This is a genomic window from Actinoalloteichus sp. AHMU CJ021, from assembly GCF_002895405.1.
Lineage (GTDB): Bacteria > Actinomycetota > Actinomycetes > Mycobacteriales > Pseudonocardiaceae > Actinoalloteichus_B > Actinoalloteichus_B caeruleus.
Map to the genome: position 1 here is coordinate 6,334,113 of NZ_CP025990.1, position 57,671 is coordinate 6,391,783.

Below are 57,671 nucleotides of genomic sequence, written 5' to 3' on the forward strand. Positions count from 1 at the left end.
TATCAGCCCGATCGAACCAGGCACGAACAGGAGGACCCCCGCTAAGCCACCCAAAATACCGATAGCCCAAGCCGGTGAATTCATCGATCGGTGAATTCACCGCACTCGAGGTGATCAGCCGAACGCGCTCCGCCACCGGAGGAAGCCACGGTCACGTCGGAAGCGAGCGGTCGTCACCCAAGGACAGCCGGCCGGTCACCTACCGTCGCGCACCACCGGAAGGAGCACCCTGGACGACGATCACCGAAAGTCACCGCACAGGAATCAGACATCCGCGTACTACGCGGAAGTCGACCACCAACGTCCCCATCACGAGCTCACACCACCCATAACCACGTTTCCGCCAGTGATGGGCAAACGATCCCCGGAACCCCACGCCGACACGCACCGACCCGACGCATCAGAAAAAGTACTGAGCACGTCAGGTTCGAGACCAACCGAATCGATGGTGATATTCAGCGCGAACCGGTATGTCGACTCAGAGGATTCCGACCCCGAGCTCGACGGGCAGGTCCCTCCGTCGTTTGATATTCAACTTCCGGTATATGCGAGTGAGGTGCTGTTCGACCGTACTCACCGTGATGTGCAGTTTCGCCGCGATCTCCCGGTTCGAACAGCCGAGCACCGCGAGTGAGGCGACCCGGTGTTCCGAAGCGGTGAGCGCCGTCGTATCCGCACACCGACGGGTGGCCAGGGGCGGCGGCGTGGGCGATACCGCGGGATGTTCGTCGGCGCGGAGCAGCTTCTGCAACAACAGGGCCGCACCGGTGACCTCCGCGAGGTGCCACGCCCGGCGGAACACCATGCGCGCACGGCGGTTCTCCCCGAGGACGTGGTGGCCGTGGCTGAGGTCCGTGAGCACCTGCGCCTGCTCGTAGCGGTCGCCGCACTGCTCGAGGAGTTCCAGTGCCTCGGTGAGCAGTTCCGGTCGTCGGTCGGCCGGACTGGTCGCGGCGAGCATGCGCAGCGACAACGCCCGCGTGCGGGGGTGCCCCGCGTCGGACCGGGCGGTCTGCTCGTAGGCGAGCTGCCTGGCCTGGTCGTGGTTGCCGAGGTGCAACCACGCCTCGGCCGCGCTGGTCCGCCACGGCACCATCGAGGTCAGGTCCAATCCCCAACCTCGCAGCAGTTCCCCGCATGACAGGAAGTCGGCGAGTGCCCGGTGACCGTGGTTGACCGCCAGGTGGTAGTGGCCCCTCGCGTACAGGTAGCGCGGCCCGTGGCGACTCTCGAACAGGGCCGAGGGAACTGGTTGGCGGACGTGGTCGGCGGCGACCGCGTACTCGCCCTTCCGGGTCGCCGCGAGCACGATGCTGCTCAGCGGTGCACCGACCGTGACACCCCATGCTTTCGGAGGGAGCAGGGCGAGGGCGGCACGTCCGTGGGTGACGGCACCGACGAGGTCGCCGGTGCGCAGCGCGATGTCCGCGAGCGCGGAGGTGATCGTCGCCCGCCACGTGACGGCGTCGGCGGACGCCTCTGCCAGGAGGCGGTGGCACCAGCGGGCAGCGGTGTCGAGCCGGTCGACGCCGGCGAGGATCTGCAGCGCGAGCGCGGCGGCCTCCTCGGACCAGCAGCTCCGCTGCCGGAAGCGCAGTCCGGACAGGCATCGTTCCGCGCTGTCCGCGGCGTCCCGGGACCGTCCGGCCGCCACCAGCTCCGACATGGCGGCAGTCACGCGCAGCCACGGGTCGTCCGCCGTCACCTCGGTCAGCCGGTCACGCGGCGCCGACACCGGACGGTGCCGGCGCGCCATCCTCGGGTGGGCCAGGGCCAACCAGGTCTCGAAGTCCGCGAGCTGGCCGTCCACCCCGTTGGCATCCGAGGCGCGAACCTCGGCGAGCACCTCGTCCGCCTCATCGTGCCGACCGTGCCACAACAGGTAGCGGATGACGACGAGCTGTTCCCGCGAACCGAGCACTCCGGAGCTCGCGCCCTCGACGAGTCGGGTGAGGCAGGTGGCGGCCGTGGTCAACGGGTTGGACTGCCATTCCACGTCGGCGAGCCGAGCGAGGACCAGGATCCGCCGGTGGTCGTCGTGGCACGCGTCATGGGCTCGGCTGAGGCAGGCGACCGCGCGCGCCAGATCTCCTTCGGCCGCCGCGGAGTCGGCCGCGTCCAGCAGGACGTCCACCACCCATTCCTCGTCCTGGTCCGGGGCTGGGCCCCGTCCCGCCTCGAGGAGGTGGTCCGCCACCGAGGAGAGCGGACCGCCGTGTTCGTGGCGAACCCGGGCGGCCCGCCGGTGCAGCTCGGCACGGTCCGCCGCGGGCAACGCGTCGAGCACGGCGTCCCGCGCGACGGGGTGCGGCAGGCGTCCCTTCTCCAGGAGACCGGCCGTGGTCAAGGCTCCCAGCGCCTGGTCCACGGTGTCGGGAGAAGCGCGGAGGAGGGTGGCCAGCTCCGCTGTCGAGGTGTCCTCGCCGAGCACGGCGAGCCCCCGCACCACGTCGGTCGCCGCCGGTTCCCCACGGTGCAGCCAGCTGAGCACGGCGAGGCCGTAGCCGTCGCGCCGCGCGGTACCGGCCGCCTCGTAGTCGTCGGCGAGTGCCCGCACCAGCAGGGGGTTCCCGCCACTGATCCGGAAGACCTCGGCGATCCGGTCCGCGACCGTGGACTCGTCCCAGCGGGCGGTGAGCAGGGCCTCGACCCCACCTCTGCTGAGCGGGCCGAACCGCAGCCTGCGGAAGTGGGCGTGCCGGGACAGCTCCGCGCGGAACCCCAGGTGCCGCCGGCTCGGTTCGACGTCGTCGGTGATCGCCACCAGCACCCGCGCCGATCCCAACCTCGCCGCGAGGTGCAGCAGGCAGAGCCGGGACGCCTGGTCCGCGCTGGCGACGTTGTCGACGGCCAGTACCACCGGTTGTTCGGTGGCCAGTACCAGCAACGCCCGCCACACGGCGTGCAGGATCCGCGCCAGCTCCGGGGTGACCGCGTCCGGGGGGAGCGCCACCTCGGGCAGGTCCGCGAGTTCCCCCGGCACCCGGGGGTGGTGCAGCAGCTGGCTCAGCGCCGCGAACGGCAGGTCCTGTTCGGTGGCCGAACAGGTGGCCGTGAGCACGAGGGCGCCGTGTTCACGGGCACGGCGGGTGAAGGCGTCCAGCAGCGCGGTGCGGCCGCAGGAGGCCGGCGCCTCCAGTGACACCACCGCGCCCCGTCCAGCGGCGGACTCGGCCAGCACGTCGCTCAGGCAGCGGAGCTGCTCGTCGCGTTCGACCAACCTCACCGCATCCCCCTGTCCGCGTTCCGGCTGCGTCCTCAGCGCCCCGCCTTCGCGCCGGCGAGCCGGGCGGACATCCTGGCCAGGATGGTCTTCTGGTGGGCGGTGAGGAAGAAGTGGCCTCCCTGGAACGTGTTGACCTCGAAATCACCGGTGGTGTGCTCGGCCCACGCCTCGGCCTCCGCGCTGGTCGTCTTCTGGTCGGCGTCGCCGGTGAGGACCGTGATCGGGCAGCTGAGCGGCGGTCCCGGGGTGTAGGCGTAGGTCTCGGCGATGCGGTAGTCACCCCGGATCGCCGGCAGTGCCATCCGCAGCAGTTCGTCGTCGCCGAGGATCCGGGCGTCCGTGCCGCTCAACGCGCGGACATCGGCGAGCAGGCCGTCGTCGTCGAGCTTGTGCACGCTCTCGTCGCGATGCGACGACGGAGCCCGGCGACCGGAGGCGAACAGGTGGACCGGGGGCGCGTCGGCGTCCGTCATGAGCCGTGCCAGCTCGAAGCCGACGCTGGCTCCCAGGCTGTGCCCGAAGAGGGCGGTCGGCTTCGTGAGTGACGGCCCGAGCACCTCGAAGATCATGTTCGCGAGTTCGCGCACGCTCCCGGCGCAGGGTTCGTGCCGGCGGTCCTGCCGGCCCGGGTACTGCACCGCCGCGACCTCCACCCCCGGGGAGAGCGCGGTCGCCATCGGGAAGAAGAAACTCGCCGAGCCGCCGGCGTGCGGCAGGCACACCAGCCGGACGGCTCCCGGATCAGCGGGTTTGAACCGGCGCAACCACAGTCCCTCGTCGATTCCAGTGGCGCTCATCCCGCGTCGGCCTCCCCGTGGTCGCCTCGGCGGCCGGCCTGCGTTCGAGCATCGGACCGAACCGCGCTGTGACAACTGGACGCTAGCCGTCGGTCAAACGCGGGCAAACCCCTATGTTCGATCGTGGAACCCTAGTGGGACCCCGTGCTCACCCGGGTTTCCGCGCGAGGACGACCACGTAGTCGAGCAGCTCCAGGTCCTCCTTCAGCAGGTCCTGCCCCTCCCACACCCGGGTGAGCGTCTCGTGCTGCCCCGGTGCGAGCGCGTCGACGAACGCGTCGTCGGAGAGCCTGCGCACCATGTGCTCCCGGTAGGGCTCGTACACCCGGTCCCGGATGGACTCCAGGGACAGGTCGGTGTACCCGGCGGCGGAGAGCCGGGCCAGGTACTCCTCACCGCCGTGCCAGTTCGCGTCGTCGAGAGTGGTCGCGATCCAGCTGAACTGCGGTGAGCGCAGCGCTGACCTGGGTGTCGTCGGGTCGACCGGGAGGATGTCGATGACGGCCAGCGTCCCACCGGGGCGCAGGACTCGGAACGCCTCCGCGAGGAACGCGGTCCTCGGCCGGAAGTGGAAGGCGCACTCCAACGCGACGACGCGGTCGAAGGTGTCGTCCGCGTAGGGCAGGTCGGTGGCCGACCCCTCGCGGAAGTCCAGCCGGTCCAGTACGCCCTCGCGTTCCGCCCGGGCCCTGGCGCTGGCCACGTGGTGGGGGGTGATGTTCAGGCCGTGCACCCGCCGGGGCTCGCGTTCGCGCAACCACAGGAAGTCCTGGTCGCCGTGGCCGAACCCGACGTCGAGCACGGTGTCGCCCGCCTGGATGTCGGCCCGCTCCCCGAGGAGCCGCGCGAGCGCCTCGGCCGCCTGGTCGAGGTCCTCGCATCCGTCCTCCCAGTACCCGTAGTTCATGTAGGAGGTCGATCTCCCGGCGAACTCGAGGTCGGCCGGGATGAGCGAGTACAGGTGGCGAACCCGCATCACCGGGTCCAGCGGGACCACGCTGGCCAGGAGCTTGCCCAGTTCTCGGACGCTTTCCGCCATGTCAGCGCTGCCTCTCGAATCGGCGGATGGGTCGGTGCGGCACGTCACCGCGCGGGTGCCGGCGCGGCCAGCTGGCGGCGCAGGTCCCGGACGAGGCGGGAAACGCCGTCGGCGGCACCCACCGAGCCGAACAGGTAGAAGTCGGGCCGGACGAGCGCGGCCGCGGCGGCCGTCTCGGCCAGGTATGACAGGTAGACGGCGTCGACGTCGACCACGGCGTCTTGGCCGGCCTGGTCGGCCGGGGTCCCGGCCGGTAGGACCTGGACGATGTGGACCCCGAGGTCGTGGAGGAACTCGATGTCCTCGTGGTCGAGCACCTCCTCGGGGCGGTCGACCAGGAGCAGGACGAAACCGGTCCCGACAACGGTGTCGAAGGGACCGCGCTCGGCGGCGCGCGCCACCGTGCCCTGCGGGACCAGCTCCCCGGCGGGGGAAATGACCACACCACTGTCGTTGCGGTGCAGGAATCCGTCTCGGAGCGAGTCGGCGAGTCCCTGGTGCGGGCCCTGCACGGGCCTGCCCCTGCGCTGGGCGCCGAGGAGGTAGGCGTCGCGCCCCGCGGCCGCGGCCGGGTCGGTCTCGCAGAGGATCCTGCCCATCGTGATCGACGCTTCGATGGCGGCGCGCACGTGGGCGCGGCGCTCCACCGTGTAGGAGTCCAGCAGGGCCTCCCCGGCGTGGCCGGACAGGACCAGTCCGAGCTTCCACGCGAGGTTGGCGGCGTCGCGGAAGCCGGAGCACATGCCCTGGCCGATGAACGGCGGCATGACGTGGGCGGCGTCGCCCGCGAGGAGCAGACGGCCCGAGCGCCACCGGTTCGCGCAGCGGGCCTGGGTGGAGTAGACCGCGAACCGGTCCAGCGCCGCGTTCTCCGGCGTCAGGTCGAAGAGCCCGAGCAGGCGCCACACGGTCTCCTCCCGGTCGAGATCGTCCAGGGTCTCCCCCGGAACCCGCATGAACTCCCACCGGCGGTGCCCCGGCCCGGCGGATACCGCCGTTCTCGGCCTGGCGGGATCGCAGATCTGGAGGTTGTTGGGGCTGAACACGCGCGGCTCGTTCAGCACGACGTCGCAGATCAGCCAGTCGGTGGAGAAACCGAAGTCCGCGACCGTGGTGCTCACGTGCTCCCGAACGAAGCTGTTCGCGCCGTCGCAGCCGACCACCCAGCTCGCGGAGATCCTCCGTTCACCTCCCTCGGCGGACCGCGCGGTCACGAGGACCCGCTCGTCGTCGAGCACGAGGTCCACCGCGACGTGCGCCCGCAGCACCGTCAGGTTCGGCAGTCGCGCACCCCGGTCGGCGAGGACCTGTTCGAGCCCCGGTTGGTACATCGAGGTCGAGGCCGGCCACCCGGTGCGGTCCAGCGCGGGGGGCTCCAGGTGGAGGAGGGTGTCCCCCGCCGCGTTGTTCCACGTGTAGTCGCGGGTGAGCTCGCGGATGCCGTCGAGTTCGTCGGCGACACCCGCCGCCGCCAGGATCCGCGCGCCCTCCCCGTCGTAGGCCACGGCTCTCGGCATCGGATACGGCGTCGGGTACCGCTCCACCACGGTGACCTCGTGTCCCCGCTGGGCGAGCAGGATCGCCAGCACCTCGCCGACCGGCCCGTAGCCGACGATCAGCACGTCCGTCCGCGTCGCGTCCCCGCTCAGCACGTCGCTCCCTCCTCGCCTCGCCCGTCGCGGCGCCGGCAGACGCCGCTCACGCGAGGCCCAGTTCGTTGTCGATGATCCCGAACAGCTCGTCGTCGGTGGCCTCTCCCAGGTCGGTGGGGTCACCGGCCGCGGCGGCAGTGGCCCGCCAGCTGGCGGTGATGGCCTCCAGCCGCGCCCCCACCTGACCGTGCAACTCGGTGCCCGCCTCGACGGCCAGGAGGGACTCGGCGAGCCGGTCGAGGTCGGTCAGCACCGACATGCCGGTGCTGCTCCTGTCCTGCTCGGCCGGGCCGAGCCGCTCCCACACGTGGTGGGCGAGCGCGGCGGGGGTCGGGTAGTCGAAGACGAGCGTGGCGGGCAGCTGGACCGTCGTCGCCCGCACCAGGCGGTTGCGCAGCTCGATGGCGGTGAGCGAGTCGAAACCCAGATCGCTGAACGCCTGGTCGGCCTCGATCGCGTCGGTCTGGTCGTGGCCCAGCACGACTGCCGACTCGGAGCGGACCAGGTCCACCAGCGCCTCGGCGCGGTCCGCCGGGGACATCGCGTCGAACGACCGCGGCCGAGCGCCCGAGCTCGTCCCGTTCCTGCGCGCCGTGCTCCTCGGCCGGCGGACCAGGTCACGCAGGAGCGGCGGCACCTCCGCCAACTCCGCCAGGTCCAACCTCGCCGGCACCAGGACGGGTCGGGGCCCGGCGAGTGCCACTCCGAACAGGTCCGCCGCCTCGTCCTGGCCGAGGACCAGCATGCCGCCCCGGGCCCCACGAAGGCGGTCGGCGGAGGCGAGGTCACCGATCATCCCGGCGCCCGCCAGCAGCCCCCAGGCCAGCGAGGTGGCGGGCAGACCCGCCGCCGCGCGCCAGGCGGCGAGCCCATCGAGGAAGCCGTTGGCCGCCGCGTACCCCGCCTGGCCACCGCTACCGAGCGTGCCGGACGCGGAGGAGCACAGCACGAACGCGGTCAGGTCCATCTCCCTGGTGAGTTCGTGCAGGTGCCACGCGGCGTCGACCTTCGGTCGGAACACCGCGTCGATCTGGTCCGGGGTGAGGGCGGTCAGGACGCCGTCATCGAGCGCGCCGGCCGCGTGCACGACGGCGGTCACGGGGTGGTCGTCCGGCACGGCCGCGAGCACGGCCGCGAGCGCGTCGCGGTCGGCCACGTCGCACGCCACGACCTGAACGGCGGCGCCGTGCGCGGTGAGGTCGGCGACCAGTGCGTCGACGCCCTCGGCGGAGGGGCCGCGCCGTGACACCAGGAGGAGGTGCCGGGCCCCGTGGTCGGTGACGAGACGTCGGGCGATGGTCCCGCCGAGGGAACCGGTGCCGCCGGTGACCAGAACCGTCCCGCCGGGTGGGGATGACCACGCCTGGCCCTGGCCGGTGGTCGTGGCCCTGGTGAGGCGGGGCACGAAGGCTCGGCCCGCCCGCAGCGCCAGTTGTTCCTCGCCGGTGGCCACGGCGGCGGGCAGGGCGTGGGAGGTGGCGTCCTCCTCGTCGACGTCCACCAGCACGAACCGGTTGGGGTGTTCGAGCTGAGCGGTCCTGACGAGACCCCAGACCGCGGCCGCGGCGGGAACCGGGGTCTCCTCGCCGAGTGCGGCGGCACCCCGGGTGAGGACGACCAGCGGGGGGCCTTCGGGAGGTGCGTTGTCGAGCCATTCCCGGAGGACGCTGAGCGCGCGGGTGGTCAGGCCCCGCGCCCCGGCGGGGTCGGAGGCGTCCGCGCCGGTCAGGTCCGCCCACACGATCGCGTGGGCGGTCGGGTCCGGCTCGACCGGCACCGGTCGCCACGTGACCTCGAACAGGGTGTCCACGCCGGCACCGGAGCCGAGCAGCCGCTCGGTCGGCAGCGGCCGGAACGCGACCGCGTCCACCGAGACCACCGGGGCACCCGTCACGTCGACGGCCTCCAGGCTGATGCTGTCCGGTCCGGTCCGCGCCACCCGCACGCGGAGCACCTCGGCGCCGGTGGTGTGCGCGCGGACCCCCCGCCACGCGAAGGGCACCAGCGTCTGCTCCTCCGGCGCGGTGACCAGGGCACCGAAGCTCGCGGCGTGCAGGGCCGCGTCGAGAAGCGCCGGGTGCACGCCGAAGCCCTCCGCCGACGGCGCCGCGCCGTCGCCTCCCGGCAACGCCACTTCGGCGAGGACTTCGGTACCCCGGGTCCACACCGCGCGGAGCCCCCGGAACGACGGTCCGTAGGCGTAGCCCGCCTCCTCCATTCGGGAGTAGAAGGCGTCCACGGGCGCGGGGTGCGCGTCGGGCGGCGGCCAGGACTCGGCGACGTGGCCGGGCGCCGCGGAGGGGCCCCCGAGCACGCCGGTGAAGTGCCGCGTCCAGTCACCGCCGGGGGGCTGGGAGTGGAGGTGCACCGGCCGCCGGCCGTCCTCGCCGCCGGGTTCGCCGACGGCGACCTGGATGTGGAGCTCCTCCTCGTCGGTCAACACGAGGGGTGACTCGATGACGAGCTCGTCGAGCAGCTCGCAGCCCGCCTCCTCGCCCGCGCGCAGCGCGAGGTCCACCAACGCGGTACCCGGCACCACGACGGACCCGCCGACCCGGTGCTCGGCCAGCCACGGGTGACGCCGCACCGAGAGGACGCCCGTGCAGACCACTCCTCCCGTGCTCGGCACCGGCACGGCGGCACCGAGCAGCGGGTGCCCGGCGGCCCGGAGGCCGGCGCCGGTGGGATCGCCGGCGGGGACAGCGGGGTCGAGCCAGAACCGGGTGCGCTGGAACGCGTAGGTCGGCAGGTCCACCACCGGTCCACCGCGGGGGAACAGGGCTGCCCAGTCGACGGCGGCGCCCCGCACGTGCATCCGCGCCACCCCTCCGACCAGGGTCTCCGGTTCGGAACGGTCGCGGCGCAGCACCGGGGCGGCGGTGACGTCCCCCTCCGGGCCGAGGCAGTCCTGGACCATCGCCGTGAGCACCCCGCCGGGCCCGATCTCGAGGAACTTGTCGACGCGCAGTTCGCGCAGGGTCACCACCGCGTCGTGGAACCGCACGGCGTCCCGCACCTGGGCGACCCAGTGTTCCGGGTCGCACAGTTCCGCTGGCTCGGCGAGCGCTCCCGTGCGGGTGGAGACGAGGGGGATCCGCGGTGGGGCGTAGGACACGCTCTCGGCGACCGCGCGGAACTCGGCCAGCATGGGTTCCACCAGCGGCGAGTGGAAGGCGTGACTGACCCGGATGTGGTTGGTCCGGCGTCCACGTTCGGCGAAGGTGGACGCGAGCCGGGAAACGGTGTCCCGGTCCCCGGAGACCACCAGCGAGGAGGGGCCGTTCACCGCCGCGAGGCTCGTCAGGTCGCCGAGCAGCGGCGTCACCTCGTCCTCGGTGGCCTCGATGGCCACCATCGCGCCGCCGTCGGGCAGCGCCTCCATGAGCCTGCCGCGGGCGCTGACCAGCGCGCACGCGTCGGCCAGGGTCAGGACCCCGGCGACGTGCGCGGCGGCCAGCTCACCGATCGAGTGGCCGGCGACGAAGTCCGGACGCAGACCCCACGTCTCCAGCAGGCGGTAGAGCGCGACCTCGACGGCGAACAGCGCGGGCTGCGTGTGACCGGTCCTGGCGAGCGCCTCGTCGTCCCCGTCGAACAGGATCTCCCGCAGCGGCAGGTCCAGCTCGGCGCACACGGCGTCGAAGGCCCGCGCGTAGGCGGGGTAGGTGGTGTGGAGCTGGCGGCCCATACCCGCGTACTGCGCGCCCTGCCCGGTGAACAGGAACGCGACCGCGCCGTCGGTGGCGGCGCCGACGGCGACGGCCGGCACGTCCTCTCCGCCGGCGAGCGCCCTGAGCCGTGCCAGGGCGGTGTCCAGGTCCTCGGCCGACAGCACGGCGCGGTGCGCCAGCGCGGTCCGGGCGGTCAGCGCACGGCCGATGTCCTGGGGTCGCTGCCGCGCCTCCCCGCCGTCCAGGAAGGACAGCAGCCGTTCGGCCTGGCCGCGCAAGGCCCTCGGCGTTCCCGCGGAGAGCACCCAGGGCACCAGGGGCGGGGCCTCGTCGGACGGCCGCTCCCCCGGTGGCTCGGCCGGGGGCTCCTCGATGATCACGTGGGCGTTGGTTCCGCTGATGCCGAAGGACGACACCCCCGCGCGCCTCGGCCGACCGGCCGAGGGCCACTCGCGTGCCTCGTCGAGCAGTCGCACCGCGCCGGAGTCCCAGTCGACCTCGGGCGATGGTTCGTCGACGTGCAGGGTCCTTGGCATGATCCGGTGCCGCATCGCGAGGACCATCTTGATCACACCAGCCACCCCGGCGGCGGCCTGGGTGTGCCCGATGTTGGACTTCAACGAACCCAGCCAGAGGGGTTGGTCGGAGGGTCGGTCCCGGCCGTAGGCCGCGATCAGCGCGTGGGCCTCGATCGGGTCACCCAGGCGCGTTCCGGTGCCGTGCGCCTCCACGACGTCCACGTCGGTCCCCGTGAGGTGGGCGGCGGCGAGCGCGTCACGGATCACCCGCTGCTGGGCGAGCCCGCTCGGCGCGGTCAGGCCGTTCGACGCGCCGTCGGCGTTCACGGCGGTGCCCCGGACGACCGCCAGCACGGGATGGCCGTTGCGGCGGGCGTCGGACAGGCGCTCGACGAGCAGGAGCCCAACCCCCTCCCCCCAGCCCGTGCCTTCGGCGCCGGCGCCGAAGGCACGGCACCGCCCGTCGACGGCCAGTCCGCGCTGCCGGGAGAACTCGACGAACCCGGAGGGTGTCGCCATCACCGTGACCCCGCCGGCGATCGCGAGGTCGCACTCGCCGCTCCGCAGCGCCTGGCCCGCGAGGTGCAGCGACACCAGTGAGGAGGAGCAGGCGGTGTCCACGGTGACGGCGGGCCCCTCGAACCCGAAGGTGTAGGCCACGCGGCCGGAGAGCACGCTCGACGCGGTCCCGGTGACGAAGTAGCCCTCGGTCTCCTGCCGCTGGGTCCCGGCGCCGACACCGTAGTCCTGGTGGAAGGTTCCCGCGAACACACCGGTCCGGCTGCCCCGCAACGAGACGGGGTCGATCCCGGCGCGTTCCAACAGTTCCCACGCCGTTTCGAGGAACACCCGCTGCTGCGGGTCCATCGCCAGCGCCTCGCGGGGGGCGATGCCGAAGAAGGCCGCGTCGAAGTCCGCCGCGTCGGCGAGGAACCCGCCCTGGCGGGTGTGGGAGGTGCCGGCGCGGTCCGGGTCGGGGTGGAAGAGGGTGGTGAGGTCCCAGCCGCGGTCAGTGGGGAACGCCCCAATGGCGTCCCGTCCGTCCGCGACCAGCTCCCACAGCTCGTCGGGGCTGTTGACGCCTCCTGGGAAGCGGCCACTCATGGCGACGATGGCGATCGGTTCGTCCACGGGGCTCCCCGCGGGCACTGCGGGTTCAGCGGGTTCGGCCGGCCGGGTGTGGTGGGCGCCGAGCCGGTCCGCGAGGGCCTGCGCGGTGGGGTGGTCGAACACGACGGTGCTGGGCAGCGGGACGCCGGTGACCTCGACGAGGCGGTCGCGGAGTTCGACGGCGGTCATCGAGTCGAATCCGATGTCCCGGAAGGCCCGTCGGGGTTCGATGGCGGTGGCGTCGGCGTGCCCGAGCACCACTGCTGCCTCGTGCCGGACCAGGTCGAGGACGACCCGGGGTCGGTCCGTCTCGGGGAGGTCGGCGAGGTGGCGGGCGAAACCGGTGGGCTGCTCGGTCCGCTCGCCCGATGGGGCGGAGCCGGGCAGCTCACTGAGCAGGCGGCTCGGTCGGGACGAGGTGAACACCGGGGTGAACCGGGCCCAGTCCACGTCGGCGAGGGTCACGTGCGCCTGGTCGCCCGCCGCCTCCCTGACGAGCGCGGCGACGGCCTGCTCGGGCGGCATCGCGCGCACCCCGATCCGGGCGAGCCGTTCGGCGTTGCCGTCCACCTCGGACAGGCCGGGGCCGCCCCACGCTCCCCAGGCCACGGAGGTCGCGACCCCACCGGCGGCCCGACGGCGGCGGGCGAGGGCGTCGAGGTAGGCGTTGGCCGCGCAGTAGGTGGCCTGCTCGCCGCTGCCCCACACGCCCGCGCCGGAGGAGACGAGGACGAACGCCTCCAGCGGCGTGCCCTCGGTGAGCTCGTCGAGGTTGGCGGCGCCGGCGACCTTGGCGGAGAGAACCTCCGCGACGTCGGCGAGGCTGGCCTCCCGGATCGGGCGACGCTCCCCGACGCCCGCGGCGTGCACGATGCCGGTGAGCGGCTGGTCCGCTGGCACCGCGGCCAGGACGGCGGCGAGCGCGTCCCGGTCGGCGACGTCACAGGCGGCGAGGGTGACCTCGGTGCCGCGATCACGGAGTTCCGCGGCGAGGTCGGCCGCACCGTCCGGGTTCCGGCTGAGGAGAACGAGGTGCGGGGCACCGGCCTCGGCCAGTCCGCGCGCGACCGCCGAGGCGACGCCGCCGCTGCCGCCGGTCACCAGGACACTTCCGCGCGGGGCCCACCCACCGGCGTCGACGGCGGGCGGTGCGGGGAGGAGCCGTCGTCCGAACACACCGTCGGGACGGATCGAGACCTGGTCCTCCCCGCCGGTTCCGGTGAGGACGGCGACCAGCCTGGACCACGTCCGGTGGTCGGGGGTCGCCGGCAGGTCGACCAGTCCGCCCCAGCGCGCCGGGTGTTCCAGGGCCGCGGCACGCCCGAAGCCCCACACCAGGGCGCCGGCTGGGCGTTCCCCCCGGTCGTCGACGGTGGCGGTCCACAGGGGCGCGGTGATACCGACGTCGTCCAGGGCGAGCAGGAGCGCCCGGGTCCCGGCGAGTCCTCGGGTGACCACGGGGTGGTCGGGGTGCGGGTCCTCGTCGAACGCGAGCAGTGAGAGCACTCCGTCGAAGCGGGTGTTCCCGGCCACCAGGCGTGCCGCCACCGCATCCCGGTCGTCCCCGACGTCCACCCGGGTCAGGTCGGCGCCGAGCCGGCGCAGGCCCTCGAGCACCTCGGCGGTGTAGGGGTCATCCGACCGGGACTCGGGAACGACGACCAGCCAGGCGCCCGGTGGGGGCGAGACCTCGGGGAACCGGAGGCGACGCCAGCTGACCTGGTACCGCCACGAGCCAGGGTCCCGGCCGCCCGCCGAGGGATGGTTCGCCCGCGCCAGCCAGAAGCGGTGGCGCTGGAAGGCGTAGGTCGGCAGATCGACACGCCGAGGACCCGCGTCGGCGAAGACCGCGGACCAGTCGACGGGCAGGCCGCGCACGTACCCGGCGGCGACGGAGGTGAGGAACCGGCGCGGGCCGCCGTCGTCCCGGCGGAGGGTGTCGACCACGACCGAGGGAGCTCCGGCCTCCTCCACCGCCTCCCGGATCGCGGGCGCCAGCACGGGGTGTGGGCTGACCTCGACGAAGAACCCGTAGCCCTGCCCGGCGAGTGCCGTCGTCGCTCCCCACAGCCGCACCGGCTCGCGGAGGTTGCGGTACCAGTAACCGCCGTCCAGCTCGGTACCGTCCAACCACCGACCGTCGACGGTGGAGTAGAAGGGCACGCTGGCGCGACGGGGGCGGATCCCGGCGAGGACCGGGGCCAGTTCGTCGGCGATGGCCTCCACCTGCGTCGAGTGGGACGCGTAGTCGACGGGGATGCGACGGGCCCGAACGCCGTCGCCGGTCAGGCTCGCGAGGACCTCGTCGAGGGCCTCCGCCTCACCCGACACCACCACCGAGGTCGGGCCGTTCACGGCGGCGACCGCGACCGCCCCGTCCCACGGGGCCAGGCGGTCGATGACCTCGTCCTCCGACAACGGCACCGCCGCCATCCCCCCGTGCCCGGCGAGGCGGCGGGCGATGGCGCGGCTGCGCAGCACCACCACCCGGGTGGCGTCCTCGACGGAGAGCGCGCCGGCGACGCACGCTGCGGCGAGTTCACCCTGCGAGTGCCCGAGCACGGCGTCCGGTCGGACCCCGAGGTGGGACCACAGTCGGGCCAACGCGACCATCACCGCGAACGACACCGGCTGCACGACGTCGACCCTGTCGAGGGACGGGGCACCGTCAACACCCCGGATCACGTCAAGAAGGGACCAGTCGACCAGGGAGGGCAGTGCCTCGGCGCACTCGCCGATCGCCTCCGCGAAGACGGGGTGGGTGTCCAGGAGTTCGGCTCCCATGCCCGCCCACTGGGCGCCCTGCCCGGGGAACACGAAGACGACCCGGCCGCGGGTGTCGGCTCGGCCGGTCACCAGCCCTGGCACCGACACGCCGTCGGCGAGGCCTCGCACGGCGGTGGTCTCGGTGCCGTCCCCGGCGAGCAGGACCGCGCGGTGCTCCATCCGCGCACGAGTGGTGGCGAGGGAGAACCCGACGGGCACGGCGTCGGCCCCCGCCGGGTCCACGGCGGCCAGCAGGCGGGTCGCCTGCGCGCGGAGCGCGTCCTCGCCGGCGGCGGACACCACCCACGGAACGACCTCGGGGCGAGGTCCGGTGGCGCTCGCCGGTGGGCTGGTGTCCATGGGAGGTGCCTGTTCCAGGATCAGGTGCGCGTTGGTGCCGCTGACGCCGAACGCGGAGACACCGGCGCGGCGCGGCCCGTCCCGCTCCGGCCACGGCACGGCCTCCCGGAGGAGGGTGACGGCCCCGGCGGACCAGTCCACCTCCGGGGTGGGCTCGTCGACGTGCAGGGTCCTCGGCAGGACGCCGTGCCGCATGGCCTGCACCATCTTGATGATCCCGGCGACCCCGGCCGCCGACTGGGTGTGCCCGATGTTCGACTTCAGCGAGCCCAGCCACAACGGGCGGTCCGGCGACCGGTCCTGGCCGTAGGTGGCCAGCAACGCCTGGGCCTCGATGGGGTCACCGAGCCGGGTACCCGTGCCGTGCGCCTCCACGGCGTCCACGTCGGAGGGACGGAGTCCCGACGAGGCGAGCGCGCGACGGATCACCCGCTCCTGCGCGGGCCCGCTGGGTGCGGTGAGACCGTTGGACGCGCCGTCGGAGTTGACCGAGGAACCGCGCACGACGGCGAGGACGGGATGCCCGTTCCGGCGTGCCTCGGAAAGCCGCTCCAGGAGCAGGACGGCCACGCCCTCCGACCACCCCGTTCCGTCGGCGGACGCGGCGAACGCCTTGCACCGCCCGTCGCGCGCCAGCGCTCGCTGCCTGCTGAACTCCACGAACACCCGGGGCGTGGCCATCACCGCCACCCCACCGGCGAGCGCCATCGAGCACTCACCGGCGCGCAGCGCCTGCGCTGCCAGGTGCACGGCGACCAGGGACGACGAGCAGGCGGTGTCGACGGTCATCGTCGGGCCTTCGAGTCCCAGCGCGTACGCGACGCGGCCGGACGCCACGCTGCCCGCCGTCCCGATGTCGAGGTAGCCCTCGGACTCGGAGGGCACCTCGTCGAGTCCGTTCGCGTAGTCGTGGTGCATCAGCCCGGTGAAGACGCCGACATCCGCCCCGCGCAGCGACGTCGGGTCCAGGCCAGCGCGTTCGACGACCTCCCACGACGTCTCCAGCAGCAGCCGCTGCTGGGGGTCCATGGCGAGTGCCTCGCGGGGGGAGATCCCGAAGGGCGCCGGGTCGAAGTCACCGGCGTCGTGGAGGAAACCGCCCTCCCGGGTGATGGACGTGCCGGGCCCGCCCTCGGCGCGGAAGAGGGTGTCGAGGTCCCAGCCCCGGTCGTCCGGGAACCCGGAGACCGCGTCCACGCCCTCCTCCACCAACGCCCACAGCTGTTCCGGTGAGGTGACACCTCCGGGCAGGCGGCAGGCCATCGCGACCACCGCGATCGGGTCGTCCTCGTTCGGTGCCGGTGCCCCGGTGGGGGGAAGTCCGGGTGCGGACCGCCTGGTGCCACCGAACAGCAGCGCGCGCAGGTACCGGGCCACCAGGTCAGGGGTGGGGTGGTCGAACGCGAGCGTGGCGGGCAGCCGAAGCCCGGAGACGCCGGTCAGCGCGTCCCGCAACCGCACGGCGGCCAGGGAGGTGAGACCGAGGTCGCTGAACGGGCGGCCAGGGTCGACGGTGTCACGACCGGCCACTCGGGCCGTCTCGGCGTTGACCACGTCGAGCAGCTCGCGATGCTGGTCGTGTTCGGGCAGGGCCGCCAACCGCTCCCGCAGCGCGGACCGCGCGGCCTCGTCCGGGGCGCGCGACGTGGGTCTGGCGTCGAGGAGTCCCCGCAGGGGTGGAGCGAGAGCACCCCGTTGGAGGACCTCGGTGTCGAGGGACATCGCGACGAGGGAGGCGCGGTCGACGGTGAGCGCCGCGTCGAACATCGCGAGTCCGTCCGCGCCAGACAGGGTGGACGCGCCGGCGAGGGGGATGCGGGCGTCGTCGTGTCCCCACGGTCCCCATGCGATGGTCAGCGCGGCGAGACCCGCCGCGCGCCTGCGGTGGGCCAGCGCCTCCAGACGAGCCGAGGCGGCCGCTTCCTCCGCCCGGCCGGCGGCGCCGAGCACACCGACGGCGGAGGTGAACAGGACGAACGCCGCCAGGTCCGCCGTCGTGGTCAGCTCGTGCAGGTGCTCGGCCGACGTCGCGGCCGCCCCGGGCCCCTGCCAGGTGTGGATGACCGCGGTCAGTGGGCGCTTCGCCGCCGCGAGGGCCGAGTCGATCGCCCCTCGGTCCGTGAGGTCGCAGGCGACCAGCTGTGCTCGGGCACCGGCACGGGTCAGTTCGGCGCGCAGCACCGCCGCCCGAGGGTCGTCTCGTCCGCCTGGGCTGAGCAGCAGGAGGTGGCGGACGCCGTGGCACGCCACCAGGTGCCTGGCCACGGCGGCGGCGGTCGGGCGGTCGGCGCCGGTGAGCACGACCGTGCGCCGGGGGTCGAGCCGCGTGCCCTCGCCGTGGCTCGTGGACCGCACGAGTTCAGGCAGCAGCACCGCCCCCGAGCGCACCGCGAACTGGGATTCGCCGGAGGCGACCCCGGCGTGCAACGCGGCCGCCGTCGTGCCCTCGGACCCGCCGTCGAGGTCGGGGAGGTCGGCGAGCACCAGTCGACCGGGAAGCTCGTGTTGCGCGGCGCGCACCCATCCCCAAGTGGACGACTGGTCGGGGTTCGGTACGTCCTCGTCCGGGCTCGCCGCGACGGCCCGGCACGTGAGGATGACGACGCGGGTGCCCTCGGGCAGCGCCGTGACCACCGGGGGCAGCTCCGCCAGCTCCGACCGCGACGGGTTCACCAGGACCACCGCCGTCGGCGCGAGTTCCCCGGCCTGGACGGCGGCCAGCAGCTCGCCGGTGCCGGACCGGGTCCGCGTCGCCACGCCGACGGCGACCAGCCCCTCGGCCAGCGGAGCGGTCCCCGCGCCGAGGAGGCACCACCGTTCGTCGGGGACGACCGGTGGCGTGCCGGCGATCGAGGGCCGGGGGATCCAGTCGGTCCGGAACAACGAGTCGAACTGCCCGCTGGCCGCGGCCCGCAGCCGCGCGGGTTGCCGGGTCAGGACGTGCCGGGTGATCTTGCCGGACGGGGTGCGCGGGACACGCGCGATCTCGTACAGCTCCTCCGGTACCTTGAAGGGCGACAGCTTCTCGCGGCACGCGGCGAACAGCCGGGCGGAGTCGAGCCCACCGGGCCCCGGCACGAGGAACGCGACCGGCACTTCACCCAGCACCTCGTGTGGTTTCCCCACCACGGCCACGTCCGCCACACCGGGAACCTGGCGGAGGACGTCCTCCACCTCACCGGGGTGGATGTTCTCCCCACCCCGGATGATCAGTTCCTTGATGCGGCCGGTCACCGTGAAATAGCCGGCCTCGTCCCGTCGGGCCAGATCACCGGTGCGGTACCAGCCATCCCGCATCACCTCGGCGGTGGCAGCCGGTTGGTTGTGGTAGCCGACCATCACGCTGGGGCCCCTGACCCACACCTCGCCCTCGGCGTCGAACGGGACGTCGACGCCCGTGTCGGGGTCCACGACCCGAACCCCGAGGCCCGGCACCGGAAGCCCGCAGGAACCCTCGACCCGCCCACCCGTCGGCCAGTTGATCGTGATGGACCCGCAGGTCTCGGTACTGCCGTAGGCGTCGAGCAGCGGCGCGGAGAAGACCTCCTCGAACGCCCTGCGCAGGGCGGCGGTCGTGATCGCGCCGCCCACCAGGCACATCCGCAGGTGCGGGGCGCGGAACCCGGTCTCGCGGGCCGCCCGCACCAGGTAGTGGTACATGGTGGGCACGCCGGCGAGGAACGTCGCCGAGTCCCGTTCGACCGCCTCCAGCACGTCCTCGGCCGCGAACCCGTCGACGATCCGGGCGGTGGCGCCGACGGCGGTGACGGACAGGACGCAGGCGATGTGCGACAGGCTGTGGAAGAGGGGCAGCGGCCACACGACCCGGTCGTCAGCCGAGAGCCCGGGTACCGGTACGTAGCAGGCGGCGACCGACCACAGGCAGTTTCGCTGGGTGGAGAGCACTCCCTTGGGTTTGCCCGTGGTTCCGGAGGTGTAGAGCATCCAGGCGAGGTCGTCGAGGCCGAGGTCGTCGCGGGCGGGGGCGGGCGGCTCGGTGGTGGCCATCGCCTCGAAGAGCTTCGCGCCCCGAGGCGCGTCGTCCGGCATCCCCTGGTCCCCGACGACCACGACGGACACGTCCCGCCGACCGGCGAGGACGTGCCCGAGCCGCGAGAGGTGGGCGGGGTCGGTGATGACCACGCGGGCGCCGCTGTCGTCGAGCAGGTAGGTCAGCTCCGCCTCGCTGACGCGCGGGTTGAGCGGCACGCCGATGGCCCCGGCGCGCAGGATCGCGAGGTAGCTCTCCACGACCTCGACGCGGTTGCCGAGGCAGATCGCGGCACGGTCACCTGGCCGCAACCGCAGTGCGACGAGGTGGCCGGCGAGCCGCCCGGTGCGTCGCTCCAACTCCCCGTAGGTCACCGTCCGGGACGCGTCGTGGAAGGCGACCTTGTCGCCGATCCGGTCGGCGTGCTCCCGGAGCAGTTCAGGCAACGGCCTGATCAGCTCGGTACGCAGCATGCCACCACATCCGTCGGTCGTGCCGTCACCTCGACAGCAGTCTTCCGGCAAGGAGGCCCTGGCCTAACCCCTGCCATGCCCCCTATGACTCCCTAACTTCCGCCCCGGCGAGCGGGGCCGGTCAGCCTTCCAGGGCGGGAGCTCGCAGGGGCGGGCAGAGCGCCAGCAACTCGGCCGGGCTGTCGAGGGCCACGTCCGGGCGCGCGGCGAGCAGGGCCGCCGCCTCGCACTCACCCCACAGCGCGGCCACCGCGCGCACCCCGGCGCCCCGGGCGCTGGCGAGGTCGGTGACCGCGTCACCCACCATGACCGCCTCGTCGGGGCTGACCCCGAGCCGGTCCAGCGCGAGCTCGACGATGTCGGGAGCGGGCTTGGGGTTGGCCACCTCGTCGGACCCGATCACGTGGTCGAACAGCGGCAGCACTCCGAGCAGGTCGAGGAGCGAACGCGCGCGGGGTCCGCTCTTCCCGGTGGCCACCGCCAGCCGCAGGCCGCGGGCGCGCAGCTCGGCGAGCAGCTCGGGCACACCCTCGAACATCGGCACCTGGTGGGCCAGCCGGTAGCTCTCCCGGACGAAGGGCTCCTCCATCGCCAGCGGCAGCCCCATGATGCGCATGATGTCGGGGAAGTACCGGCCGAGGTGCTTGTTGTACTCGGCGAACGGGGCTTCCCCTTCGCCCACCGCCTCCGCGTAGGCGACGCGGAAGGCCTCCCGCATCACCTCGGTGCTGTCGACGAGCACACCGTCGAGGTCGAACACCACGGCGCGGAGGGCACTGGCACGGGGATCGGGCGGGACGGGCCGTTCTGCCCGAGGGAGGGGACGCGCGGAGGCGTAGAGCCGTTCGATGGCGCCGATCGTCCGCCGCGCCTCCCCCACCGCCCGTCCCTGGGTCGTCGGGTCGCCCAGTTCGGCGGCGATCACGTCCAGCTGCGTCCCGTACTCCGCGCCGATCGCCTCCTCAGCCACCGCCACGGGGGTCGTCTCGCCGTCCCGGGTCACGGTGAGCACGGACCCGCCCGCGCGGTGGGGGCTGAACCCGAAGGTGCATCGCAACGTGGCGGTGCCCCCGCTGCCCTCGACGGTCACGACGGTGGCGTCGAGCGGTTCGTGCGACCGCCACGCCGCCCGCAGGGACACCGAGATGCCCTCGTCGGTGATCAGGAAACCGCGTGCGGTGTCCTCGACGTCGCTGGGTGGCGCCGAGCCGACCTCGTCGTCCTCGGCACGCCACGCCGCCCTGGCCGTCCGGTCGTTGACGTGGTCCCCGGACACCGTGCCCACGACCTCCCGGAACCCGGCGGCACCGACCAACGGTGGTAGCAGGTCCAGGAGGTGCCAGCCGAGGTCGACCAGGGCGCCCCCACCGGACAGACCGCGCCGGGTGAACCAGCCGTCCCCGTCGGGAACACCGCGGGCGCGGACCCAGGCCAGGTCGACGTGGCGGATCTGGCCGAGCGACGGGACCAGCGCGGCCAGGGCGCGGACGTCGGCACGGTGCCGGGCGGCGCTCCCCGCGAGCAGCAGCGCACCGCCGTCGCGTTCGGCCGCGGCGAGGCGGTCGGCCTCGCCGGTGTTCACGCAGACCGGCTTCTCGACGAACACCGAGATCCCCCTCTCCAGCAGGAGGGAGCCGACAGGGGCGTGCAGGTGGTTGGGCACGGCGACGATCGCGAGCTCCGCCACCTCCGGGCGGAGCTCGCCGGCATCCGCGTAGCGGATCACTCCGCCGTCGTCGGCTCCGGAGTGCGCCCGGGGGTCGGGGTCGACGACCGCGGTGACGACGAAGCCCGGGTGGGCCCGCAGCCTGGGCAGCCAGATCGACCGGGCGGCCCAGCCCAGGCCGACGACGGCGGTCCGGACCTGCCTGGTGGGGGCGCGTCCATCGCTCATGACCTACTCACACTCCACCTCAGACGGGGCACTCGACCGTGGACCGGATTTCGGGCGACGCTACCGGCGGGGCGCGGTTCCGATCTCCCCTAACGAACCCCTCAACACCCCCTGCGCCCAGGAGGAACGGCCCGGCACGGCCCGGCGCTGGTTAGCCTCGCGGCGGCAGCAGACCGAGCCTGTGAGGTGTCCCGTGTCCGAAGTCCTTCTGTTGCACGGCCCGAACCTGGGCATCCTGGGTCGACGGGAGCCGGAGATATACGGCACGGACACCCTGTCCGACATCGAGGACGCGGTGGCTGACGAGATCGCCGACCGCGGTTGGAAGGTCCGGGCCGTGCAGGACGACTGCGAGGGCATGCTCGTGCGGGCTGTCCAGGACAGCTACGACACCCTCGGGGCCATCATCAACCCCGGTGCCCTGATGATGGCGGGCTGGAGCCTGCGGGACGCGCTCGCCTCCTACCCCAGCCCGTGGATCGAGGTCCACATCTCCAACGTCTGGGCGCGGGAGTCGTTCCGGCACAACTCCATCCTGGCGCCGATCGCCGCGGGCGTGATCGCGGGGCTCGGCACGACCGGGTACCGGTTGGCCGCGCGGGCGCTGCTGGCGCGACACTCCGGGAGCTAGTCATCAGCGTCATCGCGATCGACGTCGGCGGCACGAAGGTGGCGCTCCGCGCGGAGGCCGAACACGCCCCGGCCCGGCAGGCCTCGTTCCGCTGGGGGTCACCCGCGACGGTGGCCGAGGACCTCGCCCTGTTCGAGGAGCGGATCGCCGCGCTGATCGCGCGGTGGCCGCACCAGGTCCGAGCCGTGGGAGTGGCGATGCCGGCCACCCTGGACGGCGAGGGACGAGTCGTGGTCTGGCCGAGCCGCCCGTCGTGGGCGGGACTGGACTTCGGGGCGTCGCTGGCACGACTGTTCCCGGGGATCCCGGTGCGCTGGGCCGACGACGGTGATCTCGCGGCGCTCGCGGAGGCGGACGCGGCGGACGTCCAGGACCTGCTCTACCTCGGTGTCGGCACCGGGGTGGGCGGCGGGCTGGTGGTGGGCGGCCGTCCAGTGCCGGATCCGGCGAATGGTTCGTGCGAGCTGGGCCACCTGGTGGTGGACCGCGCGGGGCCGACGTGCGTGTGCGGCCGCGCCGGGTGCCTCCAGGCCATCGCCTCCGGTCCGGCGACGCTGCGGCGCGCGGCGGCATCGCGCGGGCAGGACGTCTCCTTCCCCGAGCTCCGGGCCGCGTGGGACGACGGGGTGGCGTGGGCGGTGGCGGCGGTGGACGAGACGTGCGCGGCGCTGGCGGTCGCCGCCGCGAGTATCAGCGAGCTGGTGCGGCCCGCGTGTGTCGTGCTCGGCGGCGGATTCGCGGCGGGACTTCCGGGGTTCGCCGACGCGGTGGCGCGGCACCTGCGGGCGCTCGCCCGCGAGGGTCACCCAACGCCACCGCTGCGGCTGTCCACGCTCGGCGGGCTCTCGTCGTTGCGGGGTGCCGCCTTGCTCGCGCGCCGTCAGTAGGCGACCGTGAAACGGCGGCCGACGTGCCGAGGGCGCTCGATCTCGTCGACGAGGGCGAGGGCGTAGTCCTCGGCGCTGATGTGGCTCCTGCCCGCCGAGTCCATGAGCACGTCGTCAGCGCCGGTGCGGTATCGGCCGGTCCTCGTGCCCGGGGCGATGATGATGGCGGGGCTGAGGCTCGTCCACCGCACGTCGGTGACCGAACGGAGGAACCGGAGCCCCTCACCGTGCGCGCGCATGGTCCGCAAGGCGTCATCCGGCAGGCCGGGGAAGTCCCAGACCTTCCTGCCCGGCGTCGTGGTGAGGCTGCCCGCTCCACCCACGGCGATCAACCGGGCCGCACCCGGACCTGCGGCGCGCAGGGAGTCGACGAGCACACGCAGCGAGGGCTCGATGAGCCGTTCATGGCCCGCTCCGTCGCCGCCACCGACCGCGCTCACCACGACATCCTGTCCCTCGACGAGGCTGGCGACCCCCTCCGGGTCCAGGACGTCACCGGTGGTCACGGTCAGCTTCCCGGCGGGCTCCCGCTCCAGGGTGGACGGCCGCCGCACCACCGCGGTGACCTCGTAACCGCGGGCCAGGGCCTCGTCGAGGACGCGCCTTCCGATCGTCCCGTTCGCCCCGATGACACTGATCTTCGCCATGTTCCACTCCTGACGGGCCGGTTCGCGGGGGCAACCTATCGCCCCGACACCGCACCCGCCAGGTCCCTGGACGAGGACAGGGGTACCGGGATGGACGACCGGGGTCAGCGGGTGGCGACGACGTCCAGGGTGAGCTGGAGCTTGCGCCCGGTCATCCCGCGCGCCGTGGTCACCTCGAAGTCGAACCGGTCGATCGTCGTCGTGGCCCGGGCGGTGAGTTCACGCTCCCCGCCGGTCACGCTGGTGACGTCGAGCTTGACCGGACGCGTGACATCGCGGACCGTCAACCGCCCCTGGAGGGTCCCCCGGGTACCCGTCCACTCGAACCGATCGCTCACGAACACGATCCTCGGGTGGTTCGCGACGTCGAGGTAGTCGGACGAGCGGACGTGCTCGTCCCGCTGGGGGATGCCGCTGGCGAAGCTGGCCGCCGAGACGACCGCCTCCACCGTGGACGTGGTGGCCGGCTCCCCGACTTCGACCTTGCCGCTCTCGACGGAGAACGTGCCCCGAACACCGAGCAGTCCCCACATCGCTCGCGTGCGGAACGAGATCCCCGACCTCGCGGGATCGATCGTGAAGACACCGGCAGCGATTCCCTGCCCGTCGTCAACGTCGCTGTCGCCGGCAGCGCTCATCGCTGTCACCCCCGAATCACCGTGGAAGCACGAAGCCTAGCAATCGGGGAAACCCCTACGAGCCCCCTGAACCAACCCAGAATTCCCGTCGTCGCGCGGAAGTCCACCGTCGAGGTTCGAGGATGGACCACGACGTGACACGGGACGCGGAACGGGGACGAGATGGCGGAACTCGACGGGCTGGCCCTCGTCTCCCCGGCTGACGCACCGCCACCGGAGCTGACCGGTGCCGTCCGCGAGCTCGCCGCCGACCTGCTGACCGGGGAGTGGCCTGATGTGCCCGTCACTCACCTGTGGTGCCTCGTGCGCCACGTTCCCCGGGGGGACCGGCGTGGGTTCCTCTTCCAGTGCTGGCAGGACTGGACAGCCAGGTTGAGCCCGCTGGAGCGGCTCGGCGTGGCGGCGGAGGCGGTGGCGGCGACCGGCGAGGCGGCCCGCGTCGCCCGCGACGCCGACCGGTACGCCCGACCCGCCGCGTCCTGGCGGCGATACCGGGAGGCGGTCGCCTCCTACGCGCGGGCCGCGACCGAGGCGGGCACCGCTCCGCTCGGATACCTGCTGTACGTCCACGCCTGCCGCAGCCACGACGTCCTCGGCATCCCACCCGGGGCGGCGGCGGGCGCCGCCGGTGCGCTGCGCGCCGTGCTCACCGAAGCGGGCAACCCCGTGCCCCCGATCAGGAGAGGACACCCCCATGGCCCAGCTGACCGCGAACGACCGCATCGAGGTCGACCTCGGTGACCGCTCCTACCTCGTCCACATCGGTCCCGGCGTGCGGAACCGGCTCATGGCCGAGATCAGCCGCATCGGCGCGCGCCGGGCGGTGGTGGTCACGGCACGTCCCCGGGACTGGCTGCCCGACACCGGGGTACCGACACTGATCGTGGACATCGAGGACGGTGAGGCTGGCAAGACGCTCGCCGCGGTCGCGGAGCTGTGCCAGCGGTTCAGCGAGTTCGGCCTGACCCGCCAGGACGTCGTGGTCTCCTGCGGCGGTGGGACGACCACGGACCTCGTCGGCCTCGCCGCCGCGCTGTACCACCGCGGGGTGCCGGTCATCCACCTACCGACCTCACTGCTGGCGCAGGTCGACGCGAGCGTCGGCGGGAAGACCGCCGTGAACCTACCCGCGGGCAAGAACCTCGCGGGAGCCTACTGGCAGCCGAGGGCGGTGCTGTGCGACACCGAGTACCTGACCACGCTGCCCAGGAGGGAGTGGACGAACGGGTACGGCGAGATCGCCCGCTGCCACTTCATCGGCGCCGGCGATCTGCGGGGGCTCCCCGTCCACCGCCAGATCGCCGCCAGCGTCGCCCTCAAGGCCGCGGTCGTCGGGCAGGACGAGCGGGACACCGGCCGGCGACACCTGCTCAACTACGGGCACACCCTCGGTCACGCCGTCGAACGCGCCACCGGCTACGCGTGGCGGCACGGTGAGTGCGTCGCGGTCGGGACGGTGTTCGCCGGGGAACTCGCGCACGTCCTCGGCCGCATCGACCGGACCGCGCTCGAGGAGCACCACGCGGTGGTGCGGGACTACGGGCTGCCCGCCAGCCTCCCGCCGGGGCTGGACCACGACGTGCTGATCTCGTTGATGCGTGCCGACAAGAAGGTGACGACGGGGCTGACCTTCGTGCTCGGGGGAGCCCTCGGGCCCGAGCTGGTGCGGGACGTACCGGAGGCGGCCGTCGCCACCGCGCTGCGCCTCGTCGAGGGGTGACATGGTGGGCGGGCCGGAGGACCCGGTTCCGCCCACCACCCCGCGTCACACCCGCCCGACGACCTCGGCGACGATCCCCGCGACCGCGTGCATCTGCTCCTCGGTCCCGAGCAGCGTGCGGTGGTGCAACCAGACGCAGTCGGCGTTGAGCTTCTCGGTGTTGGGGCAACGCTCCGCGATCGCCTCGACGGACTCCTCGGGAGCGGCGGTCTCCCAGAACGCGTCACACCGGTAGATGGCGCGGAACCCGGCGAAGGCCGGCACCCCACGCGCGACCAGCTCGTCCACGACGGCGTTGCGGCGTTCCTCGGTGACCCCCGGCAGCCGGAACATCGCCATGTAGTGCGGCTTGCGGTCACAGCGCTCGTCTCGGCCCTGCGGCACCACCCCGGGGATCCGCGCCAACTGGCCGGCGAGAACGGGCCAACGCTCCTCACGCGTGTCGATCTGCCCGTCCAGCCGGGACAACTGCGCACGCAGCACGCTCGCCGTGAACTCGTTGATCCGGAAGTTGGAGCCGGCGACCTCGTGCCGGTAGTGCCGGTCCGTACGCGGACGACCACAACTGTGCCGGAGGAACGCCGCCTCGTACAGCTCGGTGTCGGAGAACAGCACCGCGCCGCCCTCACCCGCCGTCATCAGCTTCCCGTTCTGGAAGCTGAACGCGGAGACCGATCCCAGCTCGCCGACCTTCTTCCCCCGCCACCGCGCGCCGTGGGCGTGCGCCGCGTCCTGGAGCAGCGGCACCCCGGCGTCGGCGGCCAACTTGGCCAGGGCGTCCATGTCCGACATCTGGCCTGCCATGTGCACCGGCATGATGGCGGCCGTCCGCGAGGTGACCGCGGCCGAGGCGGCGGCCACGTCGACGCAGTAGGTGTCCAGATCGACATCCACCGGAACGGCGACGGCACCGAGCCGCTGCACCGCCTGTGAGGAGGAGATGAAGGTGAAGGCGGGGACGATGACCTCCGCTCCGGGGCCGACACCCATCACCTGGAGCGCCAGTTCGAGGGCGTGCGTCCCGTTGGTGACCGCGAGCGCGTGCGGTGCGCCGTGGTACTCGGCGAACTCGCGTTCGAAGGAGTCGACCTCACTGCCGCCCATCCGCCACCACTGGCCCTGTTCGAGCGCGCGGAGCAGGTTGGCCCGCTCGGTGTCGTCGAACTGCGGCCACACCGGCAGGTCCAGCGGCCGCGGCGAAGAATCACTCATGATCGGTAGCCTTTCCCGGTACGAGGTGATCCGAAGCTAACAGCACGCGGGTGGCGCCCCGCCCCCTACGAAACCCCTGAACCGCGCTGACCTGCTGCGCTCACCCGGCGGGACGCGCGCACCCCCACCACCCTCTCCCCGCACGCGGGGTGATCACGGTGTGGGCACGTAGAAGTGCAGGGGTGAGTTCGGCCGGAAACCGATGCGTCGGTAGACCGGCGCGCCGGCGGCGGTGGCGTGCAGGGTGGTGGCCAGGGCGACGGCACCGGACTCCCAGTCCACCTGCGGGGTCGGTTCGTCCACGTGCAGGGTGCGCGGCACCACCCCGTGCCGCATCGCCATCACCATCTTGATGACGCCCGCGACACCCGCGGCGGCCTGGGTGTGACCAATGTTCGACTTCACCGACCCCAACAACAACGGCTGCTCAGCCCCACGCTCCTGCCCGTAGGTGGCCAACAACGCCTGCGCCTCGATCGGATCACCCAAGGTGGTGCCCGTTCCGTGCGCCTCCACCACATCCACCTCGGCAGGCGACAACCCGGCGTTGGCCAACGCCTGACGGATCACCCGCTGCTGGGAGGGACCGTTCGGCGCCGACAACCCATTGGACGCACCGTCCTGGTTGATCGCCGAACCCCGCACCACCGCCAGGACCGGGTTCCCGTCCCGCTGGGCGTCCGACAGGCGCTGGACCACCAGCATCCCCACACCCTCGGACCAGTTCGTCCCGTCGGCGGCCGCCGCGAACGACTTGCACCGACCGTCGGAGGCCATCCCGCCCTGGCGGGCGAACTCCGCGAACGCACCCGGAGTGGCCATCACCGTGACGCCACCGGCCAACGCCAGATCGCACTCACCCGTGCGCAGGGCCTGAACAGCCAGGTGCAGCGCCACCAGGGAAGAGGAGCAAGCCGTGTCGACCGTGATCGCCGGGCCCTCCAGGCCCAGCACGTAGGACACCCGACCCGAGGCCACACTGCCGGAGTTCCCGGTGCCCAGGTACCCCGCCACGTCCTCAGGAACGAACCGCAACCGCGACGCGTAGTCGTGGTACATCACCCCGGCGAACACCCCGGTCTGACTCCCCCGCAGCGATGTCGGATCGACACCGGCGCGTTCCAGGGCCTCCCAGGAGGTCTCCAGCAGCAACCGCTGCTGCGGGTCCATCGCCACCGCCTCACGGGGGGAGATCCCGAAGAACCCGGGATCGAAGTCCGCCGCGTCGTAGAGGAACCCACCGACCGGACCGGTCCCGTCCCCGCGTGAACCCAACCCCCATCCACGATCGGTCGGGAACCCCGAGATCCCGTCACCACCACCGGCCAGGAAGTCCCACAGCTCCTCCGGAGTGGACACCCCACCCGGGTAGCGGCACGCCATCCCCACGATCGCGATGGGCTCATCCGAACCCACCGACACCGCCCGGGCCGCCACCGAGGCGGAAGTGGCCCCCTCCAGGACGGACAGCAGGTACTCGGTCACGGAGTCCGCGTTGGGGTAGTCGAACACCAGGGTCGCCGGCAACCGCAACCCGGTCGCGGCGGTCAAGGTGTTCCGCAACTCGACAGCGGTCAACGAATCGAACCCGAGATCCTTGAACGGACGCTGGGCATCGACCGAGGTCGCATCGTCATGGCCGAGCACCACCGACACCCTGGCCCGAACCAGGCTGAGAACTTCCCGCTTCCGGTCCTCGACGGACAACGCCGCCAGCTGGCGGCTCCACCCGTCCGCTGCGGCGGATTCCTCACCGGGGCGCACGGTCCGGCGGTTTGACGTCCGTACCAGCGAACGCCAAACCGCGGGCAGGCTCCCGGCCTGCGCCTGGGCACGAAGCCCGGCGGCATCCGTCCGCAGCGCGACGACGGCGGCGTCAGACCCGGACGTGGCCGTGTCGAGCAGGCTCAGCGCGTGCTCGGTGGTCAACGCCTGGATGCCACCACGGTTCATCCGCAGGCGGTCGGCATCCGCCAGATGCCCGGTCAGACCACTGGCCTCAGCCCACAGGCCCCACGCGATCGACACCGCCGGCAGCCCGATGACCCGCCGATGCTGGGCCAACCCGTCCAGGAACGCGTTCGCCGCCGCGTAGTTACCCTGCGCCGGACCACCCAACACCCCCGCCGCCGAGGAGAACACCACGAACGCCGACAGGTCCAGATCCCGGGTCGCCTCGTGCAGATGCCACGCCCCGGACACCTTCGGCGCCGCCACCACCGCCAACCGCTCCGGGGTCAACGACTCGAACACCCCGTCATCGAGCACACCAGCCGCGTGCACCACACCCGACAAGCCACCCGCGGACCTCGCCCAGGCCACCACACCAGCCACCGCATCCCGGTCGGCCACATCACAGGCCCGCACCGAGACCTCAGCACCCAGTTCCACCAGGTCGGCGCGCAACTCCTCAGCACCCTCCGATGCCGCGCCCTGACGGCCGGTCAACACCAACCGGCGCACCCCACACGCGGACACCAGATGCCGGGCCACCACCGAGCCCAGCACACCCAGGCCACCGGTGACCCACACCCAACCCGCGCCGAACCCACCCTCGGAACCACCACCCGGCTCGGCCGGTACCCGCACCAACCGGGGCACCCGGACCTCACCGCCCCGGATCGCGACCTGCGGCTCGTCACCGGCCACCACCGACGGCAGGACCGCTTCGGTGTCGGAATCCACCAGGACGATCCGACCCGGGTTCTCCGACTGCGCCGACCGCAGCAGACCCCACACCGAGGCCTGCGCCAGGTCCACGTCCTCGTCACCGTCGACGGCCACCGCACCCCGGGTGAGCACCACCAACCGGCTCGAGACCCACCGCGGGTCGGCCAACCAGCCCCGCACCACGCTCAACGCCTCAGCCGTGACCGACTGGACCGCCACCGGTACCTCACCGGCCCCGGCGGGCACCCGCCACAACACCGTGGCCGACCCACCACCAGCTGACCCGGCCGCCTCCAAGAGGTCCGGGAAGGACTCCACCGGCACACCCCAGTCCACCCCGTCGGGAGGACCAACCGACACCCACCGGTCGGTCACCTCGACCTCGGCGAGACTGGCGGGAACCCAGTCAAGGCGGAACAACGGATTCTGCCCCGGGGAGACGGCCAGCTGCTCGGTCGACACCGGTCGCAGCGCCAGTGACTCGATCGACACCACGGGCCGACCGGACTCGTCCACCGCGGTCACCGACACCGTGCTCGGACCCACCGAGCTCAGCCGGACCCGCAACCGGGACGCACCCGCCGCGTGCACCGCGACACCCGACCACGCGAACGGTAACTGCGCCCCCGCCTCGGGCAGCAGGCCACCGATGCTCATCGCGTGCAGAGCCGCGTCCAACAACGCCGGATGCACCCCGAAACCACGGTGTTCGAGCCCTCGGGCAGTACGACCTCGGCCAGCACGTCCTCGCCATGCCGCCAGGCAGCGGTCAAGCCCTGGAACACCGGGCCGTAGTCCATACCCAGGTCCGCCAACGCCGGGTACAACCCCGCCGTCGGAACCGGCACCGATCCCGCCGGCGGCCACGCCCCTCCCAGACCCTCGACCACCGGGTCGACAGCCGGGACCAACGTCCCCGTGCCATGGCGAACCCACGGCCCATCGACGCCCACCCGCGAGTACACCGCGACGCCACGGTCGTCATCGACGACGACCTGAACGGTCACCCCGTCGTCGTCGGACAGGATCAGCGGGACATGCAGGGTCAGGTCCTCGACGGTCGAGCAGCCGACCTCGTCGCCCGCGCGCACGACCATCTCCACCAGCGCCGTCCCCGGCACCACGATGCGGTCCAGCACTCGGTGATCAGCAAGCCACGGATGGGTGGCCACCGACAACCGCCCGGTCAACAGCACCCCATCACCACTCGGCGCGGGAACGGCAGCACCGAGCAACCCGTGCCCTGTCGCGTCGAGTCCCAGACCGGCCGCGTCACCCGCCGGTCGGGTCACCTCCAGCCAGAACCGCCTGCGCTGGAAGGCATACGTGGGCAGGTCGACCTGACGCCCCCCGGCGAGCATGCCCGCCCAGTCGACGGAGACACCATGCACGAACAGTTCCGCCAGCGAGGCGGCGAAACGCTGTGGCGTTCCCTCGTCGCGACGAAGCGAACCGACGGCGATGAACGCGCCGTCGTGTTCGGTGTCGTCCCAGGTCTCCTGAAGGCCCACCGTGAGCACCGGATGTGGGCTCGCCTCGACGAAGGCCCGGTATCCGTCGTCCACCAGGCCGCGAACGGCCTGCTCGAACCGGACCGGCTCGCGGAGGTTGCGGTACCAGTACTCGCCGTCCAGTTCCCGGGTGTCCAGTGGTTCGCCGGTCACCGTCGAGTGGAACGCCACGTCGGCGGCACGCGGAGCGACGCCGGCCAGGGCGCTGGACAGCTGCTCGCGGATGCTCTCGACGTGCTCGGAGTGGGAGGCGTAGTCAACCGGGATGACCTTGGCCCGGACATCGTGTTCCGCGCAGTGGGCGGTCAGCTCGGCGAGGGCGTCCGAATCACCGGAGACGACGACGGAACGGGGACCGTTGACCGCCGCCACCGACACCCGCCCACCCCACGAACCCACCAACTCCTCCACCCACGACACCCCAGCCGCCACCGACACCATCCCGCCACGACCCGACAACCCCACCAACGCCCGACTCCGCAACGCCACCACCCGCGCCCCGTCCTCCAACGACAGCGCACCCGCCACACACGCCGCGGCGATCTCACCCTGGCTGTGACCCACCACCGCCGACGCCCGCACCCCACAGGACTCCCACACCCGCGCCAACGACACCATCACCGCCCACAACAGCGGCTGCACCACATCGACCCGGTCCAACGACGGCGCACCCGCCTCCCCCCGCAACACCGCGTGCGGAGACCAGTCCACGAACGGGGCCAACGCGTGCGCGCACGCCTCGAACGACTCCGCGTACACCTCCGAGGAACCCAACAAACCCAGGCCCATGCCCACCCACTGCGAACCCTGCCCCGGGAACACGAACACGACGCGGTTCCCGGTTCCGGCGGTCCCCCGCAGCACCTTCGGGGCAGCGGCGCCCTGCGCCAGGGCACCCAGGCCCCGCAGCGCATCCTCGCGATCGTCGGCGAGCACCACCGCTCGGTGGTCCAGCTGGGCTCTTGTGGTGATGAGTGAGTAGGCCACGTCCAGCGGGTCGAGTCGCGGACGCGCGTCGAGGTGGTGCTGGAGTCGAGCGGCCTGGGCGCGCAACGCCTCCTGGCTCCTGGCAGTCACGACCAGCGGCAGCACCGGTGGGGCCATTCGGGGCTCAGCGCTCTCCACCGGTGCCGGGGGCTGCTCCAGGACGGTGTGAGCGTTCGTGCCACTGATCCCGAACGAGGACACCGCCGCCCGCCTGGGACGACCCACCACCGGCCAGTCCCTGTGCTCGGTGGCCAGGGCGACGGCACCGGACTCCCAGTCCACCTGCGGGGTCGGTTCGTCCACGTGGGGCGGTCGAGGTGCCGGTCGAGTTCGGCGCACACCGCGTCGAAGGCCTCGGCGAACACCGGGAACGCCTCGGCCAGTTCCCGGCCCATTCCGGGGCGTTGCGAGCCCTGACCGGTGAACAACACCGCGGACTTGCCCGGGGCGACCACCCCGCGCACCACCGACGGACCGGACAGGTCGGACAGCGCCGACGGGTCGAGCACGACCGCCCGATGCGGGTGCCGAGCCCGTCGGCTCAGCGAGTACCCGACGTCCACCGGGTCGGATGCCGAACCACCCACGCCCGACGACAGCCGGTCGGCCTGTGCCGTGAGAGCCCTGGCGGACTTCGCCGAGAGCACCCAGGGCACGACCGGCAGCGCCCTGGTCGCGGTCTCCGCCTCGACCACCGCCGGCGGAGCCGACTCCAGGATCACGTGGGCGTTGGTGCCACTGATCCCGAACGAGGACACCCCAGCACGCCTCGGCTCCCCCGTCTCCGGCCAGGCAGCCTGTTCGGTCAGCAGCGTCACCGCACCGGTGTCCCAGTTGACGTGGGACGACGGCTCCGCGGCGTGCAGGGTCCTGGGCAGGGTCGCGTGCCGCAGTGCCAACACCATCTTGATGATGCCCGCGACGCCCGCCGCGGCCTGGGTGTGGCCGATGTTGGACTTCACCGAACCCAGCAACAGGGGGCGCTCCCGGTCCTGGCCATAGGTGGCGAGCAGCGCCTGCGCCTCGATCGGGTCACCCAACGCGGTCCCGGTGCCGTGCCCCTCGACCACGTCGACCTGGTCGACGCGCAGTCCGGCGTTGGCCAGTGCCTGGCGGATCACCCGCTGCTGGGATGGACCGTTCGGCGCCATCAGGCCGTTCGAGGCCCCATCCGAGTTCACGGCGGAGCCCCGGACCACGGCGAGCACGGGGTGCCCGTGGCGACGGGCGTCCGAGAGGCGCTCCAGAGCCAGGACACCAACGCCCTCGCCCCAGGTGGTGCCGTCGGCGGAGTCGGAGTAGGCCTTGCACCGCCCGTCCGCGGCGAGGGCTCCCTGCCTGCCGAACTCGACGAACGCACCAGGCGTCGCCATCACGGTGACACCACCGGCCAGCGCGAGCGAGCACTCGCCCGCGCGCAGCGCCTGGGCGGCCAGGTGCAGTGCCACCAGGGAGGACGAGCACGCCGTGTCGACGGTGACCGCCGGACCCTCCAGACCGAAGGTGTAGGCCAGCCGCCCGGACATCACGCTCGCCGCGTTCCCGGTACCACCCTGGCCGCTGTCACCGTCGGCCGACTGGAAGAACAACGCACCGTAGTCCTGGCCGTTGGTGCCGGCGAAGACACCGGTCCTGCTCCCCCGCAACGACTCCGGGTCGATGCCGGCACGTTCGAACGCCTCCCACGACACCTCCAGCAGCAGCCGCTGCTGCGGATCCATCGCCAGGGCCTCACGAGGGGAGATGCCGAAGAAACCCGGGTCGAAGTTCCCCGCGTCAGCGAGGAAGCCGCCCCTGATCTCGGACGAGGTGCCCCAGGCCACCGGGTCCCACCCCCTGTTCTCCGGGGACGCCGTGATCGCGTCCCGCCCGTCGACCAGCAGGTCCCAGAGCAGTTCTGGGGAGGAAGCTCCGCCGGGGAAACGGCAGCTCATGCCGACGATGACGATCGGGTCGTCCACCACCGGCGCCCCTTCGGGGGTGACCTCCTCCACCTGCTCCTCGACCGCTCCCAGCAGCTCGCTCAGCAGGAACCGTGCCAGTGGTTCCGGAGCGGGGTAGTCGAAGATCATCGTGGCCGGCAGGGACAAGCCCGTTCCCCTGGTGAGCCGGTCCCGCAGCTCGACCGCCGCGAGTGAGTCGAATCCCATCTCCTTGAAGGCCGTCGATGCGTCAACCGGGTCTGCCGTGGCGTGACCGAGCACCGCGGCGGCCTCGGCCCGCACCAGCTCGACGAGCAGCTGGTGGCGTTCGGTCCCGGCCACCGACCGCAGGCGGTCACGCAGCCCGTTGTCCGTCGTCGCGACCTCGGGCTCTGGCGCGACCGCGCCCGGGATGTCGGCGAACAGCGTGCTGGGTCGCAGGGTGGTGAACGACGGAGCGAACCGGGTCCAGTCGACGTCGGCGACGATGAGGTGGGTCTCGTCACGGGACAGCGCCAACTCCATGGCTGCGATGGCTCGTTCCGGGGCCAGGGCGTTGAGGCCCCGCCGGTTCAGCTCGGCCTGGACCCCGCCGTCCGCCATGCCGCCTTCCGCCCACGGCCCCCAGGCGATGGACGTGGCTGGCAGCCCGGCCGCCCTGCGCGCTTCGGCGATGGCGTCGAGTGCGGCGTTCGCCGCCGAGTAGGCGGCCTGTCCTCCGCCGCCCCACACCCCGGCAATGGAGGAGAAGAGCACGAACGCGTCGAGCGAGCCGCCGTCGAACACTTCGGCCAGGTTGCCGGCCCCGACGACCTTGGCGGACAACGCCTCGGAGAGCCCGTCGGCGTCCAGCTCGGCCAGGGACCCCATCGGGGCCGCACCAGCGGCGTGCACGATTACCCGCACGTCACTGAGCGTGCCAGCGAGACGAGCGAGCGCGTCCCTGTCGGTGACATCGCACTCCGCGACCACCGCCGGCACGCCCAGTTCGCCGAGTTCGGCGCACAGTTCCTCGGCTCCCGGGCTGGCCATGCCACGCCGGCTGGTCAACACGACCCGATCGGCGCCACTCCGGGCGGCCCACCGTGCCGTGTGCGCACCCAGTGCCCCGGTTCCTCCGGTGATGAGGACCGTGCCGCGCGGTGCCCAGCTACCGGTTCCACCGGCGGGGGCGGGTACCACTCGCCGGGCCAGCACTCCGGACGAACGGACTGCTACCTGGTCCTCACCGAGCCCGGCGAGGACCGCGCACACCCGGGTGAACGCTCGCTCGTCAGGAGTCTCCGGGAGGTCGATGAGACCGCCCCAGCGGGTCGGCATCTCGAGAGCGGCGACGCGACCGAGCCCCCACACCTGTGCCTGGCCCACGTCACGCAGCGGGTCGGAGCGTCCGGTGGACACCGCACCCCCGGTGAGGCACCACAGTGGCGCGTGCACACCGGCGAGCTCCAACGCCCGGAGCAGACCCGTCGTGGTCCGGGCGTCGGTGGCGGTCAGGGCCAGGACGCCGGACGGATTGGTGGGCAGCGGCCCGTCGAGATCGGCGACGGTGACCACGTCCGCTCCGGCAGTGGTCATCGTCGCGACGAGTGGGTGTTCCTCCGGACCGATCACGAGCCAGGTTCCGGAGAGGTGGACCGGTCCCGTACCGCGCACGGGCCGCCAGGTGACCTGGTACCGCCAGGAGTCGACGGTGGACAGGTCGAGGGTCCGACGCCGCCACGAGGACAGGACCGGCAGCACCGCGCTGAGGGTTTCCTGGTCGGGGACGTCGAGGGTGTCCGCGAGGCCGCTGAGATCAGCGCTGTCCACCGCGTTCCAGAACCGCGACTCGGTGTCGGTCCGCTGCCAGGGAGAACGCGGGGCGGGCGTCGGCCAGTAGCGTTCGTGTTGGAAGGCGTAGGTGGGCAGCGGAACCCGACGTGCCCCGCACCCCCCGTAATAGCCGGCCCAGTCGACCTCGGTCCCGTGGACGAACACCCGCGCCAACGCCCCCACCACCGTCTCCGGTTCGGGGCGGTCCCGGCGCAACACCGGAACGAACACTGCGTCGGGGGCGCCCGTGCGCCTCCACCACATCCACCTCGGCAGGCGACAATCCCGCGTTGGCCAACGCCTGACGGATCACCCGCTGCTGGGAGGGACCGTTCGGCGCCGACAACCCATTGGACGCACCGTCCTGGTTGATCGCCGAACCCCGCACCACCGCCAGGACCGGGTTCCCGTCCCGCTGGGCGTCCGACAGGCGCTGGACCACCAGCATCCCCACACCCTCGGACCAGTTCGTCCCGTCGGCGGCCGCCGCGAACGACTTGCACCGACCATCACCCGCCAGGCCACCCTGGCGGTCGAACTCCGCGAACGTGGCGGGCGTCGGCATCACCGTCACTCCACCAGCCAAGGCCACATCGCACTCCCCCGAACGCAGTGCCTGCGCGGCCAGGTGCAACGCGACCAACGACGACGAACACGCCGTGTCCACCGTCACCGCCGGACCCTCCAGGCCCAATACGTAGGACACTCGGCCCGAGGCGACACTGGACGCGCTGCCGGTCGCCAGGTAGCCACTCACGTCCTCTGGCATAGCCCGCAACCGCGAGAGGTAGTCGTTGTGGCTCACGCCCGCGAAGACGCCCGCGGGCGTCCCGCGCAGTGTCGTCGGATCGATGCCGGCGCGTTCCAGGGCCTCCCAGGAGGTCTCCAGCAGCAACCGCTGCTGCGGGTCCATCGCCACCGCCTCACGGGGGGAGATCCCGAAGAACCCGGGATCGAACTCCGCCGCGTCGTACAGGAACCCGCCAACGCCGGTGAGCGATCGCCGAACCGGCCATCCCCGATCCGTGGGGAAGTTGGAGATCCCGTCACCGCCGGTCGCCACCAGCTGCCACAATTCCTCCGGAGAGGACACCCCACCCGGGTAGCGGCACGCCATCCCCACGATCACGATCGGCTCGTCGGAGACGACAGCCGCGACCGGCGCCGAGGCCGGGGACTGGCTTCCGCCGAGTTCGGCGACCAGTTGGGCCGCGAGCAGCTCCGGGGTCGGGTAGTCGAACACCAGTGTCGAGGGCAGTGCCAGCCCGGTCGCGGTGCTGATGCGATTGCGCAGTTCCACCGCGGTCAGCGAGTCGAAGCCCAGGTCCCGGAAGGAACCGCCGAGCCCGACGTCCTCCGGTCCGGCGTGCCCGAGAACTACCGCGACCTGGCCGCGGACCAGGTCGATCAGTGCCTGTTCCCGAGCCGCCTCGGACAGTCCCTCCAACCGCCGTGCCAGGGACGAGGTCACCGTCGTGGTGTCGGCCCGAACGGTACGTCGAGCGGAGGCCGGCGCCAGTCGCCGCAACAGGGGGGAAGTGCGGTGCGTCAGGGACGCCACGTCCAGCTTCATGGGCAACAGCAATGCGTCGTCGAGGCGCACGGCCAGGTCGAAGAGGGCCAGCCCCTGCTCCTGGGTCAGTGCCGCCACCCCGCTGCGGGACATCCGGAGCCGATCGGCTTCGGCACCCATGCCCGTGTCCTGCTCCCACAGTCCCCAGGCCAGTGACACCGCTGGAAGCCCGAGCGAGCGGCGGTACCTGGCCAGCCCATCCAGGAAGGTATTCGCGCTCGCGTAGTTGGCCTGCCCCGCTCCACCGAAGGTGCCAGCAGCGGAGGAGAACAGGACGAACGCGGTCAGGTCGAGATCCTTGGTGAGCTCGTGCAGGTTCACGGCAGCGTCGACCTTGGGCCGCATGACCCGCCGGAGGCGTTCCGGCGTCATCGCCTCGACCACACCGTCGTCCAGGACGCCGGCGGTGTGTACCACGGCCCGCAACGGGTGTTCCCCGGGAATGTCCGCGAGAACGGAGGCGAGGCTGTCCCGGTCGGCGGCGTCACACGCGATCGTCGACACCTCGCAACCGAGCTCGACCAGTTCGGCGGAGAACTCGTCCGCTCCCTCGGCCGCACCTCCACGGCGGCTGGTCAGCAGCAGGTGCCGCACGCCGTGTTCGACCACCAGGTGCCGGGCCACCACCCGGCCCAGGTTCCCTGTGCCGCCCGTCACGAGCACCGTGCCCGAGGAGTCGAACACGGCGGCACGGACGTCGTCCACCCGAACCTCACGGTCAGCCAGTGCCCGTGCCTCCGGCGAGGCCACCAGGGCGGGGCTGGTCGGCGTCTCCCCTGCCGCGGACCGCCAGGCCGCCGGCTCATCGGCCGGGCGCGTAAGAGCGTCGCTGGTGTCGACCCTGCCCAGCCGGGGTGCGTACGCCGTCCCCGCTCTCACCGCGACCTGGGGTTCGTCGCCCACCAGGACCGAGGCGACGAGATCGCCCACGTCGGCAACGCCGTCGAGGTCGACCAGCACGATACGACCCGGATTCTCCGACTGCGCCGAGCGCACCAGCCCCCACACGGCCGTGTGTTCCAGATCCGCCACGTCCGGTTCAGGGCCAACGGCTCCCCTGGTCAACACCACAAGCCTGCTGGATGCCCACCGCCGGTCCGCCAGCCACGAGCGCACAAGGTCCAGCGCCTGAGCGGCCGACCGGTGGGCCCGTGCGGGAAGCTCCGACAAGTCCGCATCGTCCCGCACTGCGCCCACGAACGAGGCGAACAGGACGTCAGGCGCGGTATCCGTGTCGCTGGCTTCCTCGAGCGGGACACCGCTCGAGGACAAGAGGTCGCCCAACTCGTCCCGGTCACCGTGGAGCACGGCCCACCGCCCGGCGAACGCCGCGTCCTCGTCAGGAGTAAGCGGCTCCCAGTCAAGTCGGAACAGGGCGTCCTGCGTGGCTGTCCGGATCCACTCCGCCGAAATCGGTTGGAAAGCAAGCCTTCCAACCGAGATGACAGGCCGGTTCAACTCGTCCACGGCCGTCAGGGACACGGTGTCCGCCCCGACGGCCCGCAACCGGACCCGCAGCCGTGCGGCGCCGCCCATGTGAACGGTGACGCCGGACATCGCGGACACCAGTCGGGAACCGATCTCCGTGCTCATGGTGTGCAGAGCCGCGTCCAGCAAAGCCGGATGCACCCCGAAGCCGCTGGTGCTGGTGCCCTCGGGCAGGACAACCTCGGCCAGCACGTCCTCGCCGTGCCGCCAGGCGGCGGTCACGCCCCGGAAGAGCGGGCCGCACTCCAGCCCCAGGGCCGCAGATACCGCGTACAACCCATCAACCTCGAGCGGCTGAGCGTCCGCCGGTGGCCACGGGCCCCCCACCGCGCCATCGACCACGACATCGTGCGTCGGACCCAAGGTTCCAGTGGCGTGCCGGGTCCAGGGCCCGTCGCCTCCAACCCTCGAGTACACCGTGACCCCACGCGAGGACGCCCCACCTCTCCCGTCGACGACGACATGGACAGTGAGGCCGTCGACGGTGTCGGGCAGGACCAACGGCGTGTGGAGGATCAGATCCTCAACCGTGGAGCAGCCGACCTCGTCGCCCGCGCGCACGACCATCTCCATGACGGAGGTCCCAGGGAGGACGATTCGGTCCAGGACACGGTGGTCTGCCAGCCAGGGATGGGAGTGGAGCGAGAGACGGCCAGTCAGCACGACTTCGTCATTGATGTGGGTGGGAATGACCGCGCCGAGCAACGGGTGCCCGGTGGCCTCCAAACCCAGCCCGGAGGCATCACCCGCAGGCCGGGAAGCCTCCAACCAGAAACGCCGCCGCTGGAAGGCATACGTCGGCAGATCAACCCGACGACCACCCCACCCGGCCAACATGCGGCGGTCAAGGTGTTCCGCAACTCGACAGCGGTCAACGAATCGAACCCGAGATCCTTGAACGGACGCTGGGCATCCACCTCGGCGAGGTCCTGGTGGCCCAACACCGCTGACACCTTGGCCCGCACCAACGCCAGCACCTCACGGTGTCGGTCCTCGGCGGACATGGCCGTTAACCGCACCCCCCACTCGACGGCCGTTGTTTCCTCCTGTCGACGGAGGGCACGGCGGCTCGGTGTCCGTACCAACGAGCGCCAGATCGGCGGCAGGATACCGGCCTGTGCCTGGGCACGAAGCCCGGCGAGATCCGTGGCCATCGCGACGACAGCCGCATCAGACCCGCTTGCCGCCATCTCGAGCAGGCTCAGCGCCCCGACGCCCACCGCCGCAGCGCGAACCCCGCCACCGACAGCGGCAACATCACCGGGCTGGTCTGGATCATGATCGGTGCCTCGGTCGCGACCGCGCTGCCGGTCGCCGGCGTCGTGCTCCTGGGCACGGTGCGCGACGATCCGCTGCTGCGGTGGTCGGGTGTGCCTCTCGGCCTGCTCATCGGTGGGTTGGCCATGTGGCTGTTCGGGCGGCTGGCCTACCGCAGGCTCGAGACGAACGGCCCCGAGCTGCTGGAGAAGCTGCGGGGCGGAAACCCGAACCTCCGCGCGAAGCCGGGGGAGCCCACGGTCGTCCTGGTCGAGCCGCCGGGCGCGAACGGGATGCGCGTCACGATCGGACTGTGCCTCGGCGCTGGGTGGATACCGATGGCCTCCGGCGTCATCTCGTTGATCCTCATCGTCGGGGGTGACGCGTCGCGAACCCTGTGGACGTTCGCGACGCGCCTCCCCGAGCCGCTGCCCGTTCCGGTCTCCATCCTGCTGGTCGGGCTGAGCGTGCTCGTCTACGCGACCGGCGTCCGCACCCTGCTGAGACTGCGCAGGCTCCGGAGGGAACCGGCGGCGACCCCCGTCACGGCCGTGGCCGCCTGATCACGACCCTGGCGCCACCCGTGTGAGCCAGTCCTCCACCAGACCGGCCGTCGACCTCGCGTTCTCACTGATCATCGTGAAGTGGTTGCCGGGAGCGTCGACGACCTCGTGCGGGTGGTTCCAGGAGGCGCGCCAGTCCTGGTCGTCCGGCGGCGCGCCGAGCGGTTCGGAGGCGCGGACGAGCAGGGTCGGGGCGGCCATCGGCAACCCCTCCCACGCGAACATGACGCCGATGTAGGCCGCCCAGGCGGTGATCCTGGCGTCGTTCATCGGAGCGTAGGAACGCTCGCGTTCGAACACGCCCTCCAGCATTTCGCCACTCCACCCGCTGAGCACCTCGCTGAACGGCGGGTAGGAGTCCATCAGCACCACCGCCGAGGGCCCCGACCCCGTCTGTTCCATGTGGTGCGCGAGCACGTTCGCGGCGATGGACCCGCCGGAGTGTCCGAGCAGCACGAACGGCGCTCCCCTGGTCAGTCGCCGGACGGCCTCGGCCTGCACGGCGGCCGACGCGGCCAGCGTGTCGGGCACCGGTTCCGACTCGACGAAACCCGGGTTGGGCAGCGCGTGGACCTCCCGGCGGCCGCGGAAGGCCGCGCTGAAGCGCGCGTACTCGTGCGGCCCCGACATCGGTGACATGGTGCAGCAGCAGATCAGGATCGGTTGTTCGGGGCCTTCGGACAGGCGGGCCGGTCGCAGTGGCTCCGGGAAGTCCTTCGGGTCGCTGAAGGACGGGCGGAACTCCACGATCTCGGTCAGCAGGCGGGAGAACGTCTCCGAGCCGCCGGTCCGGTGCGCCTGCCGCCACATCGCACTGATCAGACCGGGCGATCCGTGCTGCTCGGTGGGTGGCGCGACGGGTGCCTCGTCCGAGCCGAACAGCAGGGCGCGCAGATGGCGGGCGAGCAGCGTCGGTGTCGGGTGGTCGAAGACGAGCGTGGTGGACAACCGCTGCCCGGTGGCCCCACCGAGCCGGTCGCGCAGCTCCAGGGCGGTCAGCGAGTCGAAGCCCAGTTCGAGGAACTGGCGGTCGGTGGTGATCTCCGCCGGGTCCGAGTAGCCCAGTACGGTGGCGGCCTCGCCTCGGACCACGTCGACGAGCGCCGCGAGCCGTTCGGACGGGGACAGCGGCCCCAGGCGCCGCCGGAGGGCGCTGGAGCTCTGGACATCGCCGGGGTGGCCATCGGTGTTCGCGGTGTCGCGGACCAGCCGGACCTCGCCCAGTTCGTCGAGCAGTGGGCTCGGGCGGGCGCTGGTGAACGTGGGGACGAACCTGGTCCAGTCGATGTCCGCGAGGGCGACGAACGTCTCGTCGTGGTCAAGGACCTGGCGCAGGGCCACGCCGAGCAGGCCTGGTTCCATGACGCGCACGCCGCGGCGCGCCAACCGCTCGCGCTCGGCGGCGTCCCGGTCGTCGGGGCGGACCCGCGCGATCGAGACCCATCGGCGCCCCTCCGCCCGCCACCGCTCGGCGACGGCGTCGAGGAAGGCGTTCGCGGCGGCCTGGGGTCCCTGACGGGCGCTGCCCCACACCCCGGCGTTCGAGGACAACAGGATGAAGGTGTCCGCGTCGTCGCCCAGCAACTCCTCCAGGTGGGTCAGCGCGGCGACCTTCGCGCCGAACAGCTCGGCCAGCTCGTCGACCCGCAGGTCGGCGAGGGGGCCCTCCCGCTGGACGTCCGCCGCGTGCACCACGGTCCTGATCGGACTACCGGTGGCCTGGAGGCGGCGCACCAGCCCGGTGATCTCACCGCGGTCGGAGATGTCGCAGGCAACGACGGTCACCTCCGCGTCGAGCGCGTGCAGGTCGGTCTCCAGGTCCGCGACCCCGGGCGTCCGCGTCTCGCCACGGTCGACGAACACGAGGTGTTCGGCGCCGGCGTCGACGAGCGTCCTGGCCAGGCCCACGCGCTCCCGGTGGGTGCCACCCGTGATCAGCGCGGTGTCCCGCGTCGTCCAGTCGCGCGACGCGGGAACCTCACCCAACGGTGCCCGGACCAGTCTGCGGGCGAACGAACCCGACGGCCGGAGCGCCACCTGGTCCTCGCCGCCCGTGCCGGAGAGGACACCAGCCAGGAGTCGGAGCGCGCGGTCGTCCAGCACCGGGGGGAGGTCGACGAGGCCACCCCAGCGGTCGGCGTGCTCCAGCGCCGCGACCCTCCCCAACCCCCAGAGCTGTGCCTGGCGGGGATCGAGGAGCCGGTCGGCGTCCCCGACGGACACCGCGCCGAACGTCACGCACCACAGCGGGGCGTCGATCCCGGCGGCGCCGAGCGCCTGGACCAGGGTCAGCGTGGCAGCGGTCGCGCTGGCCACCTCGGGGTGACCCGGGTTCGCGGTCCCGTCGAGCGCCAGCAGGGACAGCACGCCCGACAGGTCCTGGTCGTCGCCGCGGAGCACCAGCGAGGACGTCTCGCCGGGGACCTCCTCCACGACGAGGCGGTCGACCTGGGCACCCAACATCCGCACCACGGCGGTGATGCGGTCGTCACCGCCGCGCGTGGCGGGTACCAGGACCAGCCAGGTGCCCGTCGGCGTCCCGGTGGGGGGTTGGGCCACCGGCTTCCACGCGATCCGGTACCGGCACCGGTCCAGCGCGGACTCGACCCGTGCCCTGTCGTGCCAGTCGGACAGGGCGGGCACGACCGCGCCGAGTCCGTCCTCGCTGCCCACCCCGAGCATCGCGGCGAGCGCGTCGACGTCCACCCGGCGGACCGCGTCCCAGAAGCCGGCGGTGGCGCCCTGGGGGTCCGGGTTCGCGTCGACGGGGGCTGGAGCGGGCAGCGGCCAGTAGCTCTGCCGTTGGAAGGCGTACGTCGGCAGGTCGACGCGTCGGGCGCCGCGCCCGGCGAACACCGGGGTCCAGTCCACCGGGGCGCCACCGACGTGGGCCTCGGCCAGGGACGTCAGGAACCGCTGCCCGGTGTCGGCGCCGCGGTGCAGGGACGCCACGCTCAACACCCGGCCGCCCGCGTCGTCGAGGTCCTCGATGGTCTCCGCCACCGACTGGATCAGGATCGGGTGTGGACTCAACTCCACGAAGGTGGTGTGCCCGCTGTTGACCAGTGCGCGCACGGTCTCCTCGAACCGGACCGGCTCCCGAAGGTTGCGCACCCAGTGGTCGGCCCCGAGGGCGGCGCCCTCGAGTCGTGTCGCGGTGACGGTGGAGAAGAACGGGACCGTGGTGCCCGAGGTCTCCAGACCGGCCAGCTGGTCGGCCAGGCGCGCCGCACAGGGGTCCAACTGCCGGGAGTGCCCCGCGTACTCGATGGTGACCCGCCTGGCACGGACTCCCTGCGACGCGCACAACCCGAGGAACTCGTTGACGGCGTCGTCGTCGCCGGATACCACGGTCGATACCGGGCTGTTGGTGGAGCCGATCTCCAGCCTGCCGTCCCAGCGGTCGAGCCAGTCCCGCACCCTGTCCGCGGGTAGGGACACCGCGGCCATTCCACCGCCGCCGGCCACGTCGGCCAGTGCCCGTCCACGTAGCGCGATGATCCGCGCCGCGTCCGGCAGCGACAGCGCGCCGGCCGCGCAGGCGGCGGTGACCTCGCCCAGGCTGTGGCCGGCCACCGCGTCCGGGACGACGCCGTGGTGCTCCCACAGCGCCGCCAGCGACAGCGTCACGGCGAAGAGCACGGGTTGGAGCACGTCGTTGCGCTCGAGCGGCGGCGTGCCGGGAACGCCTCGGAGCACGTCGTGGATCGACCAGTCGAGGTGGGGTGCCAGGGCGTGTGCGCAGGCGTCGAAGCGGTCGCGGAACACCGGAGAGCTGTCCAACAGCTCCACCGCCATTCCCTGCCACTGGGCGCCCTGACCGCAGAACAGGAACACGGTCCTGCCCGCCGTCCTCGACGAGCCGGTGACCACGGTGGCCGTCGGGGCACCGTCGGCCACCGATCGGGTGCCTTCGAGGAGTTCCTCCCTGGTCCGGCCGAGCACGACGGCCCGGTGCTCGAACGACGGCCGGGTGGTGGCCAGGGAGAACCCGATGTCGGCCGGTGTCAGGGCCGGCTCGGCGATCACGTGCGCGAGGAGGCGCGCCGCCTGGCCGCGCAGGGCCTCGGGAGTGTGCGCGGACAGCAGCCACGGCACCGGTTGGTCGGCCGGGCGGATCGGCTCGGGGGTTGCCGATGCCTCCTCCGGCGCGCGGGGTGGCTCCTCGATGATGAGATGGGCGTTGGTGCCGCTCACCCCGAAGGCCGACACCCCGGCCCGGCGTGGCCCGCCGGTCTCCGGCCAGTCCCGCGACTCCGTGAGCACCGACACGGCCCCGGACTCCCAGTCCACGTGCGGCGTCGGTTCGTCCACGTGCAGGGTCCGGGGCAGCACACCGTGCCGCATCGCCATGACCATCTTGATCACCCCGGCGACACCCGCCGCCGCCTGGGTGTGGCCGATGTTGGACTTCACCGACCCCAACCACAACGGCCGGTCCGCCGGGCGGTCACGGCCGTAGGTCGCCAACAACGCCTGCGCCTCGATGGGGTCTCCGAGTGTGGTGCCCGTGCCGTGCGCCTCCACGACATCCACTTCCGACGGAGCCAGGCGGGCGTTGGCCAGCGCCTTGCGGATCACCCGCTGCTGCGAGGGGCCGTTGGGTGCCGTCAGCCCGCTGCTGGCACCGTCCTGGTTGACCGCGCTGCCCCGCACCACCGCCAACACCTGGTGACCGTGGCGACGCGCGTCCGACAACCGCTCCAACAGCACCAGGCCCGCGCCCTCACTCCACGCGGTGCCGTCGGCCGCCGAGGCGAAGGGTTTGCACCGGCCGTCGGAGGCCAGGCCCCGCTGCCGGCTGAACTCGATGAACGCCGTCGGGGTGGACATGACCGACACGCCGCCGGCGAGCGCGAGCGAGCAGTCCCGAGCGGTGAGCGCCGCGGCGGCCAGGTGGATGGCCACCAGCGACGAGGAGCAGGCCGTGTCGACCGACACCGCCGGCCCTTCGAGGCCGAGCGTGTAGGAGATCCGCCCGGACAACACGGCAGCCGCGTTCCCGGTGCCCAGGTAGCCTTCGACACCGTCGGGCACGGTGGCCAGCAGCGCGACGTAGTCCTGGCTGCTCGGGGCGACGAAGACGCCGGTGCCACTGCCGCGCAGCGAAACCGGGTCGATCCCCGCCCGCTCGACCGTCTCCCAGGCGGTCTCCAGCAGCAGGCGCTGCTGCGGGTCCATCGCCAACGCCTCACGGGGGCTGATCCCGAAGAAGCGGGGATCGAAGTCGCCCGCATCGTGCAGGAACCCGCCCGCCCGGACGTAACTCGTGCCCGGCTGGTCGGGGTCGGCGTCGTACAGGCGGTCGACGTCCCAGCCCCGGTCGACGGGGAACTCCGTGATCGCGTCGGTGCCCCCGGCCACCAGCTGCCAGAACTCCTCCGGAGAACGCACCCCGCCGGGGAGCCGGCAGCCCATGCCGACCACTGCGATCGGTTCGGCGGGCTCGACCGCTGGTTTCCGCAGCTCCCGCTTGAGCCGTTCGTTCTCGGTCAGGGACGCGCGCAGCGCCTTGACCAGTTCGTCGGTGGACACGTTCATCAGAGCTCACCATCCCCGGTGCGTCGCTGGTCCGCGTCGCCGAGCGCCAGTTGGACGAGCCCCCGCACGCCCATCGTCTCGATCGCGCTCTCCTCCACCCGCGCCTGCCGGTCCCGCTCCGGTTCCTCCGTCCGTGCCAGGCCCAGCAGCGCGTCGAGCAGGCCCGCCTCCCGCAGCCGCCCGACCGGGATCGCCTCCAGAATGCGGCGGACCTCGTCGTCCTCCGACTCGTCCGACATCGTGGGGGCCAGCTCCGCCAGGAAGTGGTCGACCAGCTTGGCCGGAGTCGGGTGGTCGAACAGCAGGGTCGAGGGCAACCTGAGCCCGGTGGCCACACCGAGGAGGTCCCGCGCCTCGAGCGCGGTCATCGAGTCCACGCCCAGTTCGAGGAACCCCCGGGAGGCCTCGACGGCCTGCGGGGAGGAGTGTCCCAGGACGGTGCTCACCGCGTGCAGCACCATGGACTCCAGCGTCCGCCTCGCGTCCCGTTCGGTACCGGCGGCGAGCCGTTCACGCAGCTGGGCCGTGACGTCCTCGGTGGGGGCGGGAACGGCCGCCGAGGTGCGCTCCTGCTCCGCGCGCAACCGCCGCACGTCCGGGAGGTCCTCGAGCAGCGGGCTCGGGCCGGCGAAGGTGAACCGCGGCAGGAACCGTGCCCAGTCCACGTCGGCGACGGTGACCGAGGTCTCGTCGGCGGTGATCGCCCGTCGCAGCGCCGTGATCGCGAGGTCCGGGTCCATCGGCGGCAGGCCGTGCTTGCGGAGCAGCGCGTCGGCGTCCTCGACCGCCATGCCCGAGTAGGAGTCCCAGGGACCCCACGCCGTCGCCGTCGCCGGTAGGCCGCGAGCGCGACGGTGCTCGGCGATCCCGTCGAGGAAGGCGTTGGCCGCCGCGTAGCCGCACTGCCCCGAGCTGCCCCAGACACCGGCGATCGACGAGAACAGCACGAAGGCGTCGAGCGAGTCGTCATCGAACAGCTCGTCCAGCACGACCGCGCCCCCGACCTTGGCTCCGAGGACGTCGGCGAGTTCCTCCGGGGTCGTGTCGCCGAGGGGTGTCGACTGGCCGGCGCCAGCCGCATGGAACACCGAACGGATCGGCGACCCGCGTTCGGTGAGCCGGGCTGCCAGCTCACCCATCGCCACCCGATCGGCCACGTCGCACGCGGCGACGGTGACCGTGGCGCCGAGATCGGTGAGCTCCGCCTCCAGGGCGGCCGCGCCGGGTGCGTCCGCGCCACGGCGGCTGGTCAGCACGACGTGCTCGGCCCCGGCGCCCGCGACCCACCTGGCGACCACGCTGCCGAGTCCGCCGGTGCCACCCGTGATGAGCACGGTGCCGCTGGGACGCCAGCCGTCGCCCGCGGTGCCGCCGGGCATCGGTGCCCGCTCCAGTCTGCGGGCGAAGGTCCCGGAGGCCCGCACGGCGACCTGGTCCTCCGCGCCGCCGGCCAGGACGGCGCACAACCGGCTGGCCGCCCGCTCGTCCGGGGACTCGGGGAGGTCCACCAGCCCACCCCAGCGCCTCGGCTGTTCGAGGCCGACCACTCGGCCGAGGCCCCACACCTGCGACTGGACGGGGTTGGACAGCGGATCAGACCGGCCGACCGAGACCGCGCCGGAGGTGAGGCACCACAGGGGCGCCTCGATCCGCGCGTCCCCGAGGGCCTGTGCCAGAGCCAGCGTGCTCGCCGCGTCGGGTGCGTCGAGCGCGAGGAGGGACAGCACCCCGTCCACGGCGTCGGGCACGGCGACCAGCAGCTCGGCGAGCCGTGCGCGGTCCACCCCGTCCGGGCGCACGGCCACCTCGGCCACCTGGACGCCGTGCCGGGCCAGGGCGGCGACGCAGGGGCCGGACCACCGCCGGCCGGTCCCGGTGTCGGGCATGACCAGTAGCCACGTTCCCGTTCGCAGCCGCGCATCGCCCTCGGGCAACGGCTTCCACGCGATCCGGTAGCGCCACGAGTCCAGTACGGACCTCTCCCGATCTCGACGACGCCAGGCCGACAACGCGGGGAGCACGGCGTCGAGGGAGTCACCGGGTTCGACCCGTAGCGTGCTCGCCACTGTGCGCGGATTGCCCTCCTCCACCAGCTGCCAGAACCTCGACTCCGAGGAGGTCGGCGCTCCTTCCGACGCACGGGCGACGTCACTGGGCTCGCCTGCCACGGGCCAGTAGCGCTCGCGTTGGAACGCGTAGGTCGGCAGGTCGACCCGTCGACCACCGCGATGGGCCAGTACGGCCCCCCAGTCGACCGCCACCCCGCGAACGTGGAGTTCCGCCGCGGCCCTGGTGGCGGTCTCCACCTCCGGACGGTCCCGGCGGAGGAGTGAGGTGACGACGGCCTCGGGCGCGCCGAGCTCGTCGAGGCAGTCCCGGCCCAGCACCGCGAGGACGCTCTCCGGGCCGAGTTCGGCGTAGGCGGTCACCCCGTTGTCGGTCAGGCAGCGCATGCCGTCGGCGAACCGCACGGTTCCCCGGACATGGCGAACCCAGTAGTCCGGCGAGCGCAGCTCCTCGGACGTGGCGATGCGCCCGGTGAGGTTGGACACCACCGGTATCCGGGGCTCGTCGAAGGCCAGACCGTCGGCGACCCGGCGGAACTCGTCGAGCATCCCGTCCATGTGCGCGGAGTGGAATGCGTGGCTCACCCGGAGCCGTTTCGTCCCGCGTCCCGCGTCGCGCCAGTGCTCGGCGACGGCGGCCACGGCGTCGGCGTCACCGGAGATCACCGTGGCGGAGGGGCCGTTCACCGCGGCGACCTCGACCAGCGGGACGTGCTCGCCGAGGGACCCGACGACCTCGTCCTCGGAGGCCTGGATCGACACCATCGCACCGGTGAGCGGCGCCGCCTGCATCAGTCGCCCCCGCGCCGCCACCAGGACGCACGCGTCGGGCAACGACAGCACGCCGGACACGTGGGCCGCGACGAGTTCTCCGATCGAGTGGCCCATGAGGTAGTCGGGGGTCACGCCCCAGGACTCGACGAGCCGGAACAGCGCGACCTCGAGGGCGAACAACCCGGCCTGGGCGTAGCGGGTCTCGTCCAGTGCCCGTTCCGCCGGCGAGCCCGGTTCGGCGAACACCAGCTCCCTCAGGGACCGGTCCAGCAGGCCGTCGAACTGGGCGCACACGGCGTCGAAGGCGTCGGCGTACACCCGCTGGGTGTCGTAGAGGCCGCGTCCCATGCCCACTCGCTGGGTGCCCTGCCCGGTGAACAGCAACGCCACCACGGCCCGGTCGTGGGCCACGCCCCGCACGACGGACGGGTCGGGGTGTCCCCCGGCGAGCGAGTCCAACGCGCGGGCGGCGTCGTCGTGGTCGTGCGCCAGCACCACCGCCCGGTGGTCCAGTGCCGCTCGGGTGGTCGCGAGGGAGTACCCGATGTCGACGGGCCGCAGCTCCCGGCTGTCGCGGGTGTACGTCGAGAGCCGGGACGCCTGCGCGCGCAGTGCCACCTCGCCCCTGCCGGACACCGTCCAGGGCAGCACCCCGCCCTGGTGCTCGTCCGGTTCGGCGGGGGTTTCCTCGGGGGCTGGTGCCTGCTCGAGGATCAGGTGCGCGTTGGTGCCGCTGACGCCGAAGGCCGACACCCCGGCCCGGCGGGGCCCGCCGGTCTCCGGCCAGTCCCGGGACTCCGCCAGCACGGACACCGCTCCGGACTCCCAGTCCACGTGCGGGGTGGGCTCGTCGACGTGCAGGGTCTTCGGCAGCACTCCGTTGCGGAGCGCCATGACCATCTTGATCACGCCGGCGACGCCGGCCGCCGCCTGGGTGTGGCCGATGTTGGACTTCACCGACCCCAACCACAACGGCCGGTCCGCCGGGCGGTCCTGGCCGTAGGTCGCCAACAACGCCTGCGCCTCGATCGGATCACCCAGGGTGGTGCCCGTCCCGTGCGCCTCCACCGCGTCCACCTCGGAGGCGGTGAGCCGGGCGTTGGCCAGGGCCTGGCGGATCACCCGCTGCTGCGAGGGGCCGTTCGGCGCGGTCAGGCCGTTGGACGCTCCGTCCTGGTTGACCGCGCTGCCCCGCACCACCGCCAACACCTGGTGACCGTTGCGACGCGCGTCCGACAACCGCTCCAACAGAACCAGACCGGTGCCCTCGCCCCAGCCGGTGCCGTCGGCCGCCGCCGCGAACGGCTTGCACCGGCCGTCCGAGGCCAACCCCCGCTGCCGGCTGAACCCTACGAAGATGCCGGGGGTGGACATCACGGTGACCCCGCCGGTCAGGGCGAGGGAGCACTCGTCCTGCCGCAGTGCCTGGCAGGCCAGGTGCAGCGCGACCAGTGACGCCGAGCACGCCGTGTCGACCGACACCGCCGGCCCCTCGAGTCCGAGCGTGTAGGAGATCCGCCCGGACAGCACGCTCGACGCGTTGCCCGTCAGCAGGTGGCCCTCGACACCGGCGGTGGCCATCATGAGCGCGCCGTAGTCCTGGTAGTTGGTGCCCATGAACACGCCGGTGCGGCTGCCGCGCAGCGAGGTCGCGTCGATGCCGGCCCGTTCGAAGACCTCCCACGCGGTCTCCAGCAGCAGCCGCTGCTGCGGGTCCATCGCCAACGCCTCACGGGGGCTGATTCCGAAGAGGCCGGGGTCGAACTCCCCGGCGTCGTGGACGAAGCCGCCTTCGCGGACGTAGGTCCTGCCCTCCCGGTCAGGGTCGGCGTCGTACAGGGATTCCAGGTCCCAGCCCCGGTCGGAGGGGAATTCCCCGATCGCGTCGCGGCCGGAGGCGACCAGCTCCCACAGCTCCTCCGGTGTCCGAACACCCCCGGGGAACCGGCAGCCCATGGCGACGATCGCGATGGGCTCGTCGGTGTCGGCGCCCGCCGCCACGGGGGCCACCACGGGGTCGGAGGTGGTCCCTCCGGCCAGCTGGGTGCGCAGCTCCTCGGCGAGGGTCCTGGGGTTCGGGAAGTCGAACACCAGGGACGTCGGCAGCGCCAGACCGGTCGAGGCTGCGAGCCTGTCGCGGAACTCGACCGCGGTCAGCGAGTCGAAGCCGAGGTCCCGGAACGCGCGCAGCTCGGTGACCGCGTCGGGGGACGCGTGTCCGAGCACGGCGGCCGCGTTGACGCTGATCAGCTTCAGCAGGGCACGGAGCTGCTCGTTCGGTGGCAGACCGGCCATCGCGGGGGCCGCCGACGACTCCGGCTGGTCCTGTTCGCTCAGGGCGGGGGCCTCCGTCTCCAGTGCGCGTCGTGCCTCCGGGAGGTCGGACAGCAGCGGGCTGGGCCGCACCGTGCCGAAGGCCGGCGCGAAGCGTGCCCAGTCGATGTCGGCGATGGTCGACACGGTCTGGTCGGCGGCCACCGCCCGTTCGAATGCGGTGAGGGCGGCCGCCGGCGCCATCCCGTCGAGGCCGCCGCGGCGCATCCGCTCGACGAGCGCCGGGTTCTCCGCGAGGAGACCGTGCTCCGCCCACGCTCCCCAGGCGATCGAGGTGGCGGGCAGCCCCTTCGCGCGGCGCTGCTCGGCCAACGCGTCGAGGAAGGCGTTCGCCGCGGCGTAGTTGCCCTGGCCGGCGTTCCCCGTGGTGCCGGCCATCGACGAGAAGAGCACGAACGCGTCCAGCTCGATACCGGCGGTCAACTCGTGCAGATTGGTGGCCGCGTCCACCTTGGCCCGCAGTACCGCCTCGAACCGGGCTGGGGTGAGGCCGTCCAGGATGCCGTCGTCGAGCACGGCGGCGGCGTGGAGGACGCCTGTCAGCGGGTGGCGCTCGGGTATCGAGGCCAGCAGCTCGCCGAGGGCGGCGCGGTCGGCGGCGTCACAGGCCGCGATCGTCACCTCGGCGCCCAGCTCGCGCAACTCGGCGTCGAGGTCCGCCGCTCCGGGTGCCCGTGTTCCTCGGCGGCTGACCAGCATCAGGTGTTCCGCGCCCTGCCGCGCGGCCCACCGGGCGACGTCCGCACCCACACCGCCGGTACCACCGGTGATCAGCACGGTTCCCCTTGGCCGCCAGGGCTGTCCGCCGGTTCCCTCGTTCGCCCTGGTCAGCCTGCGCAGGAAGACACCGGAGGGGCGCACGGCGACCTGGTCCTCGCCGTCGACACCCGCCAGCACCCCGGCCACCCTGGCGACTCCCCGGTCGTCGAGCGACTCGGGCAGGTCGATCAGCCCGCCCCAGCGGTCGGCGTGCTCGAGCGCGGCCACGCGCCCCAGCCCCCAGACCTGGGCCTGCGTCGCGCTGGTCGGCGCCTCGAACCTGCCCACGGATACCGCGCCCCTGGTGCAGCACCACAGCGGCGCCGTGAGTCCGGCGTCGCCGAGAGCCTGGACCAGCAGCAGCGTTCCCGTCACCGCGGCAGGAACCGACGGGTGCTCGGCGTGCGGACGCTCGTCCAGGGCAAGCAGCGAGAGGACTCCGGCCACCTCGCTGTCCCCCACGTCCTCCCGCAGCCGCTCGGCGAGTACCTGCCTGGTGTCCTCCGGTGCGGTGCGCAGGGTGTGGACCTGGGCTCCGGAGCGCCGCAGGCCGAGGACCAGGTCGTCCGCGTCGTGCCCGGTGGGGGCCACGACCAGCCAGGTGCCCGTCAGCGACTCGGGCAGGGCGGTGGTCAGCGGCCGCCAGCTGATCCGGTACCGCCAGGAGTCCACCTGGGACTCCACCTGCCGCCGCTGATGCCACTGGGACAGCGCGGGCAGGGCGTCACCGAGTCGGATGTCACCGTCGATCCCGATGGCGCCGGCCAGCTCGTCGAGGTCCTGCCGCTCGACCATCCCCCAGAACTCGGAGTCCTCGGTGGCCACGTCGGTCCCTGGGAGCTGGGCGCTCTCCGGTGCGGCCCAGAAGTCGAGCGAAGGCCAGTGCCGGTCGCGGTGGAACGGGTAGGTGGGCAACTCGACCCGGCGGGCGTCCAGCCCGTCGAACGCCGCCGACCAGTCGACGCGGGCCCCTGCGACGTGCGCCTCGGCCAGTGAGGTCAGGAACCGTTCCACACCCTCGTCGCGGCGCAGCGTTCCCGTCGTCGCCATGTCGTGGCCGCTGTCCTCGGCCGTCTCCCGGATTCCGGGCAGCAGCACGGGATGCGGGCCCACCTCCACGAACAGGTCGTGCCCGTCCGCGAGGAGCGCTCGAGCCGCCCGTTCGAACTCGACCGGCTGCCGGAGGTTCTGGTACCAGTACTCGCCGTCCAGGGGCGTGCCGTCGAGCCGGTCGCCGAACACCGTGGAGAACAGCGGGAGCTCCGAGGAGGCCAACGGCGAGAGGCCCTCCAGTCCCCGCACGAGCCGGTCGCGCACCGGCTCGACGTCGGCGGAGTGCGCGGCGTTGGTCAGTCCGGGCAACCTCCTCGCTCGACCGCCCTCCTGAAGGACGCTGGCGACCAGTTCGTCCAACGCGTCGGACTCGCCGGACACCACGATCGAGGTCGGGCTGTTGACGGCGGCGATGGCCAGCCTGTCGCCCCACCGTTCCAGACCGCGCCGCACCCGCTCCAGGGGCAGCAGGATCGACGCGGTCGCGCCCCCGCCGCTCAGCTCGCGGAGCAGACGACTGCGCAGTGCGATCACCCGGGCGCCGTCCTCGACGGACAGGTACCCGGCCACGCAGGCCGCCGCGACCTCGCCCTGGCTGTGCCCGACGACGCTGGTCGGTCGCACGCCGAAGGCCCGCCACAGCTCGGTCAGCGACACGGTCATGGCGAACAACGCCGGTTGGAGGACGTCGATGCGGGTGAGGTCCGGCGAACCGGGAACGTCCCGCAGCACGTCCAGCAGCGACCAGTCGAGGTGCGGTTCGAAGGCCCGCGCGCACTCGGTCACCCGGTCACGGAAGACCGGGGAGCGCTCCAGGAGCTCCCTGCCCATGCCGACCCACTGGGCACCGTAGCCGGGGAAGACGAACGCCGCCTTCTCCCGCTCGGCCGTGACTCCGCGCACCAGGCCGGGGTGCGGCCTGTCTGCGATCACCGCGTCCAGGCCGTTCAGGAACGCCTCGCGGTCGTCCATGAGCAGGACGGCGCGGTGGTCGAACGTCGAGCGGGTGGTCGCCAGTGACAGACCGACGTCGGCCACGTCGAGGTCGGGTCGGTCCGCCAGCGTCGCCTTCAGCCTGACCGCCTGTTCAGCGAGCGCCCGCTCGGACTTCGCTGACAGCACCCAGGGCACGGTCCCCGTGACCACGGCCCTCGGCCTGGTGCGGGTCGCGGTGGCGGCGGTCGGGCCGGGCGGTGGTGGGGCCTCCTCCACGATGACGTGCGCGTTCGTGCCGGTGATGCCGAACGACGAGACCCCGGCCCTGCGTGGCTGGTCGACACGCTGCCACGGCCGCGACTCGGTCAGCAGCGCCACCGCCCCGGCCGCCCAGTCCACGTGCGGGGTCGGGGTCCCCACGTGCAGGGTGGCCGGCAGGACGCCGTTGCGCAGGGCCAGCACCATCTTGATCAGGCCGGCGACACCCGCCGCGGCCTGGGCATGCCCGAGGTTCGATTTCAGGGAACCCAGCCACAGCGGCTTGTCCGCCGGCCGGTCCTGCCCGTAGGTGGACAGCAGGGCCTGCGCCTCGATCGGATCGCCGAGCACCGTGCCGGTGCCGTGCGCCTCGACGGCGTCGACCTGCCGGGGGGACAACCGCGCGTTGTCCAGGGCGTCGCGGATGACCCGCTGCTGGGCCGGACCGTTGGGAGCCGTCATGCCGCTGCTCCTGCCGTCCTGGTTCACGGCGCTCCCGCGCAGCACCGCCAGCACCGGGTGGCCGAGGCGGTGCGCGTCGGACAGCCGCTCCAGGACCAGGACGCCGGCGCCCTCCGCGTAACTGGTGCCGTTCGCGTCGGCGGAGAAAGCCCGCGCCCTACCGTCGTGGGCGAGGACGCTCTGCCTGCTGGAGGCGACGAAGATGGCGGGGATCGACATCAGGGAGATGCCGCCCGCCAGCGCCAGTGAGCACTCGCGACTCCGCAGCGCCTGGCTGGCCAGGTGCGTGCTCACCAGCGACGAGGAGCAGGCGGTGTCGATGGTCACCGAAGGGCCGACGAGCCCGAGGGTGTAGGACAGGCGACCGGACATCGCGGAGGCGGCGGTGCCGGTCAACGCGTGCCCGCCGACGTCCTCGGCCGCCGCGGACAGCAGCGTCGCGTAGTCCTGGCCGTTGGTGCCCACGAACACGCCGGTGCGGCTGTTCTGGAGCGTCAGCGGATCGATGCCCGACCGCTCCAGGGCCTCCCAGGCCACCTCCAGCAGCATCCGCTGCTGGGGGTCCATCGCCCGCGCCTCTCGCCTGCTGATCCGGAAGAAGTCCGCGTCGAAGTCAGCGATGCCGTCGATGAACCCGCCGTGGCGGGTGTGGGTGGTGTCGCGTCGTCCCGAATCGGGATCGGGATCGTAGAACTCGTCAACCCCCCACCCCCGCTCGACCGGGATCTCCGAGATCGCGTCGACGCCGTCCGCGAGGAGGCGCCACAGTTCGTCCGGCGAGCGCACTCCGCCAGGGAAGCGGCATCCGATGCCGACGATGGCGATCGGTTCCGTCTCCCTGGCCTCGGCCTCACCAAGCCGTCGCTGAGTCTCCTCCAGGTCGGCGGCGACCCGCTTGAGCAGGTAGCGGAGCCTTTCTTCACTCGCCATGGACGCATCTCCGTTTCGGCTGCGAGGCCGGTGTCGTTCAGAAATCAGGAAATTCCGTACTTCTTCGCGATGAGATCAGCGATCTCGTCGTCCGTGGCGGACTCGAAGTCGTGAGCGCCGTTCTCCCGCGGTTGCTCCGCCGAGGTCTTCCACTCGGCGACGAGCGCCTGCATGCGCAGCATGATCCTGGTCCGAACCGAGTCGTCGGAGTCCAGCGCGGACAGGTTCCTCTCCAGTCCGTCGAACTGTTCCAGCGCGTCGGCGCCCGCCGGGTCGCCGGCGCCGAACATCTGGTCCTGGAGGAATGCCGCCAGTCCCACCGAGGTGGGGTAGTCGAACGCCACGGTGGCGGGCAGGGTCGCGCCGGTCGCCTTGGCCAGCCGGTTGCGCAACTCCACCGCCGTCACCGAGTCGAAACCCAGCTCGAGGAAGACCCGCTTGGGCTCCACGTCGGCGGCGGAGCCGTACCCGAGTACGGCGGCCACCTCGCCGAGGACGAGCTCGACCACGGCGCGTTCCCGGTCGGCGCCGGAAAGGGCGCGCAGCCTCTCCCGGATCGGCGAGTCGCCGGAGGGTGGGCCGTCGACGCCACCGGCCTCCAGCGCGAGGACGGCCTCCGGTATGTCCCGGATCAGCGGGCTCTCCCGCGTCGCGGTCAGCGCGATGGCGAAGCGTTCCCAGGCGATGTCCGCGACGAGCAGGGAGTTCTCCCCGTGGTCGAGGATCTCCCGCAACGCGCGGAGCGCCAACTCGGGCGCCATCGCGGGCATCCCGTGTCGGTCGAGCACCTCGCCGAACGCGCCGTCGGCCATCCCCCCGCCTGCCCAGGCACCCCAGGCCACCGAGGTCGCGGGAAGCCCGTCGGCCCGGCGCTGCTGCGCCAGGGCTTCGAGGAAGGCGTTGCCGGGGGCGTAGTTGCCCTGCCCGGAGGTTCCGATCGCACCCGCGACCGAGGAGAAGACGACGAACGCGGACAGGTCCACGTCCCGGGTCAGCTCGTGCAGGTTGAGCGCTCCGGCCACCTTCACGCGCAGGGCGCGCTCGATCCGCTCGGGTGTCAGCGAGTCGATCACGCCGTCGTCGAGGATCGCGGCCGAGTGCACCACCGCCGTGAGCGGGTGCTCCGCCGGCAGCTGCGCCAGCACCGACGCCAGCGCCTCCCGGTCACCGATGTCACAGGCCGCCAGCGTGACGCGCACGCCGGTCTCGGTGAGTTCCTTCGTCAGCTCCTCGGCGCCGGGTGCCTCCGGGCCCCGTCGACTGATCAGCAGCAGGTGGTCGGCGCCGTTGGCCGCCAGCCAGCGGGCCACCTGCCTGCCGATGCCGCCCGTGCCACCGGCCACGAGGACGGTGCCCGACGGTGACCAGGAACCCGACGCCGGCCGGCCACCGAGGGGTGCGCGTGCCAGCCTCCGCCCGTAGCCGCCGGAGTCACGGATCGCCACCTGGTCCTCGCCGCCCAGCCCCGCGAGGGTCGCGCACAGCCAGCTGGCCGCGCGCCCGTCCAGTGCTTCGGGCAGGTCGATCACGCCGCCCCACC

20 protein-coding genes and 3 pseudogenes (1 of these 23 only partly in view) are annotated in these 57,671 nt (G+C 72.6%); 5 read left to right on the plus strand and 18 right to left on the minus strand.

Annotated features, from left to right (window positions below; genetic code table 11):
- Window positions 1-478 precede the first annotated feature (478 nt).
- The 6 genes from C1701_RS25835 to C1701_RS28265 form a co-directional block, all read right to left on the minus strand.
- Window positions 479-3,226 (minus strand): helix-turn-helix transcriptional regulator, encoded by a 2,748-nt coding sequence (locus C1701_RS25835; RefSeq protein WP_103056817.1) that lies wholly within the window; start codon window positions 3,224-3,226, stop codon window positions 479-481.
- 32 nt (window positions 3,227-3,258) lie between these two features.
- Entirely contained in the window at window positions 3,259-4,023 is a 765-nt protein-coding gene (locus tag C1701_RS25840; protein WP_026420362.1) for a thioesterase II family protein, read from the minus strand.
- Window positions 4,024-4,171: 148 nt separating this feature from the next.
- Entirely contained in the window at window positions 4,172-5,062 is an 891-nt protein-coding gene (locus C1701_RS25845; RefSeq protein WP_026420361.1) for an SAM-dependent methyltransferase, read from the minus strand.
- A 44-nt stretch (window positions 5,063-5,106) separates the two neighbouring features.
- The gene (gene mhpA, locus C1701_RS25850; protein WP_245588935.1) at window positions 5,107-6,714 is read right to left on the minus strand and encodes a bifunctional 3-(3-hydroxy-phenyl)propionate/3-hydroxycinnamic acid hydroxylase MhpA; all 1,608 of its coding nucleotides are present in this window, start codon (window positions 6,712-6,714) and stop codon (window positions 5,107-5,109) included.
- A 46-nt stretch (window positions 6,715-6,760) separates the two neighbouring features.
- Window positions 6,761-19,603 (minus strand): SDR family NAD(P)-dependent oxidoreductase, encoded by a 12,843-nt coding sequence (locus C1701_RS27965; protein ID WP_337661984.1) that lies wholly within the window; start codon window positions 19,601-19,603, stop codon window positions 6,761-6,763.
- Between the two features lie 121 nt (window positions 19,604-19,724).
- Window positions 19,725-21,497, minus strand: coding sequence for an HAD-IA family hydrolase (locus C1701_RS28265; RefSeq protein ID WP_081715679.1), 1,773 nt, complete (start codon window positions 21,495-21,497; stop codon window positions 19,725-19,727).
- A gap of 193 nt (window positions 21,498-21,690) precedes the next feature.
- Between C1701_RS28265 and C1701_RS25885 the strand changes: the two genes are divergently transcribed.
- The gene (locus tag C1701_RS25885; protein WP_026420359.1) at window positions 21,691-22,128 is read left to right on the plus strand and encodes a type II 3-dehydroquinate dehydratase; all 438 of its coding nucleotides are present in this window, start codon (window positions 21,691-21,693) and stop codon (window positions 22,126-22,128) included.
- 38 nt (window positions 22,129-22,166) lie between these two features.
- Window positions 22,167-23,015 (plus strand): ROK family protein, encoded by an 849-nt coding sequence (locus C1701_RS25890; protein WP_337661985.1) that lies wholly within the window; start codon window positions 22,167-22,169, stop codon window positions 23,013-23,015.
- Here the strand turns inward: C1701_RS25890 and C1701_RS25895 are convergent.
- Together C1701_RS25895 and C1701_RS25900 are read right to left on the minus strand one after the other, a co-directional pair.
- Window positions 23,009-23,662 carry an NAD(P)-dependent oxidoreductase gene (locus C1701_RS25895; protein ID WP_103056818.1) on the minus strand — a complete coding sequence of 218 codons (654 nt, stop codon included), beginning with the start codon at window positions 23,660-23,662 and terminating at the stop codon, window positions 23,009-23,011. The genes C1701_RS25890 and C1701_RS25895 overlap by 7 nt on opposite strands.
- Window positions 23,663-23,766: 104 nt before the next feature.
- A complete protein-coding gene (locus C1701_RS25900) occupies window positions 23,767-24,300 on the minus strand; it encodes a YceI family protein (protein WP_026420356.1) in 534 nt (177 codons plus the stop codon).
- Between the two features lie 162 nt (window positions 24,301-24,462).
- Here C1701_RS25900 and C1701_RS27980 point away from each other — a divergent pair, with 162 nt between their 5' ends.
- Window positions 24,463-25,041: a hypothetical protein gene (locus tag C1701_RS27980; RefSeq protein WP_026420355.1), complete on the plus strand. Its 579-nt coding sequence runs from the start codon at window positions 24,463-24,465 to the stop codon at window positions 25,039-25,041.
- Window positions 24,995-26,020, plus strand: coding sequence for a 3-dehydroquinate synthase family protein (locus tag C1701_RS25905; RefSeq protein ID WP_103056819.1), 1,026 nt, complete (start codon window positions 24,995-24,997; stop codon window positions 26,018-26,020). Before C1701_RS27980 ends, C1701_RS25905 begins: the two co-directional genes overlap by 47 nt.
- 45 nt (window positions 26,021-26,065) lie before the next feature.
- Here C1701_RS25905 and C1701_RS25910 read toward each other — a convergent pair whose 3' ends face one another.
- The 7 genes and pseudogenes from C1701_RS25910 to C1701_RS28275 all read right to left on the minus strand — a co-directional run bounded on the left by C1701_RS25910 (window position 26,066) and on the right by C1701_RS28275 (window position 40,388).
- Window positions 26,066-27,232 carry an aminotransferase class I/II-fold pyridoxal phosphate-dependent enzyme gene (locus C1701_RS25910; protein ID WP_026420353.1) on the minus strand — a complete coding sequence of 389 codons (1,167 nt, stop codon included), beginning with the start codon at window positions 27,230-27,232 and terminating at the stop codon, window positions 26,066-26,068.
- Window positions 27,233-27,385: 153 nt separating this feature from the next.
- On the minus strand, window positions 27,386-30,583 hold the full coding sequence (locus tag C1701_RS25915) for an SDR family NAD(P)-dependent oxidoreductase (protein WP_337661986.1): 3,198 nt from the start codon (window positions 30,581-30,583) through the stop codon (window positions 27,386-27,388).
- Window positions 30,556-32,739 (minus strand): type I polyketide synthase, encoded by a 2,184-nt coding sequence (locus C1701_RS25920; RefSeq protein WP_337661987.1) that lies wholly within the window; start codon window positions 32,737-32,739, stop codon window positions 30,556-30,558. The genes C1701_RS25915 and C1701_RS25920 overlap by 28 nt, the downstream gene beginning before the upstream one ends.
- Window positions 32,712-36,098 (minus strand): annotated as a pseudogene (locus tag C1701_RS25925) (SDR family NAD(P)-dependent oxidoreductase); the annotation flags it as partial. The pseudogene C1701_RS25925 and the gene C1701_RS25920, both read right to left, overlap by 28 nt.
- A 22-nt stretch (window positions 36,099-36,120) precedes the next feature.
- Window positions 36,121-39,453 (minus strand): annotated as a pseudogene (locus C1701_RS25930) (SDR family NAD(P)-dependent oxidoreductase); the annotation flags it as partial.
- A gap of 210 nt (window positions 39,454-39,663) precedes the next feature.
- A pseudogene (locus C1701_RS28270) lies at window positions 39,664-39,861 on the minus strand (polyketide synthase dehydratase domain-containing protein); the annotation flags it as partial.
- Window positions 39,855-40,388 carry a phosphopantetheine-binding protein gene (locus tag C1701_RS28275; RefSeq protein ID WP_443098171.1) on the minus strand — a complete coding sequence of 178 codons (534 nt, stop codon included), beginning with the start codon at window positions 40,386-40,388 and terminating at the stop codon, window positions 39,855-39,857. The pseudogene C1701_RS28270 and the gene C1701_RS28275, both read right to left, overlap by 7 nt.
- Before the next feature lie 87 nt (window positions 40,389-40,475).
- On the opposite strand from C1701_RS28275, the gene C1701_RS25940 reads away from it, so the two are divergent.
- Window positions 40,476-41,018, plus strand: a complete 543-nt coding sequence (locus tag C1701_RS25940) for a hypothetical protein (RefSeq protein ID WP_103056824.1) — start codon at window positions 40,476-40,478, stop codon at window positions 41,016-41,018.
- Here C1701_RS25940 and C1701_RS25945 read toward each other — a convergent pair whose 3' ends face one another.
- The 3 genes in view from C1701_RS25945 to C1701_RS25975 are tightly spaced (at most 5 nt apart) and all read right to left on the minus strand, a layout consistent with a single transcriptional unit that may run on beyond the window.
- Window positions 41,019-46,553 (minus strand): type I polyketide synthase, encoded by a 5,535-nt coding sequence (locus tag C1701_RS25945; protein WP_443098172.1) that lies wholly within the window; start codon window positions 46,551-46,553, stop codon window positions 41,019-41,021.
- Between the two features lie 5 nt (window positions 46,554-46,558).
- Window positions 46,559-56,179 carry a type I polyketide synthase gene (locus C1701_RS27985; RefSeq protein ID WP_443098173.1) on the minus strand — a complete coding sequence of 3,207 codons (9,621 nt, stop codon included), beginning with the start codon at window positions 56,177-56,179 and terminating at the stop codon, window positions 46,559-46,561.
- Window positions 56,176-57,671, minus strand: partial view of a type I polyketide synthase gene (locus tag C1701_RS25975; RefSeq protein ID WP_443098135.1) — the final stretch only. The gene runs 3,448 nt beyond the window's last position; the window shows 1,496 of its 4,944 coding nt (coding positions 3,449-4,944); its start codon lies off the right edge, out of view; the stop codon is at window positions 56,176-56,178. Before C1701_RS25975 ends, C1701_RS27985 begins: the two co-directional genes overlap by 4 nt.

What these genes read in the sequence shown, in the direction of transcription:
- C1701_RS25895 (WP_103056818.1), bottom strand. Translation starts at nt 23,662, where the DNA reads ATGGCGAAGATCAGTGTCATCGGGGCGAACGGGACGATCGGAAGGCGC.
- C1701_RS25910 (WP_026420353.1), bottom strand. Translation starts at nt 27,232, where the DNA reads ATGAGTGATTCTTCGCCGCGGCCGCTGGACCTGCCGGTGTGGCCGCAG.
- C1701_RS28265 (WP_081715679.1), bottom strand. Translation starts at nt 21,497, where the DNA reads ATGAGCGATGGACGCGCCCCCACCAGGCAGGTCCGGACCGCCGTCGTC.
- C1701_RS28275 (WP_443098171.1), bottom strand. Translation starts at nt 40,388, where the DNA reads ATGGCGGCAAGCGGGTCTGATGCGGCTGTCGTCGCGATGGCCACGGAT.
- C1701_RS25840 (WP_026420362.1), bottom strand. Translation starts at nt 4,023, where the DNA reads ATGAGCGCCACTGGAATCGACGAGGGACTGTGGTTGCGCCGGTTCAAA.
- C1701_RS27980 (WP_026420355.1), top strand. Translation starts at nt 24,463, where the DNA reads ATGGCGGAACTCGACGGGCTGGCCCTCGTCTCCCCGGCTGACGCACCG.
- C1701_RS27965 (WP_337661984.1), bottom strand. Translation starts at nt 19,603, where the DNA reads ATGCTGCGTACCGAGCTGATCAGGCCGTTGCCTGAACTGCTCCGGGAG.
- C1701_RS25900 (WP_026420356.1), bottom strand. Translation starts at nt 24,300, where the DNA reads ATGAGCGCTGCCGGCGACAGCGACGTTGACGACGGGCAGGGAATCGCT.
- C1701_RS25845 (WP_026420361.1), bottom strand. Translation starts at nt 5,062, where the DNA reads ATGGCGGAAAGCGTCCGAGAACTGGGCAAGCTCCTGGCCAGCGTGGTC.
- C1701_RS25940 (WP_103056824.1), top strand. Translation starts at nt 40,476, where the DNA reads ATGATCGGTGCCTCGGTCGCGACCGCGCTGCCGGTCGCCGGCGTCGTG.
- C1701_RS25905 (WP_103056819.1), top strand. Translation starts at nt 24,995, where the DNA reads ATGGCCCAGCTGACCGCGAACGACCGCATCGAGGTCGACCTCGGTGAC.